At 51.8% G+C, this 57,671-nt stretch carries 56 protein-coding genes and 1 pseudogene (2 of these 57 only partly in view); 12 read left to right on the top strand and 45 right to left on the bottom strand.

The genetic code is table 11. The features are described from left to right. The 17 genes from KP014_RS17110 to melA all read right to left on the bottom strand — a co-directional run. On the bottom strand, window positions 1–519 hold the 5' portion of the coding sequence (locus KP014_RS17110) for an ABC transporter permease (protein WP_036597199.1). The gene continues 363 nt to the left of window position 1, outside the view; only the first 519 of its 882 coding nucleotides appear in the window; it begins with the start codon at window positions 517–519; its stop codon lies off the left edge, out of view. Then, the gene (locus KP014_RS17105; RefSeq protein ID WP_036597197.1) at window positions 516–1,526 is read right to left on the bottom strand and encodes an ABC transporter ATP-binding protein; all 1,011 of its coding nucleotides are present in this window, start codon (window positions 1,524–1,526) and stop codon (window positions 516–518) included. Before KP014_RS17105 ends, KP014_RS17110 begins: the two co-directional genes overlap by 4 nt. Further along, a complete protein-coding gene (locus KP014_RS17100; protein WP_036597195.1) occupies window positions 1,523–2,650 on the bottom strand; it encodes a hypothetical protein in 1,128 nt (375 codons plus the stop codon). The genes KP014_RS17105 and KP014_RS17100 overlap by 4 nt, the downstream gene beginning before the upstream one ends. A 29-nt stretch (window positions 2,651–2,679) precedes the next feature. Next, window positions 2,680–3,198, bottom strand: coding sequence for a sigma-70 family RNA polymerase sigma factor (locus KP014_RS17095; protein ID WP_036597194.1), 519 nt, complete (start codon window positions 3,196–3,198; stop codon window positions 2,680–2,682). A gap of 278 nt (window positions 3,199–3,476) precedes the next feature. Continuing rightward, window positions 3,477–4,193, bottom strand: a complete 717-nt coding sequence (locus KP014_RS17090; protein WP_036597191.1) for an SDR family oxidoreductase — start codon at window positions 4,191–4,193, stop codon at window positions 3,477–3,479. A gap of 16 nt (window positions 4,194–4,209) precedes the next feature. Further along, window positions 4,210–5,406, bottom strand: a complete 1,197-nt coding sequence (locus KP014_RS17085; RefSeq protein WP_036597189.1) for an MFS transporter — start codon at window positions 5,404–5,406, stop codon at window positions 4,210–4,212. 90 nt (window positions 5,407–5,496) lie between these two features. Beyond that, window positions 5,497–5,883 (bottom strand): MerR family transcriptional regulator, encoded by a 387-nt coding sequence (locus tag KP014_RS17080; protein WP_036597188.1) that lies wholly within the window; start codon window positions 5,881–5,883, stop codon window positions 5,497–5,499. 62 nt (window positions 5,884–5,945) lie between these two features. Continuing rightward, on the bottom strand, window positions 5,946–6,587 hold the full coding sequence (locus KP014_RS17075; RefSeq protein WP_036597187.1) for a GntR family transcriptional regulator: 642 nt from the start codon (window positions 6,585–6,587) through the stop codon (window positions 5,946–5,948). Between the two features lie 111 nt (window positions 6,588–6,698). Next, window positions 6,699–7,496 carry a GNAT family N-acetyltransferase gene (locus KP014_RS17070; protein WP_036597186.1) on the bottom strand — a complete coding sequence of 266 codons (798 nt, stop codon included), beginning with the start codon at window positions 7,494–7,496 and terminating at the stop codon, window positions 6,699–6,701. Window positions 7,497–7,665: 169 nt separating this feature from the next. After that, window positions 7,666–8,880 carry an MFS transporter gene (locus tag KP014_RS17065; protein WP_036597184.1) on the bottom strand — a complete coding sequence of 405 codons (1,215 nt, stop codon included), beginning with the start codon at window positions 8,878–8,880 and terminating at the stop codon, window positions 7,666–7,668. Further along, window positions 8,867–10,054 carry an MGDG synthase family glycosyltransferase gene (locus KP014_RS17060; protein WP_036597182.1) on the bottom strand — a complete coding sequence of 396 codons (1,188 nt, stop codon included), beginning with the start codon at window positions 10,052–10,054 and terminating at the stop codon, window positions 8,867–8,869. The genes KP014_RS17065 and KP014_RS17060 overlap by 14 nt, the downstream gene beginning before the upstream one ends. Window positions 10,055–10,234: 180 nt before the next feature. Beyond that, entirely contained in the window at window positions 10,235–10,534 is a 300-nt protein-coding gene (locus tag KP014_RS17055; RefSeq protein WP_036597180.1) for a metal-sensing transcriptional repressor, read from the bottom strand. Window positions 10,535–10,736: 202 nt separating this feature from the next. After that, complete coding sequence (locus KP014_RS17050) at window positions 10,737–12,647, bottom strand: heavy metal translocating P-type ATPase (protein WP_090833966.1); 1,911 nt, start codon at window positions 12,645–12,647, stop codon at window positions 10,737–10,739. Between the two features lie 205 nt (window positions 12,648–12,852). After that, window positions 12,853–13,671, bottom strand: a complete 819-nt coding sequence (locus KP014_RS17045; protein ID WP_036605135.1) for an endonuclease/exonuclease/phosphatase family protein — start codon at window positions 13,669–13,671, stop codon at window positions 12,853–12,855. Between the two features lie 41 nt (window positions 13,672–13,712). Then, window positions 13,713–14,597 (bottom strand): cation diffusion facilitator family transporter, encoded by an 885-nt coding sequence (locus KP014_RS17040; RefSeq protein ID WP_090833965.1) that lies wholly within the window; start codon window positions 14,595–14,597, stop codon window positions 13,713–13,715. Window positions 14,598–14,829: 232 nt separating this feature from the next. After that, the gene (locus KP014_RS17035) at window positions 14,830–15,645 is read right to left on the bottom strand and encodes a DUF2935 domain-containing protein (RefSeq protein WP_036599212.1); all 816 of its coding nucleotides are present in this window, start codon (window positions 15,643–15,645) and stop codon (window positions 14,830–14,832) included. An 81-nt stretch (window positions 15,646–15,726) separates the two neighbouring features. Continuing rightward, the gene (gene melA / locus KP014_RS17030) at window positions 15,727–17,025 is read right to left on the bottom strand and encodes an alpha-glucosidase/alpha-galactosidase (RefSeq protein ID WP_036599210.1); all 1,299 of its coding nucleotides are present in this window, start codon (window positions 17,023–17,025) and stop codon (window positions 15,727–15,729) included. Between the two features lie 245 nt (window positions 17,026–17,270). Between melA and KP014_RS17025 the strand changes: the two genes are divergently transcribed. After that, window positions 17,271–18,128 (top strand): AraC family transcriptional regulator, encoded by an 858-nt coding sequence (locus KP014_RS17025; RefSeq protein WP_036599208.1) that lies wholly within the window; start codon window positions 17,271–17,273, stop codon window positions 18,126–18,128. Here KP014_RS17025 and mnmH read toward each other — a convergent pair. Together mnmH and selD are read right to left on the bottom strand one after the other, a co-directional pair. Then, entirely contained in the window at window positions 18,118–19,212 is a 1,095-nt protein-coding gene (gene mnmH, locus KP014_RS17020; protein WP_051500361.1) for a tRNA 2-selenouridine(34) synthase MnmH, read from the bottom strand. The genes KP014_RS17025 and mnmH overlap by 11 nt on opposite strands. A 101-nt stretch (window positions 19,213–19,313) precedes the next feature. After that, the gene (gene selD, locus KP014_RS17015) at window positions 19,314–20,363 is read right to left on the bottom strand and encodes a selenide, water dikinase SelD (RefSeq protein WP_036599206.1); all 1,050 of its coding nucleotides are present in this window, start codon (window positions 20,361–20,363) and stop codon (window positions 19,314–19,316) included. Between the two features lie 164 nt (window positions 20,364–20,527). Between selD and KP014_RS17010 the strand changes: the two genes are divergently transcribed. Next, entirely contained in the window at window positions 20,528–21,604 is a 1,077-nt protein-coding gene (locus tag KP014_RS17010) for a permease (RefSeq protein ID WP_090833964.1), read from the top strand. 93 nt (window positions 21,605–21,697) lie between these two features. On the opposite strand, the gene KP014_RS17005 is transcribed toward KP014_RS17010, so the two are convergent. The 3 genes from KP014_RS17005 to KP014_RS16995 are packed head-to-tail and all read right to left on the bottom strand — an operon-like array spanning window position 21,698 to window position 27,098. Then, window positions 21,698–23,893, bottom strand: coding sequence for a DEAD/DEAH box helicase (locus KP014_RS17005; protein ID WP_090833963.1), 2,196 nt, complete (start codon window positions 23,891–23,893; stop codon window positions 21,698–21,700). Next, entirely contained in the window at window positions 23,890–25,209 is a 1,320-nt protein-coding gene (locus tag KP014_RS17000) for an ATP-binding protein (RefSeq protein ID WP_036588780.1), read from the bottom strand. The genes KP014_RS17005 and KP014_RS17000 overlap by 4 nt, the downstream gene beginning before the upstream one ends. Before the next feature lie 8 nt (window positions 25,210–25,217). After that, a complete protein-coding gene (locus tag KP014_RS16995) occupies window positions 25,218–27,098 on the bottom strand; it encodes a TerB N-terminal domain-containing protein (protein ID WP_090833962.1) in 1,881 nt (626 codons plus the stop codon). A gap of 100 nt (window positions 27,099–27,198) precedes the next feature. Between KP014_RS16995 and KP014_RS16990 the strand changes: the two genes are divergently transcribed. Further along, entirely contained in the window at window positions 27,199–28,032 is an 834-nt protein-coding gene (locus KP014_RS16990) for an alpha/beta fold hydrolase (RefSeq protein ID WP_036603751.1), read from the top strand. A gap of 23 nt (window positions 28,033–28,055) precedes the next feature. Here the strand turns inward: KP014_RS16990 and KP014_RS16985 are convergent, their stop codons facing one another. Together KP014_RS16985 and KP014_RS16980 are read right to left on the bottom strand one after the other, a co-directional pair. Continuing rightward, on the bottom strand, window positions 28,056–29,267 hold the full coding sequence (locus tag KP014_RS16985) for an MFS transporter (protein ID WP_090833961.1): 1,212 nt from the start codon (window positions 29,265–29,267) through the stop codon (window positions 28,056–28,058). Window positions 29,268–29,349: 82 nt separating this feature from the next. Continuing rightward, window positions 29,350–30,084: a DUF1836 domain-containing protein gene (locus KP014_RS16980; protein WP_036603747.1), complete on the bottom strand. Its 735-nt coding sequence runs from the start codon at window positions 30,082–30,084 to the stop codon at window positions 29,350–29,352. Between the two features lie 145 nt (window positions 30,085–30,229). Here KP014_RS16980 and KP014_RS16975 point away from each other — a divergent pair, with 145 nt between their 5' ends. Next, window positions 30,230–31,552, top strand: a complete 1,323-nt coding sequence (locus KP014_RS16975) for a hemolysin family protein (protein WP_036603744.1) — start codon at window positions 30,230–30,232, stop codon at window positions 31,550–31,552. Window positions 31,553–31,644: 92 nt separating this feature from the next. On the opposite strand, the gene KP014_RS16970 is transcribed toward KP014_RS16975, so the two are convergent. The 3 genes from KP014_RS16970 to KP014_RS16960 are packed head-to-tail and all read right to left on the bottom strand — an operon-like array spanning window position 31,645 to window position 33,018. Beyond that, the gene (locus tag KP014_RS16970) at window positions 31,645–32,172 is read right to left on the bottom strand and encodes a GNAT family N-acetyltransferase (RefSeq protein WP_090833960.1); all 528 of its coding nucleotides are present in this window, start codon (window positions 32,170–32,172) and stop codon (window positions 31,645–31,647) included. A 35-nt stretch (window positions 32,173–32,207) separates the two neighbouring features. Further along, a complete protein-coding gene (locus tag KP014_RS16965; RefSeq protein WP_246590522.1) occupies window positions 32,208–32,654 on the bottom strand; it encodes a GNAT family N-acetyltransferase in 447 nt (148 codons plus the stop codon). Window positions 32,655–32,664: 10 nt separating this feature from the next. Then, window positions 32,665–33,018: a VOC family protein gene (locus tag KP014_RS16960; RefSeq protein WP_025694385.1), complete on the bottom strand. Its 354-nt coding sequence runs from the start codon at window positions 33,016–33,018 to the stop codon at window positions 32,665–32,667. A gap of 158 nt (window positions 33,019–33,176) precedes the next feature. Here KP014_RS16960 and KP014_RS16955 point away from each other — a divergent pair, with 158 nt between their 5' ends. Next, entirely contained in the window at window positions 33,177–34,523 is a 1,347-nt protein-coding gene (locus KP014_RS16955) for a TrkH family potassium uptake protein (protein ID WP_090833959.1), read from the top strand. A gap of 48 nt (window positions 34,524–34,571) precedes the next feature. Here the strand turns inward: KP014_RS16955 and KP014_RS16950 are convergent, their stop codons facing one another. After that, a complete protein-coding gene (locus tag KP014_RS16950) occupies window positions 34,572–34,847 on the bottom strand; it encodes a hypothetical protein (RefSeq protein ID WP_036598371.1) in 276 nt (91 codons plus the stop codon). 194 nt (window positions 34,848–35,041) lie between these two features. Here KP014_RS16950 and KP014_RS16945 point away from each other — a divergent pair, with 194 nt between their 5' ends. From KP014_RS16945 to KP014_RS16935, 3 genes are all read left to right on the top strand, one after another. Beyond that, window positions 35,042–36,274, top strand: coding sequence for an aminopeptidase (locus KP014_RS16945; protein WP_036598370.1), 1,233 nt, complete (start codon window positions 35,042–35,044; stop codon window positions 36,272–36,274). 17 nt (window positions 36,275–36,291) lie between these two features. Beyond that, window positions 36,292–37,518 carry an aminopeptidase gene (locus tag KP014_RS16940; protein ID WP_036598369.1) on the top strand — a complete coding sequence of 409 codons (1,227 nt, stop codon included), beginning with the start codon at window positions 36,292–36,294 and terminating at the stop codon, window positions 37,516–37,518. A 258-nt stretch (window positions 37,519–37,776) separates the two neighbouring features. Next, the gene (locus tag KP014_RS16935) at window positions 37,777–37,956 is read left to right on the top strand and encodes a hypothetical protein (RefSeq protein WP_036598366.1); all 180 of its coding nucleotides are present in this window, start codon (window positions 37,777–37,779) and stop codon (window positions 37,954–37,956) included. Window positions 37,957–38,053: 97 nt separating this feature from the next. Here KP014_RS16935 and KP014_RS16930 read toward each other — a convergent pair whose 3' ends face one another. The 7 genes from KP014_RS16930 to KP014_RS16900 form a co-directional block, all read right to left on the bottom strand. Then, window positions 38,054–38,752 (bottom strand): AlkZ-related protein, encoded by a 699-nt coding sequence (locus tag KP014_RS16930; RefSeq protein ID WP_246590521.1) that lies wholly within the window; start codon window positions 38,750–38,752, stop codon window positions 38,054–38,056. A gap of 26 nt (window positions 38,753–38,778) precedes the next feature. Then, a complete protein-coding gene (locus tag KP014_RS16925; RefSeq protein ID WP_036598363.1) occupies window positions 38,779–39,348 on the bottom strand; it encodes a TetR/AcrR family transcriptional regulator in 570 nt (189 codons plus the stop codon). Then, complete coding sequence (locus KP014_RS16920; RefSeq protein ID WP_036598362.1) at window positions 39,317–40,075, bottom strand: MBL fold metallo-hydrolase; 759 nt, start codon at window positions 40,073–40,075, stop codon at window positions 39,317–39,319. Before KP014_RS16920 ends, KP014_RS16925 begins: the two co-directional genes overlap by 32 nt. Window positions 40,076–40,470: 395 nt before the next feature. Next, the gene (pstB, locus tag KP014_RS16915) at window positions 40,471–41,271 is read right to left on the bottom strand and encodes a phosphate ABC transporter ATP-binding protein PstB (protein WP_090833958.1); all 801 of its coding nucleotides are present in this window, start codon (window positions 41,269–41,271) and stop codon (window positions 40,471–40,473) included. A gap of 18 nt (window positions 41,272–41,289) precedes the next feature. After that, entirely contained in the window at window positions 41,290–42,186 is an 897-nt protein-coding gene (gene pstA / locus KP014_RS16910) for a phosphate ABC transporter permease PstA (RefSeq protein WP_036605418.1), read from the bottom strand. Then, window positions 42,186–43,088: a phosphate ABC transporter permease subunit PstC gene (gene pstC, locus KP014_RS16905; protein WP_036605417.1), complete on the bottom strand. Its 903-nt coding sequence runs from the start codon at window positions 43,086–43,088 to the stop codon at window positions 42,186–42,188. Before pstC ends, pstA begins: the two co-directional genes overlap by 1 nt. A gap of 108 nt (window positions 43,089–43,196) precedes the next feature. Continuing rightward, on the bottom strand, window positions 43,197–44,147 hold the full coding sequence (locus KP014_RS16900; protein WP_036605416.1) for a phosphate ABC transporter substrate-binding protein: 951 nt from the start codon (window positions 44,145–44,147) through the stop codon (window positions 43,197–43,199). A gap of 204 nt (window positions 44,148–44,351) precedes the next feature. On the opposite strand from KP014_RS16900, the gene KP014_RS16895 reads away from it, so the two are divergent. Both KP014_RS16895 and KP014_RS16890 read left to right on the top strand, forming a co-directional pair. Continuing rightward, window positions 44,352–45,257, top strand: coding sequence for a LysR family transcriptional regulator (locus tag KP014_RS16895; RefSeq protein WP_036605415.1), 906 nt, complete (start codon window positions 44,352–44,354; stop codon window positions 45,255–45,257). After that, window positions 45,244–45,624 (top strand): cupin domain-containing protein, encoded by a 381-nt coding sequence (locus tag KP014_RS16890; RefSeq protein WP_036605413.1) that lies wholly within the window; start codon window positions 45,244–45,246, stop codon window positions 45,622–45,624. The genes KP014_RS16895 and KP014_RS16890 overlap by 14 nt, the downstream gene beginning before the upstream one ends. Window positions 45,625–45,684: 60 nt before the next feature. Here KP014_RS16890 and KP014_RS16885 read toward each other — a convergent pair whose 3' ends face one another. From KP014_RS16885 to KP014_RS16870, 4 genes and pseudogenes are all read right to left on the bottom strand, one after another. Beyond that, window positions 45,685–46,521: a class I SAM-dependent methyltransferase gene (locus KP014_RS16885; RefSeq protein WP_051500727.1), complete on the bottom strand. Its 837-nt coding sequence runs from the start codon at window positions 46,519–46,521 to the stop codon at window positions 45,685–45,687. A gap of 61 nt (window positions 46,522–46,582) precedes the next feature. Beyond that, window positions 46,583–47,530 carry a DMT family transporter gene (locus KP014_RS16880; protein ID WP_051500726.1) on the bottom strand — a complete coding sequence of 316 codons (948 nt, stop codon included), beginning with the start codon at window positions 47,528–47,530 and terminating at the stop codon, window positions 46,583–46,585. 129 nt (window positions 47,531–47,659) lie between these two features. Further along, window positions 47,660–48,341, bottom strand: a pseudogene (locus tag KP014_RS16875) (VanW family protein). 1 nt (window position 48,342) lies between these two features. Further along, a complete protein-coding gene (locus tag KP014_RS16870; RefSeq protein WP_036605411.1) occupies window positions 48,343–48,870 on the bottom strand; it encodes a cysteine hydrolase family protein in 528 nt (175 codons plus the stop codon). Window positions 48,871–48,986: 116 nt separating this feature from the next. On the opposite strand from KP014_RS16870, the gene KP014_RS16865 reads away from it, so the two are divergent. Beyond that, window positions 48,987–49,877 carry an NAD-dependent epimerase/dehydratase family protein gene (locus tag KP014_RS16865; RefSeq protein ID WP_036605404.1) on the top strand — a complete coding sequence of 297 codons (891 nt, stop codon included), beginning with the start codon at window positions 48,987–48,989 and terminating at the stop codon, window positions 49,875–49,877. On the opposite strand, the gene KP014_RS29125 is transcribed toward KP014_RS16865, so the two are convergent. Then, a complete protein-coding gene (locus KP014_RS29125) occupies window positions 49,874–50,002 on the bottom strand; it encodes a hypothetical protein (RefSeq protein WP_281426411.1) in 129 nt (42 codons plus the stop codon). The two genes, KP014_RS16865 and KP014_RS29125, sit on opposite strands and share 4 nt — an antisense overlap. Before the next feature lie 107 nt (window positions 50,003–50,109). Between KP014_RS29125 and KP014_RS16860 the strand changes: the two genes are divergently transcribed. Then, window positions 50,110–50,628 carry a hypothetical protein gene (locus KP014_RS16860; protein ID WP_051500723.1) on the top strand — a complete coding sequence of 173 codons (519 nt, stop codon included), beginning with the start codon at window positions 50,110–50,112 and terminating at the stop codon, window positions 50,626–50,628. Between the two features lie 33 nt (window positions 50,629–50,661). Here the strand turns inward: KP014_RS16860 and KP014_RS16855 are convergent, their stop codons facing one another. From KP014_RS16855 to hrpB, 5 genes are all read right to left on the bottom strand, one after another. After that, complete coding sequence (locus KP014_RS16855) at window positions 50,662–53,346, bottom strand: CHASE3 domain-containing protein (RefSeq protein WP_246590771.1); 2,685 nt, start codon at window positions 53,344–53,346, stop codon at window positions 50,662–50,664. 65 nt (window positions 53,347–53,411) lie between these two features. Continuing rightward, window positions 53,412–53,786, bottom strand: coding sequence for a DivIVA domain-containing protein (locus KP014_RS16850; RefSeq protein WP_036605396.1), 375 nt, complete (start codon window positions 53,784–53,786; stop codon window positions 53,412–53,414). 103 nt (window positions 53,787–53,889) lie between these two features. Continuing rightward, window positions 53,890–54,249, bottom strand: coding sequence for a replication termination protein (locus KP014_RS16845; RefSeq protein ID WP_036605391.1), 360 nt, complete (start codon window positions 54,247–54,249; stop codon window positions 53,890–53,892). Window positions 54,250–54,635: 386 nt separating this feature from the next. After that, a complete protein-coding gene (locus KP014_RS16840; RefSeq protein ID WP_090833956.1) occupies window positions 54,636–55,136 on the bottom strand; it encodes a general stress protein in 501 nt (166 codons plus the stop codon). 142 nt (window positions 55,137–55,278) lie between these two features. Next, window positions 55,279–57,671, bottom strand: the 3' portion of a protein-coding gene (hrpB, locus tag KP014_RS16835; protein ID WP_090833955.1) for an ATP-dependent helicase HrpB. It continues 127 nt past the right edge of the window; only the last 2,393 of its 2,520 coding nucleotides appear in the window; its start codon lies beyond the right edge, outside the window — the gene reads right to left on this strand; its stop codon occupies window positions 55,279–55,281.

Raw genomic sequence — 57,671 nt, 5'->3', positions numbered from 1 at the left:
GGAGCCGAGCATGGACACGGTCACGAGCAGAGGGACGGCTAAGGAGAACAGCAGAAATGATTTGATCCAGGCTGCTGGATCTAATGGAATCGCCGCATGCGCCCGGGTAATGAGCAGAATGAAAATAAACAGCAGCAGCGCGTATGCGATTCCCACGGTTACATACCCTAGCCAACGCCCGGCATACCACTTCCACCTCGGAAGCGGGCGGGACAGAAGCGCCTGAAGCACACCCTGCTCCGCTTCCCCCGCGATGGCCGAGAAAGAAGTGAATATCGCCAGAAACGCGAGCACAAACGACCCGAATAAAAAACCAAGTGTCACTATAATCGCACCATTTGCAAATCGGTTAATCAATGCTTCTCCGCTGTCGCCGAGCCCTTGGGGCGTGCCTTGATCCCCGATTGCGCTTGCCACAAACCAGAACCCTAAAAGAAATACTGCAGTCATGAGCAGTGTGAGCAGCAGCACTTTCTTTCGCAGCATTTCTTTCCAGGTTATGCTCCAAATGATCCTCATTCCCGTTCACCTCTGTGGTCAAGTCCGGATACGGTATTCACGAACCACTCTTCCAGACGTTCTTGTTCACGCGTGACTTCATAAAGCGTCATTCCTTGCTCCACGATGAGCGCATTGAGCCAGCCCGCTTGCTCCTCGCTGTCTAGTTCCGCTTCCAGCCATACAACACTTTCATCCTGCGACTGTCCATAGTGAAGCTGGTCTACGCTATTACGCTCCCCATGGATAGACTGCTCCTGGCGGGAAGACAGCCTGATGTGCAGACCCGTCTGTTCATTCAGCCAGGAACGCAAAAAAGGCGTGAATCCGCCCACTTTAAAAAGCCACTTCGTTTGTTTGCGAAGCACCTCGGACACACTGCCGTGCCGCAGGATAACACCGTTATTCAACAGCGCCATCCGGTCGCACAGCAGCTCAACCTCCTCCAGCAGATGGGAGTTGAGAAAGATCGTCTTGCCCCGCTCCTTCAGCTTCTCCAGAATATTGCGGACTTCCCTGCGTCCAATCGGGTCCAGCGCCGATGACGGCTCATCCAGAAAAATGATCTCGGGATCATTGACCAGCGCGCAGGCTAGTCCCAGACGCTGCTGCATCCCCTTGGAGTAATGCTTGACTCTGTCCCTTCCCCGCTGTCCAAGTCCTACTTCCTCAAGAAGCGCCGGAACCCGCTTGGCAGCCACCGAACGCTCCATACGGCATAGCCGCGCATGAAGCTCCACCACTTCTTCTCCGGTCATCCACTCCTGGTAGCGGTATAATTCAGGTAAATAACCGATTAGCGACTTCGCCGCAAGAGAGCCGATCTTGTAGCCCAGCAGAGCGGCGCTGCCGCTTGAGGGTGTAATCAGCCCGACCAGCATTTTGACAAAGGTGCTTTTGCCTGCGCCGTTAGGGCCGAGGAAGCCGAAGGCTTCCCCTTTCCCTACGGTAATGCTTACATCCCGGCAGCCGCGTCCGTTATTATATTCTTTAGTAAGGGCCCGTGTTTCTATCGCCGGTACACTCATGATTGAATCAACTCCTGAACCTTAGCGGTTATCTTCTCTTTGGTGGTATACACATTTCCGCCGGATAACTGAAACAATTGTCCGTTCTTTACCCAAACGGCATCATAGATCGTGGATTGATCGTATTCGTGGCGATTTACAAGAATATTCGTACCCTCTACCGTTATTTGCTCGGCATTGTCTTGCGAAACGACCGGTATCGGAACTTCACCCGCCAGAATACTGCTCTGCTTGAGGCTTGATTTCAAAGAATCCGGCAGCAGGGGGAAATTGATAACGGCTTCCACCGCTTCTTCTACCTTGATCGAAGGGTCTACGGTTATTACGGGAGTATTCATTTGGGTCAGGTTAGCCCAATGGTCGCTATCAGGGGACAGATCATAGTTCACGGCTTCCGGAACGTGCAGCGTAATGGGTTTTCCGTCAATGGATTCCGGCAGCAGCTGCTCGGCGCCCAAACGTTTCATCGCTTTATTAACTTCATCTACATTAAGATTAAGTGTAATTTTCTCGGAAGGATATACGGTTAACTCCGCTCCTTCATTAGACAAAGCCGCGCTTAACGGCGCATACCCTAACTTGTCCTTAACCTGCTCCGGCTTGATCATTCCGCTGATTGTGCCTGAACTGCTTGAAAAGGAACCAAACTTGTTAAAAGTCTCTTTCAGGTCGCCGTTCTCGCTAACCGAATTGAACATGTTCCGCAGATCGTCCTCATTGACAACCGTTACCGACTGCATACGGAACTGATTGAGGATGGCGGCCATCGCCGTGTTGCCTACAGGGGTAGCGAGGATGGCAGCAACAATGGTCATACCAGCGGCAGCCATCGCCCATTTCCGGCGGCGGTTCATCCTCGGACGGCGTGTATGGCTTCTATCTCCGGTACTGCCGGTAACGGGGTCTTGCCGCTCTGCATAACCCAGCTCCTCAGCCGTACGGGAATCTGTACCGGAAAGATATCCAGCTTGTTCCAGCGCTTCAAGCTTTGCCGCTTCCGCTTTCCGGTCCCATTCCGCCCATTTGTGATTGAGTGGCTCGCCCGCAAGCGTCTCCTGCAGTCTTGCCCATGCCTCATCCGTTCTTTGCTTCTCTTTATCGTCATTTGCAGAATAGTTATTCATTAATCAACATCCTCCTTAAAATTAAACTGTCAGTCCATTTGCGGCAGCGATTTGGATGCAGTGGCTTTCAGCCTTTCCGTAGCCCGGTTCAGCAGCGTCCCTACAACCGGAGGCCTGACACCAAGTTCGCCGGCGATCTCCGCATAACTGTAACCTGAATATCGGAGGAGAAGCGCCTGTCTGTCACGCTCGGGCAGCTCATCCAGCCATTCCCGCACATCCTCCTGATCCAGCTTGCGCATAATCAATTCTTCACCCGATGGCGGCGATGCCTCCGCGTCATACATCAGCTCCTGCTTGCTCTGCAGCCGCCTTTCCCTTGCTTGCTTCTCCAGAAAATCATATCCGATTCGGGTAAGCACACGGTGGAGCCAAGCGCCCAGCGCCGCCGGGTCGTCCGGGGGATTGCGGTATAATCGCAAGAACACGTCCTGAGCCAGATCATCGGCTGACGCCTCATCGCGCACGAGAGCGACCAATTTGCGCCGGACAGCAGGGTAGTGCTCATAAAATATCGATCGAAAACGTTCGGATTCCGGAATTTCCATTTTGTAATGCCTCCTTAATTAGCTGCAGCTATATATAAGACGGCCGCCAGTTGCTTTTTGTATCAGGATATCGGATCAAGAGTAACACAAATCCCCAAAACTTCTCCAATCGCTGAATGACCGTCTCCGCTCCTGAAGCGAATGGCCTTAAATAGTGGTAATACCGCTCAGAGATGTTCATAAAAAAAGCCTGCAGACTTCGTTCGCATTTAAGCGGACTTAGTCTACAGGCTATTTCTACTCACTAGAAATTGACTTGCCGGCATGAACTTAGGCTCTCAGACGAGTCTGGCTCCTCCGTCCACGGTCAGCGTGATCCCTGTCGTATTCGTATTTTCCAACAAAAATAGGATCGCGCCCGCAATATCGTCTGCTGAAGCAATACGACGTACCGGTAAGGTGGCTGCCGTTTGTTCAAACCAGGCTTTCTTTTGCTCTGGCGGCATTCCGTCGTGCATCGGCGTATCAACATATCCAGGGGACACGACGTTAACCCGCACCGGAGCAAGCTCAGCGGCCAATACCCGGCCTAAGTTTTCCAGGGCGCCATGCACTGCGGATGGTACCGCCGCTCCCGGAACCGCTTTATCGCCAAACACTCCGCTTGTCAGTGTAATCGAGCCTCTTTCCCGAATAGCCGGCGCTCCGTAACGAATGGCCAGATAAGGTCCCCAAAAGCGGCTCTCAAATTGTTCTCTGGCGCTTGCTGCGTCCAGGTCCAGAACCATGCCCAATCCGTGCTTCATTTCCCCTGCCGTAATCACTAAATGATCGAAATTCCCGATTTCTGCAAAAAATGTACGAAGGTCGTCCTCGCTCCGCATATCAAGAGCCCTTGTCCGAATCTCCCCATCCAAGCTTGCAGCCGCGTGTTCAAGCCGTTCTTTGGAGCGCCCGGCAATGATAACCTCCGCTCCAAGTTCCGATGCCCTTTTCGCTGCCGCCAGACCTATTCCGGAGCTGCCGCCGATTACAATGATGCGTTTCCCCTGCATTTCAATTCATCTCCTCTCAAGAATTTACTGCATCCAAACGTTGATCATCCGTGGATTGTTTGGCACTCCACGCCATAACGGCCGCCGCCGCAAGCATAATAACGGACAGAGTCCCGCATAAAGCCGCGAATCCGAATGGCATTAACGCAGCGGCCAAGATTGGGCCCAGACTCGCTCCGACGAAAACGAAAAATCCGTAAAGCGCCAGAGCCATGCCGCGTCCGGCCGAGCCCAACATTCCGATCCGGGAAATGATCGACGGAACGGCTGCGGCGATTCCCGCTACAAAAATAACCGTCGCGGCGCTGAACATCGCCATATGAACGTTCAACAGTGCCGCTTCCCCCGCTAATCCGGCCGCAGCGGTGAGAAATCCTCCTACGAGGACTCGAACCGGCCCGAAGCGGCGGATCCAAGAACCGCTAAACAACGCGCACATCATTCCGAGCATGCTGATAAGTCTGAGCCAAAGAATGCGATCGGGAGTTAGATGCAGATGCTGCACCGCGAACTCGTTCAAACCCACGAACATGGCGACAAAGCTCATTAAAATCGTTATCGCTGCCCCATAAGTGACAAGCAGTGCCGGAATCCTTACCAAAGTACGGAATACTTCGAAAACGCCGGCGCCGCTTACGGGCCGTTCAGCATTCGGCCGGTCTTTCGGCAACCAGAATGAGAGCACGATCAAAATAACGTATAAGAAACTTAATAATGCGAATACAGCTTTCATCCCCCAGTTCGCCGCCACTTCCGCAGAGAATATTTGTCCGATCACTCCAGCAAGCAAAAATCCGCAGCTCAGGTAAGAAATGACGTTCGGACGCTGCGCCGGGGGAATCACATCGCTGACATAAGCAAGAGCGACCGGAGGAAACGAGGCGGCAAGAAATCCTTGTAAGGCTCGAAGTAAGAGGAACGGGGTAAAGGAAGCAGCCATTTCTACGGATAAGGTACATCCCGCAAGAAGAATGAGTCCAGCGAGAATTAATCGCTTCTTCGGTACTCTGTCGGACAAGGTGCCGAAAAATAAATTCCCCAGGGCGAAAGCCATGCTGAAAATACTGCTCGCCCAGACGGCCTGAATCGGGGTTACGGAAAATTCCGAGATTACATAAGGCGTTAGCGGAATCATCACGTAAAGCAGTGAAACGACAGTAATCCCTGTTACGGTCAACAATGTCGCCGTATAAGCGAGGTGAGATTTATTCATTTCAATAACTATCCTCCTTTTTTCATCAATTACAATGACATTTACGTAAACGTAATGGTTTGGGGGTAAAAAGCATGGATCGGATATCTCTTAGTCTGACATTTCGTCAATCATAAGTTGAATCCGAGCCATGTTATTCAGGATCTCTTGTCTGAATTGATTTAGAGCCTCCATTTTTCTATCGGTTTCTTCCAGATGCTTCGACAAAATCCCGAGAACCTTTTGCTTTCCTTTAATCATAGACGTTTCTTCAAAGTACAGATCGATGACGGATTGAATTTCTTCCAGGCTTAGACCTAACTTTTTCAAAACGTTGATTTTGTACAGACGCTGCAGCGATTCATCCGAGTAATAATGATATCCGTTACTTTCCTGCTCAACGTTCCCGAGCAATCCGAGCTCTTGATAGTGGCGAACGGTCCGGGGCGTCACCCCGGCTCTGCGAGCCAGTTCTCCGATCAACATTTTGGACTCCATTTATTATCCTCCAACCATTACGTTAACGTCATAGTAAGTATAATTAAACAGTTCGCCAGTTGTCAATCCTGTTTGTCTTCCGTAACCCGGTTAATGAACTGCTCGGTTCGCTTGTACATGTACTCGTCTCCGACCGCAATAATAATATCATGAGCTCCTAATATGACAAGCGGTCCGGGAGAAATGGTCACCTCGGTGCCTCTGCGAAGCGCGATGATCGTCGCGCCGGTATTTTGCCAAAACTGCAAATTGCCGATCGTTTTCCCAACCACATGGGAGTTCTCGTTTATTTTAATTTCTACCGGATGATAAGGCTTCAGGTTCTGGAGCCTGTCCGAAGCTTCAATGATCTGGGTTAGCAGCACCTCGAACTTTTGGTCCATCTGATGCTTTTCCTCCAGCAGTTTGGTTAGGTCCTCTTTTAGTGAATAAGCGGATTTCAAGTAGTTGTTTCGGGTTGTATATTCCAATGCCTTTTGGTCGGAGGTAATTACAATTTCCTTGCCCTGTGACACAGATACAATATTCTCGTCCTTCAGCAGACCGATGGCTTTACGGATCGTCTCCGGAGATACATGGTAAATGCCCGCTAAAAGTGAACGCCCTGAGATTTTGCTGTTGACGGGGAATTCCCCGCTTACGATTCGTCCCGCGATGTCAAGGGCTATGGATTTGTAGCCCGTTTTCTCTTGTTTTTCCTGCAAGCGTGTCGCGCTCCTTCAAGTAAATTATCGGCAATGAAGTCTTCAATAATCCAGTATAACGCAGCCGAAAAAGATTACAAAATCCTCTCTAAGTTCAGCTTTCCCGGCTGTCTATCTATACAGCATCGACCAGTCGCCGATGTCCCGGAAACCGATTCTTTTGTATATGGAGGCCGCGTCCGGATTATCGTAAAACAGGCACAGCGACTTCCCTTCGCTCACCAGATCGGAGCACAGCTTCGTTACTACCAGGCTTGCCAGACCCTGCCCCCGGTAATCCGGATGCGTGGCTACGCTCACTACCATCGCAGACATCGAATTCTCAGCTGTAGTTGATGCCGCGGCAGCTGTACGCCCGTCCCGTTCCACAAAATAAGTGCGCCCCGTTCCGGTCTCCAAGGTCCGCCGCATGCTTGAACGCGAGCTTTCCGGGCTCACTTCGAACTCCTCAATCCCATCCATAAGCGAACAAATGGATTCCACATTTTGGAGAGTCGCCCGCTGAGCGGATATCTCCGCAGAGGCCGGTAAGCTTTTCTCACCTTCCAGCTCTTTCAGCTCAGCAAAATGCAGGCTCTTCTCTTTACGGATGCTTATGTATTGGCTAAACAGCCCGGCAATGGAGGTTGACCCGGACAGCATTTCCATTCTTTCGTCCTGCTTCATGATATCGGCAAACCCCTGCACATTAAATGGCCCAGCCGCGTAGGGCAGGTAATTATGCTCGTAGCGCAGCAGAACCGCCTTTAATAGCCCATTCTCCGGTTCAAATTCGCCCCATACCTCCTGGAAATCCTGATCAAAACCAAAGTTCTCCACATCCGCAATCAAAAATAAATTCAGCGCCGGATCTTTTCCCAAAAAAGCTAGCAATTCCGCCCGGTCTTGTTCATTGAGTTTACGAATCATATGATCCCCCCGCCAATCGTCTAAATATCAATAGAAATAACATAACATGGAAATGACAAAGCGTAAACAAATTGCCGCACCGGGTAACGCCCATCGGAAAAATCGGTAAAAAAGCCGGAAGAATCTCGGCGGAGGCCAAGTTCTCCCGGCTTATCGTTCAGCCAGTATGCTAAATGGTTTCCTGCTGCTGAAGTTTGGCCCGGCGCTCTGGACGAGCGAACATTGCGGCAGGTGAGAGCAGATAAATGAGACTGATTACTCCGAATATACAAGCGCTAACCTTGAACGGGATGATTTCATTGCCGCCGCTTGCGAGCCAGCCGCCAACGAAGGGACCGATCACGGCGCCCAGGCCTTCAACCGAGAACAGCAGGCCCCAGCTCATCCCTACCGAGCTCTCAGGTATATATCGCGCCATCAGTGCGTTCCAGGAAGGCAGCAGTGTAGCATAGGCACAGCCCATCATGAGCGCCAGCACGACGACACTAACAAAAGAAGCTGCGGAGGTCAGCAGAAACAACGATGCTGAAAATACGGCGAAGCCCAGCACCAGGAACCATTTGCCGCCGATCATATCGAATAATCTGCCCATGGGCACCATGAGCAGTACGGCAGCTCCCCCGCCGATCAGAAGCGTTAGCGAAAGTCCGGAGTGGGACAGACCGAGCTGGTTCACGGCAAAGGTTGTTAATAAAGGCGCGATCATTCCCCCGGCTGCGGTTTGCAGCAGCATCCCCGGCACCAGAAAGCCGCCCCTTTTCACTTTGTGCCATAGTGCGGTAAACTGCTCTCCTACTGTCATTTCAACCCGGAGCGCCGGCGCCTCCGATAACCGGGTCAGACCTGCGGCGATCCAGCCCGCGGTAAAGAAGAGTCCGATCACAAGGAGAGATACGTTTAGCCCCCAGTCCATGATCACATTGATCATTACCGTTCCCAGGCCCAGACCCGCCATCCAATACACGTATAAGCTCCCCATCTGCCGGGCGCGGTTCTCCTCCCTGACCTGGCTCATGCAAATGATCCAGATCGGTGAAAAGCCTGCTCCAAGCAAGGCCGAAGCTGCAATCAGAATACCGGCATAGTGTGTGGTTACCATCAGGAACAATCCGGCCAAGGCAATGCCAAATCCGCTATGAAGCACAGCTTGATGAGGCAGTCGGTCGAGCAGGTACCCGATGAACCCTTTGATCAGGCTGTCGGTCAAATAATGAATCGATACGGCAATCCCGACCGCAGCTGCAGACAGCCCAAGATGATCCAGCGCATATATAGGCAAAAAGGCGACCAGAAACGCCCCCCTCACCCATTCTATGAAAAAGAGGGCCAGGCCCAAGCGGGGGATGGCTGTACCTAGCGCCACTGTCTTATTAGCGATATCCATGAGCAGTCTTCGCCTTCCCTTCCACTTGCAGTGAATGTACCGGCTGCCCCAGATATGAAGGACGGTGTTCCAGAGTCTCCAGCACTTCGCTTACAATCCGATCGGCTGCATTCTTCTGGGATATGGCGTTCATCTGACGTGTAATTTCCTCGCGGTAAGGCTTCATTTCCAGCAGCCGGAGACGGCCGATCAATTCTTTTTCCGTGCTCGCGGTATATAGCACTTTTTGACGGGACAGCGCTTTTGCGTTTCCTGCTTCCTGGCCGGGAAGAGGACAATACACGATAACGGGCAGCGATAGCGCAAAAGCTTCGGTAAGGGTCACTCCGCCTGCTTTGGTCAGCAGACAGGAGGAGACGGACATCAGCTCATGGATTTCATCGGTATATCCGAGAATATGAACACGTTCATTATTCCGGTAGTCAGCCTCTATCGACAAGCGGAGCTTTTGATTATTTCCACAGAGTACAATGGAGTCGAAATCGGTATGCTCCAGCACGCTTTTTAATATCTTGCGAACCTTAGTGGAAACGCCGTATGCCCCCGCAGATAACAGAATATAGCGCCGGTCTTCCCGCAGCCCATGCTTCTGTATCAGCTCAACCCGATCGGCGGACTCAGCAAATGCCGCACGGACCGGAATTCCGCTGACCGAGATCCTATCTTCGGCTACGCCAACCTTCATCAGTTCCTGCTTGATACTTTCGCTGGGGATAAAATACTTCATGGTGCGGGGATGAAGCCATCTTCCATGCAGACAATAGTCGGTCAGAACCGTAAAAATCGGAACATTGCCTGGCGACTCAATCCCAAGCTGTGAAGCGGCTAAATACGGATAAGTGTGAATGATTAGATCCGGCCGCAGGTCATTCAGAAATTTCCTTACTTTATGCTTGCCCATGGAATGCAAAAATTGTCCTAAAGGGTAATCCGGCTTCATTTTGCTTGTCATATTGTACATGATTCCGTAGAGATTCGGAGCATATGCGGTGCTTTTTAAATAAAATGTCCGCGTAATTCCGTTCAGCAAAGGATGCACTTCACCGAAAAGGTCCACAATATGCACCTGGTTTATCCCTCTGGATCGGAAGGACTGTTCAATGGCCTGAGCCACCTTGGCGTGACCGTCTCCGAACGCAGACGATACAATAAGCACCACAGGATCGGGTTTCATCGGAAGTCTCCTTTGTTCGAGTTTATTATATTACTGTAATCCTTAAACATAAGAGGACGATTAAACCATACGCTATATATTATTAAATACCCGTTAGCGATCTATCCCTGATTATAAATATAATGTGCCAGAACTATAAAAATGAAAATCCCCGTCCTCTAATTAGCGACAGGGCTTGACTTAACGGATATAGTTGTCCAGCGCTTTGTTTAAGTCTTCAAGAACTTTGCTTTCGTTGCCGTGGTGGACGGCTTTGACCACGCAGTTCTCCAAATGGTCCTTTAACAGAAGCTTGGCCGCCTTGTCCAAAGCCTTTTGCACGGCAGCGATCTGCAGCAGCACTTCGGAGCAGTCCCGGTCCTCTGCGGTCATCTCCTTGACGGCGCGAATGTGGCCTTCAATCCGGGCCAATCGGTTGACGATCTGCTTGCGGTACTTATGCTCGTGATTGTCTTCTTGATTTCTGGCTTCCTGTGCCATATTGCACCTCTTTTGATCCTTCTCTTATTCATGAGTCAAGTATGACTGCTATACCGCTATTATACCAAGAGATGATGGACAGGGACAATTTTGCCGATAAAGGAACGGCTGCCAGTATGCCAGTATTACCGGACTCCGGAAGGTGCTGCTTGTAGGAACGTTATTCCCGCTCTGAACAGGTGCAGATTAAGAGTGCGGCAGATCAGCGGAGCAGTCTGAGACCGCTTAAGATAACGGCCAGTGTACTTCCTTCATGGCTGACTACACCGGACGGCAAATTGATTTCGCCCCAGAAGTTGGATATGACCAGGATGAGTATAACGGCCAGGGCAAAGGAAATGTTCTGCCGGATGACTCTGCGTGTCCGCCGCCCAAGCGAGATTGCGAACGGAATTTTGGAAATATCGTCGTTCATCAGCACGACGTTCGCCGTTTCCAGCGCTACGTCCGTCCCAGCAGCGCCCATGGCGACTCCGACGGCGGAAGCCGCCAGTGCGGGCGCATCGTTGACGCCGTCGCCGACCATGGCGACCTTGCCGAACTGCTCGGTCAACTGCCGGATCAGCGCAAGCTTCTGATCGGGCATCAGCTCGGCATAGACTTCGTCGACGCCGGCCGCGCGGCCGATAGCCTCGGCAGTGAGCTTGGCGTCGCCGGTAAGCATGACAACCTTTTTATTCATGCTCTTAAGCTTCAGTACGGCTTCCCGCACGCCAGAGCGCATCACATCCTGAACCGCCAGCATGCCAATCAGAGCGCCTTCCGATTCGACGAAGATCACCGTTTTCCCTTCCGCCTCAAGCTTGTCCGCTGCCTGCAGCTTAACGTCTTCCATGTCCAGGCCCGCAAGGAGTTCCTTTTTGCCGATACGGCATTTCCTGCCGCTTACGGTTCCGCTGACGCCCATCCCAGGCACGGCCTGCATATCCGCCGCTTGCTCCATTTGAATCCCGGCGGATTTAGCGAAATTAACAATGGCTTTGGCGATCGGATGCTCCGACAAATATTCCAGCGAAGCGGCGAGCGTGAGCAGTTCCTGTTCACTGCTGGCACCCGACGGCAGAACGTCGGTCAGCTTCGGCTTGCCTTCGGTTAATGTGCCCGTCTTGTCGAAGGCGACGACGCTAACTTCACCCATCTGCTCCAGATGGATTCCACCTTTGAACAGCACGCCTTTTCTGGCGGCGTTTGAAATGCCGGACAGAATCGCGGGCATGATTGAGGAAACGAGCGCGCACGGCGAGGCGACAACAAGAAAGATCATCGCCCGGTAGACGGTCGTTTCCCAGGACCAGCCGAAGAGAAACGGCGGGGCAACCATGAGCAGCAGGGCAACTGTGACAACAGCTTTGGCATAGATACCTTCGAAGCGCTCCACGAACAGCTGGCTTGGCGGCAGCTCGTCCTTGGCTTCCTGCACCAGATGGATAATCCGGGCCAGCAGCGTGTCTTCCGCCCCCTTATCCGTATAGATCCGCAGCGCCCCTTGACCGTTAATCGTTCCAGCGAAGACCTTGTCGCCGGCGGCGAGATCGACGGGAATGGATTCGCCCGTGATGGAGGACTGATCTACTGCCGAATGCCCTTCGAGGATATGGCCGTCGCAGGGGATGCGTTCGCCCGGTCTGACAAGCACGATGTCGCTTTTTTGCAGCTGTGCCGCTCTGACTTTAACTTCGCCGCCATCCTTAAGGAGAACCGCGTCTTCCGGACGGTACTTCAGAATGGAGGCGATATCCTGATTCGTCTTCTCCATCGTGTAGTCCTCCAGGGCACCGCTGAGACAAAAGATAAAGATCAGCACGGCGCCGTCCAGCCAGTAACCAATAGCCGCTGCGCCAGCCGCCGCAACAACCATCAACAGGTCGACATCGAGATCTTTTTCTTTAAACAGGGTTTCCAGACCTTCCCATGCCTTACGGTAGCCCCCGACAAGATAGGCAAGAATGAAAAACGTGATTTCTAATATACCCTGATCATTCCTGCCCATAACCCAGGCGAGCCCGATGAACAGCAGACAGGCCGCCGCGATAATCAGGCCTCCATGCTGTTCCCACAGCGCACTTAAAGGCTTGTTGTCTTCTTTTTCTTCAGCCACCATAACTTGTCCCATAACCAGCATTTCCTCCTCCAAATGAATCCAATATTGAGAACTGTTCTCACCATATTATCCCCCCCTGGGGGTTATTGTAAAGACGTGATGTCATATAAGTTGTGACAAAAGTCGAAATTTGCGTTTGGAAGTCCGGTGATAACACAAAAATTGCCCGGTGAATGTTCACCGGACAAGAAGAATGAGCAGTATGTATAATCCTGCCTTACAACTCCACAGCTACCCCGAAATGATCCGAGACGACTGCCCCCCGAATACCGTTCATAACGACATGGCAGGACTTGGCCTGAAGCTGCCGGTTGGAGAAAATATAATCAATGCGCAGCTTGCTTTTATTATCGTCCCAGCCCTTGATAGCCTTGGTTACTGTGGCTCCGTCATCTTTCACGTAAGCGGAAGCATACAAATCGTGCCAGCCTTTTTCAACAACGTAATCATAGCCTTCGTCCCGAATCTCCGCCACATTGTTGAAGTCGCCCATGATAAATACCGGATATTCCTTCAGTGAATCCAGTTTCGTCTGCGCGGCGTCCCATTGTCCGCGAAAAGGCTCCACGTCATCATTCCACCAGCCGAAATGACCGCTTACAAACCAGGATTCCTCTCCGCGGGCCTCTGCTTTAACACCGACAATCTTCCGTGTACGGTAGTTCTCATAGTCTCTTACAACCGACACGTACTCGCTGAAAGCGGAGGTGATAGGCGTGCGCGATAATATCGCCAGCCCCTCGTCGTACTTAACAAATCCCGTATGTACCGGTATCCATGTCCAATAATAAGGGATACCGAGCTTTTGCAGCAGAACGTAAGCGTAATTATCCCGTCTAATCACCGTTTCCGGTTCGGCCTGTACAAAACAGTCCAAAGCCGCGGCGGATAACGCTTCCTCTCCCTTCGACTGATTGACCTCCTGCAGAGCGATAGCATCAAACTGCTGCTCCCTGATATAATCGGCCAAGTCTTCTATTTTCCGAAGCTGGTCGGTTTCCATCCATGCGTGGACGTTCAGCGTCATTATTTTCAAGACGATCCCCTGGCTTTCTCTTTTTTTATGTAGAATTCTTTTTATGCCTTAGCTATTTTTGCCGGCTCATAATGAACATGGACTTCATAAACATCAGAGTTACGTTTTAATTCATCTTCAACCCGTGTTGCGATTTCATGAGCTGCTTGAAACTCTAGTTTCGCTCCAACGAGCAATACAACGTCTACGACCGCATTGCTTCCGTAATTTCTGGCTCTTATTTCTTTAACTCCCTCAACTCCGTTTACTTTCAATACGGTTTCTTTGAATGATTGAATCGTATTCTCATCAAAACCATCCGTTAGATAATGGGATGCTTCACAGAAAATTTCCCAAGCCGTTCTACAAATGATGAATCCAACCGCAACAGCCGTAAGCGGATCAAGCCAAGGCAATTTAAATTGGGAACCGATGATCCCGACCACCGCTCCAATACTCACAAATGCATCAGAAATATTGTCTTTAGCAGCCGCCATAACGGCTTGACTGTTTATTTTCAGTGCCAATTTTTTGTTGTATCGATATACACAGTACATTACAATTGCGCAAAATATCCCTGTCCATGCGGAAATGAGATCAGGAGACTGCTGCTTTCCATGAAACATAGAAACAACAGCTTCATAAAGCACCTGCAAGCCAACAGCCATCATGATAAAAGAAGCCATTAACGAAGCTACGGTTTCCGATTTCCAATGTCCGTACGGATGATCTTCGTCTGCCGGTTTCCGTGCTAATCGTAAACCAATTAAGACGGCAATGGATGCAACAATATCCGTCGCATTATTCAGACCATCTGCCTTCAATGCTTCAGAGTTAGCTGCATAACCAATAATTAATTTTGAAGCAGATAAGCAGATGTAAGCTATAATACTAACTATTGCTCCACGCTCACCTAATTTCAAGTTATCGTACCTTTGCTGATCCATTCTAAGATAAAGCCCCTTCCAATTCGCTTTGATACCTGCTTATAGTATCAGTCTGGGTATAAGTGGGTCTAGAGAAACGTTTTTTCATCAAGGTTAATAAATAAAGCCAGACTAAAAAAGTTGCCTAAGCGAAAAACATTTGCGCTATCCAAATCCGACGATTTCCCGCCCGCACAAAAAAAGACGAGCCGATTACAGCGCGCCTTTTTCTCCTATAGTATGAACCAAAGAATTAATGCAGAATTTCCCTTTTGTTTACCTTAGCACCCGATAAGGCTTGATCGAACATATCGAGAATGAAGAGGAACCGTTCGGCTTCGCGAAATACATGATCCGCTAATAAAGGATGAATAATACTTTTTATCCGGCATTCATCGATTAAATCACGTGCTGTTTTCTTGAAATCACGCAATGATTTTACAGAAACAAGGTTTTCGTCAACAAATTGACTTAGCAGTGGAACGGTTTGAGATTGTGGACGCATAGAACTTAAATCAATCGCCTGGAACACCAGTTTATCAAAATCATTGCTAAATTCCCGCGCCTGATCGACCAATTTCCGTTCAGATGGGTCAAGCAAATGACTAATAAATTTGGCATGATCGGCCATAATCTTTAAGAAAAAGACATTTTCATCGATAATCGCATCGGGTAATGGTTCGAGTCTCCCTGTATTAAGCTCATCTAAGCGGTTTCTGAAATAATTGGCTTCCCGGCTAATATGATCCACCAGCAAGGGGAAGTTTGTCTGTCCGGGAAGTTTACATTGCAGTATCAGGCCCAGCACCATTCTTTTAAACGCCCAAATCTTAGTTGCCGCAATAGACACTTCTGTATTGAAATTTTTGATTGTGTGAGGATCTGTGCCGATCTGAAATTCGTGGGATCTTCTCTCAATATCCTCAAAAATCGCGTAAAACTGGTTTGCTTCGTTTTTAAGCCCAGTATCCTCGGCTCTAAATCCTAACCCAAGAAACAATGAATGCTCCTTCATGATCCTGGACCAAAATCGTATTTCATCTAATGACCGGGCGACGAATTCATCCAAGCATATCCCTCCTTTGCAGAAAAAATCACCTGCTTAAGGGATATGGGATTGCATTGTCCATTATGACATTTCTCGAAAATATCAATTATAGTCGGGGAGCCAATCTCCATGAGCAGCAATTAAATCATCACACATACTGACAATGTCATCCATGGACAGTTCTGCTGCTGTATGAGGGTCGAGCATCGCCGCATGATAGATATGCTCTTTCTTGCGCGTTATCGCCGCTTCAATGGTCAAGAGTTGGGTATTGATGTTTGTGCGGTTCAGCGCTGCAAGCTGAGGCGGTAAATTCCCAATATAGGTCGGCTGGATTCCGCTGCGGTCCACCAGACATGGCACTTCCACGCAAGCCTCCCTTGGCAGGTTGGTGATGAGGCCGGTGTTCATGACGTTGCCGCCGATTTTGTACGGAATGTTCGTCTCGATGGCTTCCATGATATATGACGCGTACTCATGGGAGCGCTCATGCTCCAGATTGCGGTTGTTCACCAGCTCCTCGCGCATATGCTCCCAGCGTCCGATCTGCTCCACACAGCGGCGTGGATATTCGTCCAGCGGAATCTGAAAGCGGTCGATCAGCTCGGGATAGTTCCGCTTGATAAAGTACGGGTGATACTCCGCCGTATGCTCCGACGATTCCGTGTTGTAATAGCCGAACTTCTGCATAATCTCATAGCGGACCATGTCGTTATGCGGTTCCTTTTGTTTCTCGGCGGCGCGTCTTTTAATTTCCGGATACAGGTCCTTGCCGTCCTTAGTAACCTCCAGAAGCCATGCCATGTGGTTAATCCCGGCGATTTTCGCCTGCACACCTTCCTGCTCGATGCCCAGATGCTCGAACAGATGCGGAACGCATACCTGCACGCTGTGGCACAGGCCGACCGTCCGGACACCGCCGTACGTATTCATCACATTCGTGAGCACGGCCATCGGGTTCGTATAGTTTAAAAAGAGCGCGTCCGGACACACTTCACGGATATCCGCGGCAAAATCGAGCATAACGGGAATGGTGCGCAGGTTGCGGAAAATCCCCCCGATACCGACGGTGTCGGCAATCGTCTGCCGCAGGCCGTATTTTTTTGGGATTTCAAAGTCAGTGATAGTGCAGGGGTCGTATCCGCCCACCTGAATCGCGTTGATGACGTATTTGGCTCCGCGCAGCGCCTCTTTGCGGTCGGTGTAGGCTTTGATTTCACAGGTGCTGCCGCCGCTTTGCTTCAAGTTGAGCAGCATATTCTCGGAATCCGACAGACGGCGGGTATCAATATCGTACAGCGCAAGCTCAAACCCTTGTAGCGCTGGTGTAGCCATGGAGTCTCCTAATACATTTTTGGCAAAAACCGTGCTTCCTGCTCCGATAAATGTAATTTTAGACATCGATTCTATTCCTCCTTGTGTTGAGGCGATTGCAGCCGCGCAGCGCATATTTTTTATGGCGATTTTTGAAAAAACCGAAGAATAATGCAGCTTTGTGCGCGACTTCGTTTCCTCTTTTCACTATTTACTATAGAGCAGAGCAGATGGAATTTATATGGAGGAATAAAAGGAACATATGGAGGTTTGTCGTATCTTTATGATAAAGTTGTTGTTATGATCACATATCTCTCAAGCTGGAGGAACCAATGAATCCCGATCATTATCAATTTGAAGTCGGCATTAACCTGCATCCCGGCGAGGGAGAGCTGACCGTTCTTTTTAGCGGCGAAGGCAGTCCCAAACCAGGCCACAAAGTCGGCCCATCCGTCCATGACTATTATTTAATTCATACCGTGCTTTCCGGTGAGGGTGTGTTTGTAAACGAAGGGCATAAATATTTATGTCAGGCAGGGGATACGTTTCTTATTATGCCGGGCAGCTTGTTCAGCTATGAATCGGACCGGCAGACGCCTTGGCAGTATGTGTGGGCGGCGGTCCAGGGAGATGGTGCTTCACGGCTTCTTAAGGAAGCGGGATTTTCACAGGAAAAGCCTGTGTTAAAAGGGGCTGACCCCTCGGCTCTCCATTCTTTCTACCGGCGGATTAAGCATTCTTTCAAGCAATCACCCTTTCCCGAGTTGGAAAGCCTGGAAGCATCGGGCTGGCTGAGGCTGTTAATCCATAGACTAGGACTTGCGAGCAGAGACTTGCGGGACACGGCCGCTCAGCATTCGGAAATGATTGACCGCCAGGTGGAACAGGCCAAACGATGGATTTCGCTTCAGTATCATCAGCAGCTTGGCATCAGCCAGATGGCTTCCTCTCTCGGGTATCACCGGGCCCATTTCTCCAAAGCTTTCAAGGAACGGACCGGGCTATCCCCGAAGCAGTATCTGATGAAGATCAGGATGGACAAAGCAAAAGAACTGCTGGAAAGCAGAGTCTTGACGATTGATGAAGTGTCATCGTCCGTCGGCTTTAACGACGCGCTCTACTTTTCCAAGCAGTTCCGTAACTGGTGCGGCCAGTCTCCAAGCGAATACCGCAGCGGGTTTATGCGTTAGATGCTGTCCAATTGGTAAGGCAGCTTCCATTGCCCCGATTTAAAGACTCAGGGTGGCGCTCCCGCAGCCAAGCGGTCACCGCCGCTTCCGCCTCATCCAAATGGTTTACTTTGAATGTTACCTTCTCAGGCTGGCCGTACAATAGGGAGGTATAATCGTATTTGGGATCATAATAATGCTCCAGCAGCAGCAGGACCGCGTTCTCGAAGTTTCCTGATACCAGACTCCGGTCAATCTCCGCCGCGATGGGCACGTGAATGCGGGACTTAATTCTGCGGAATGCTGTCAGGATTTCCTCCTGATGCTCTTCTGGGCGATAGTCCTCCATGATCTGCGCTACCCGGGATTCAAGCGGCATTTCAATCCACAGCTGAGTGCCCGTCTCTTTCTGCAGGCCCATGAACGGCGGCATTACTACCTTGCCAATCCGCATGCTCTCCGCCTCGAACAGCACATATGGCGAATGTTCAAGCGTGATCAGCTTCTCCAGCAGCAGACTGTCAAAGGTCTTTTGATTATTCGCCTGGAGTCCGACCTGTCCGAAAATCGACCCGCGGTGTCCCGCGATGCCCTCCAAATCAAGCACAGGATAACTGTTATGTTGAAGACGGTGCAGCAGCGCCGTTTTTCCGGTCCCGGTGTTGCCGTGAATAATATAGGAATGCGGCTTGAAAGCATAAGACTCCAGCGACTCTACTACCCATTTCCGGTAGGCTTTGTACCCGCCGGTTAGGCGGTTGACGTGAATATCCATCAGGGAAAGCAGGGTCGCCGTCGTCCGGCTCCGCATGCCGCCTCTCCAGCAAAATACTGTCTTGTCCCCGGGGATTTCCGCGAATTTCCGTATGAAACCCGGGAGCTTGGCTGAGACAAGCTCCAGCCCGCGGTCCTTGGCCGCGTGAACGCTCGTCTGCTTGTACAGCGTACCGACCTCTGCCCTTTCCTTATCGTCGAACAGCGGAATGTTCAGGCTGCCCGGAATCGTAGAATCTCTGTACTCAGAGGGGGAACGGACGTCAATGATCGTCATCTGCTTACGATCCTGCAGCGCCCGAAGCTGTTCGAGTGTAATATCCTGAAACAATAGTCTCTCTCCTTCTTGTGTCCTACTGTGAATGCGACCCCAAAGCCGTCAGGTGCATCCGGTGACCGTATACCCTCGTCTTATACAGCTGAACCGGACCTTTATAAGACAGTAATCTGCCCCGGGTGCTCGGCGGTAACTTCTCCAATTATTGCGGCTTCGACTCCTGCGGCTGCCAGATCGCTCAGCAGCGCTTCGCTGTCATGCCCGGCAACGGAGATCAGCAACCCTCCCGAGGTGACGGCATCGCATAAAATATAGCGGTCGATCTGATCCAGCGATTCCGGATAAATAATCGAGCCTTCCAGATGGGCGTAATTGTTGCGGGTTCCGCCTGGAACGAAGCCCTGCTGCGCCAGCTCGCGGACTCTCGGCAGCACCGGAACGGCTTCCCTGCGGATTACGAGTCCGTTGCCGCTTCCCTTGGCCATTTCCGAGGCATGTCCGAGCAGGCCGAAGCCTGTTACGTCCGTGCAGGCGTGGACTTCGTACGAGCTCATGACTTCTGCCGCCGTCTTGTTAAGTGTGGACATGACCGCTGTCAGACGTACTGTTTCTTCGGGTGACAGCTGGCTTTTCTTAATCGAGGTTGTCAGAATGCCAACCCCGATCGGCTTGGTGAGGATTAGTTTGTCCCCTGGACGCGCGGCGGAATTGGTCCGCACTTTGTCTGGATGGACGAGTCCGGTGACGGCAAGGCCGAATTTCGGCTCCTTGTCATCGATGGAATGGCCGCCTACCAGCGTAGCGCCCGCTTCGCTTACCTTATCCGCGGCGCCGCGAAGAATATCGGCCAGAATGCTCTTATCCAGTGTGGAAATGGGAAATGCGACGATATTAAGCACGGTCAGCGGCTTGCCTCCCATGGCGTAGATATCGCTCAATGCATTGGCAGCGGCGATTTGGCCGAATGAGTATGGATCGTCAACAATCGGCGTAAAGAAATCGACCGTCTGCACCAGCGCCAGCTCATCGCTTAGACGGTACACTCCCGCATCATCGCTTGTTTCGAGTCCGACCAGTAGATCGGGATTCGGCACCGATTTCGGCAAATTTCGGAGAACCTGCATCAGATCGGCGGGACCGATTTTGCAGCCGCAGCCTCCCTTGGAGGATAACGAGGTTAGTTTAATAGGTTCGGCAAGAGACATTGAAGACCCAACTCCTTCATTTCGAGTATTCGTGAAATGGAAAACAATAGTACCTTCTATATTACACGATCCTAACAACGTTGCGCAAAATAGTGCTTCCCTTAATACCTGATTATGCTATAATTATGAAATTTGAAATAAAAAGATGGGGGTAATTCGTCGCTATGTCACCTGTAACAAACGGTTCAACGTATTCCAATAAACCAAAGGACTATAAAGCCATTACGCTTGCGGTCATTTTTCTGGTCATTGCCGTGGCCGGACTCTCCTATGTCAAATGGTGGCCCTATTATCACAAGGCATTTAAGGCTGCTGCCGAGCATTCTATTGGTTCTTCCATTATGACCGGCAAGGAAGCCACGGCTCCCGCACCTTCGCTGCAAGCTGCTTTGGATTATGCAGCCGCGTATTTCAAATCCGTATGGAAAGCCGCTGTGCTCGGTATTCTGCTCGGTTCGCTTGTGCAGGTCCTTATCCCGTCCAAGTGGCTGCTGCGGGTTCTGGGAAAGGCTAACTTCAAGAGTACAGCGATCGCTGGACTTGCTTCTCTACCCGGCATGATGTGCTCATGCTGTGCCGCACCGATAGCCGTCGGCCTGCGCAAGAAAAACGTATCGGTAGGCGCCGCGCTTGCGTTCTGGATTGGCAATCCCGTCTTGAACCCGGCAACGCTCATTTTCATGACCTTTGTATTATCTTGGAAGTTCACACTGATGCGAATCGTATTTGGACTGATTCTCACGTTTGGTGTCAGCTATCTGGCCAATAAATTCGCCGGGAACACGCAGGTTCCCGATACGCTGGCCAAGCCAGTCGTGGAAGCTTCCGCGCCGCAAGGCCCGTTGCTGGTCCGCTGGGCCGCCGCCGCCGTTAGAATGCTGCTGGCCGTTGTTCCGGCCTATATCATTACGGTTCTGCTGCTGGGAGCTGCACGGGCATGGATGTTCCCTTCCCTGGGAACCGGAATTGCCAGTGGTATTCTCGCCGTTCTGGTCTTCGCCATCGCCGGCACCCTGTTTGTCATTCCGACGGCTGCGGAAATTCCGATTATCGGAACCTTTCTTTCCTTCGGATTCGGCGCGGGCGTTGCCGGAGCGCTGCTCGTGACTCTGCCGGCCATCAGCCTGCCTTCGCTGCTTATGGTTTACCGCTCCTTTCCGCGCCGGGTTGTATGGTTTGTCTTCATCTCCGTCGTAGCAGCCGGTATTCTCGGAGGCGCTGTAGGCGCGGCAGTGCTGTAACAGATTCGGATTTATAGATAAATAATCCTTAAGCAAAAACTCCCATCTGCTGATGCCAGCGGACCGGGAGTTTTTTAGTAATATTAGATGAGATCAGTCCTTCCGCCATCGCTGCACCATCTCATGGAAGCCAGGCACATCCAGTCCATCTACGGAAAAAGCTTTGCGCAGAAGATCTTGGGGAATCCATTCGTCGTATTTCCCGAGGTATGGGGCTTCGCCCGGCGCCAGCAGAGCAAGCGGGTCGAGCCCGCCGGAGCTTGCTTCCATGATGGAAGCCTCCAGCCAGTCGGCGTCCGCCTTTCCAGCGACGACCATGTAATACGGCTCCATCGGCACTACCGAGCGCAGGCCTAGCGGACGCGTCAGCTGATGCTTCAGCAGCCGCTCCAGCGTGCGGAATGTCCGGCTGCCCGCCCAGGGCAAAATGAACAGCGAGTCCCCTCCTGCCGGAAGCACGGAGCGCTGAAGCAGCCCGCTCTCCCGCGCCAGCCGCCGTGCCCGTTCGAGCCGGGCCGCCGCTCTCGGCGCGAGATACGGGTACAGGGCCGAATCGCCAAGAATTTCCCGGATTTTGGTCATAATCCGGGTATGCACGTCGCCGCCCGCGCCAAGCCACAACGTATCGACTTTGCCGCGTGATGACTTCACATACACCGCCTTGTGGCGGTTGTCGACCTCTTCCACCTTCCACAGCTTGCCAGCCAGCGTGAAGCAGTAACCCGGCGGTGGCACGGTCGTAATTGAGCCGATTTCTTCCGTGCCGTTATATACGACATGCTCCTCATCGTCCTTGAAGACAGCCAGAAAGCGGAAATTGTTTACGATTTTCTCTCCTCCAAGTCCGATCAATAGACTGCCTTCGTCCATTTGCTTAATCTGACCCAGTCCAAGCTGGTAAGCCATAAAGGCATCATAATCATCTTCGCTGAACCCTTTAAAAGAAGGGAGGGAGAGAACGGCATCGCGGAGATCCTCCGGCTCAGCCTCGCCCATGCTCTTGAGGATGCTCATCGTCTGATGGTACAGCAGCCCGACCGGCATTTGCCGGACCGATAGAGGCTCGACCCATCTCTCCCGCACATACAGCTCAATAACGGCGATTGCCCGGAGCAGGGTCCAGGGCATGCGCGCCGGCAGCTGCGCTTCTTCGTCTTCTTCCTCCGGCGTGACGAACATCATCTCCGCGGCGGCGTCGCCCCGCCGGCCCGAACGGCCCAGCCGCTGCACAAAGCTGGAGCAGCTGTAAGGCGCCCCGAGCTGCATGACCCGCTCCAGCTCGCCAAGATCGATGCCCAGCTCCAGCGTGAGCGTCGCTGCGGCGACCGCCGCACCGGGGCCCTCGCGGAGCGCGGCCTCCGCCTCCTCCCGCAGCATCGCGGAAATACTGCCGTGGTGGACGTGGAACACGTCCGGTTCCTGGCGCTTCGCCGCGATGCGCCTCATTTCAAGGATCGCCGTTTCCGCATCGGTACGGCTGTTGGTGAAGATAAGCGCTTTTTTGAGCCTGGTATGGTCGTAAATATAGTCATAATACGCCTTGCGGGCAAGCTCCAGCTGCTCGGACTGCTTCTCGTCCCTGGCATCGGGAAAAGAAAAATGCTCGATGCTTAAGCGCAGCTTCCTTCCGCCCTGCGGCGCGGATACCTGCACCTGCTCCCGCGTCCCTGCGGCAAGCCAGCGCGTGGCGGTGTCATAATCGCTGAGCGTGGCCGAAAGCCCGATTCGGCGCGGCGAACAGCCCGCCATGCGGGAGATTCTTGTCAGGAGGCTGAGCACCTGGATTCCCCGGTCGGCGCCCATAAAGGCATGCACTTCGTCGATAATGATAAAGCGCAGATCACCGAACAGCGCCGGAATGGCATTCGGACGGTTCATCAGCAGGCCTTCCAGCGACTCGGGGGTAATCTGAAGCACACCGGAGGGATTCTTCATCAGCTTCGTCTTCTCGGCCTGCGGCACATCGCCATGCCAATGCCATACAGGAATGCCGCCTTCCAGCAGCAGGTCGTTCAACCGGGCAAATTGGTCGTTGATCAGCGCCTTGAGCGGGGCGATATATAGTATCCCTACCGAAGAAGAGGGTTTCTCGTAAAGTTCCGTCAGCGCAGGGAAAAAAGCCGCCTCCGTCTTACCGGATGCGGTTCCCGATGCAATCAGCAGATGATCCGGCGATTCCAGCAGCACCCGGCAGGCGTCCACCTGCGCTTCGCGCAGCGTCTCCCAGCGGTTTTTGTAAATAAACTCTTTGATAAACGGCGCCAACCGATAGAACGGATTGTCGCTCATAGCTCAAACTCCGCCAGCAGATCGTCCATCGATGGGTCCTTGCCTTTATCGGACTTTCCGGTCCGTTCTCCAACGAGGCTCGCAAAGGAGGCTTCCGGATTGCCGTGCAGCGTATGCAGCAAATCCATGAAATCGCGCACGAGCTCACGGGGCGTCAACAGTTCTTCCGCTCCGAGTCTCGACGAGGCTTCCTCCATAAAATGCACAAGCTGTTCATCGGTCAACGCGGACGGATAGCCGTAATGCAGCGCATGGATATCCCTCAGCCTTTGCAGCAGAACGAGAATTTCTTCGGAAGACAGCATCTCGAGCGGAATGATCGGCCCTGAAAAATTGCCCGGAGCAGCGAATCCGTACCGGCCAGCCACAAGTCTGGACCGCAGCGCCTCGTAGCTAAACAGTCCGCGCCGGTGATCCTCGACAAACTGCGGCGTTCCGCCGAGAAATATCCCGAGATGCTCCGCCTTACCCTGCATCGTGTCATTGAACATGGTCAGCAGCTTCTCATAGTTGCTCTGCCTTGACACGCTGTTCGTAATTTTATACAGATTGACGCCTTCATCGATGAACAGCAGCAGCCCCTTGTAGCCAATGGCTGCGGAAAATTCCGCCCACAGCTTCATATAGTCGTACCAGTTGTCGTCATCGATAATGACGCCGACGCCCAGCGCCTTGCGGGATTCCGTGCGTGTGGCGAATTCGCCGCGAAGCCAGCGCAGCGCGTCCTGCTTAAGGTCTTCGTCTCCAAGCTTGTGGCCGTTCCAGTAAGCCGCCAGCACCTTGGCGAAGTCGAAGCCGTGTACAAGACTGCGCATATCCGATGCGACGGCATAAATTTCCTTCTCGACTTCGGCGGCAAAAGCCGTATTCCCGGGGTCTATCCCCTGTTCCTGCATAATCTTCTGCTGAAGAGAAGAAATCCATTTTTGCAGAATAGCTTCCAGCGCTCCGCCGTCCGGGCGGGTTCGGGTGGACAAGTGGCTCAACAGCTCCTTATAAGTAGCCAGTCCCTGTCCTTTGGTGCCGACCAGTCTCCGCTCGGGAGACAGATCCGCGTCGGCAACTGCGAAGCCGCGGTCCATCGCGTAATTGCGGATCATCTGCAGCAGAAAGCTTTTGCCGCTGCCGTATTTGCCCGTAATGAGTTTGAAGGCTGCGCCTCCTTCGGCAATGTTGTCAAGATCGCACAGAATCGATTCGATCTCCGCGCGGCGGCCGACGGCGACATGCTCCAGCCCGATGCGGGGAACAACGCCTGCCGTAAGGGAATTGACCAGTGCCGTTGTCATTCTTCTAGGTATTTTAAGTTCGTTCATTTCAGGTCTCACCTCTTAAAAAAGTGCAGCATGGATGCATATTCGGGCGAGAGCTCTTCGCCGTCGATTAGCAGGTCGCCAAGCAGATCCATAGCGATTTCGTTAATTTCGTCAATCAGCAGGTCGGGCAGCGCCGCGTGAGCAGCGGCCAGTCTGTGCAGCGCATCCGGGCCTTCCGGTCCGGACAGAGCCAGCACAGCTTCAAGCTGCAAAGGACTAAGCGCCTCGGCCAATGCTTCCCATTCGTTTCTAGCCCCGCTCTCTGATGCCTGAAGCTCCTCCGCCGGCTCCTGCTTTTTCGGAATCCACGCCTCCACAGTTGACAGGTCTGTCACAGACCAATCAACGGAGGGCTTCTCCTCTGCCGGTTCTTCCACCGTCAGCAGTTGACGGACGACATTCGAGTCGCTTTGCAGCTGTTCCAGCCTGTCCCTGTCAATAACAATATCCGGCCCTTTCTCTTCCCGTTCCGCCTTGCGGAATTCCCGTTCTAGGAATTTGCTGACAAGCTCCTCGATGTCTTTGTCTATGGTTATCCCCTTTAGGCGGCCCCGAAAGTCCATCAGCGCGCGGAGCTTATTCTCCGTAAGCCGAAACAGACGGGTAACCAGGCTCCGCAGCGGCGGGGATTTGCTGATGCGGATGACAGGAACGAGGATGGAATAACCGTACAGGGAAATATCGTAGACGGCACTGCGGAATAAGTAGCGCTCCCTTGTCACCGGAGGGTCCGGGGGGAACATTTCAAGCAGCGAAGTACCGTGCTTGCGCTTTACATAAGCATCGACTAGGGCCACTACCTTCGGAACAAAGCGTTCCAATGTTTCATTCCCCGGACCCGCGTAGAACTTCGATTTGGTTATATCATAGTCCGACATCAGCGACAGTGCGGGCAAAGTCAGCTGCTCCGGCGTAGACGTAAGGCAGCGCGCCAGCTCCAGTTCCGCCAAGTCTCCGCCCAGACCTTTGGCCCGGACGACAATTTCCCGCAGCGGAATATTCAATTCGTGGATAAAGGAGAAATCCGCAATCCAGCCCCCTAGATAGTGATCCAGACGTTTGAAGGTGCCGCGGTACGCTTCCCATAATCCGGATAGCTGTTCATAGCCGTTCAGCGGCGTATCCCAGCCGACACCATTGATCAGCTCATATACATGCAGAAAAATATAAGACAGATCGGTTTCGGGATAACGGCCGTGACGTACTTCATTCCGCCAATAAAAGTACCATTTAGTCTGCGGACCGGTCATGTGCCCATAGGTTGGCCAGTAGCTCTTGAACTTGACGAAATCAGCCGACGCCTCGGTATAATTGGCCAGCTCTCTAGCACGCTCTACGAACTGGCTTTCCGTCGTAGCCGGCCGGGAGACGGAAGCCGGTTCGTCATCCCTGGCGGGATCGGTAGACGGATACGTCGGAAGTTCCGTTACAGACCGATTCATCCGAGATGAAGTCTCCCGGCCGGCCATGGGCTGCTCCTTCCGGGATTCCATCGCCGATGCAATATGATTCCGATCCTCATATGACTGTATCTCTTTACGGGGGGCGCCCCCTTTTGAATGTACAGTCTCGACTCTTCGGGGCACAGCCGCGCCTATGCGACCGTCATGCTTCCCTTCCCTGCGACCTGGAAGCTCCAAATCCCACAGCTTCAGCTGCTCAGGCCTCTCGGTCAGATTCCGGCTTTTTTCCGCCAAGCTCCGATTCTTGTCCCTTTCAGCCGCTCGTTTCGCTTCCTCCGCCCGAACGTCTTCGCGCGAAGGCACCGCCATATTTTTTTCATCGCCTTCCCAGGTTAGCTCCGAGAAATGCGGCTTGTTGTCATAGCTCATCGATCCATCCCGCTCCATTGCCGGCAGTACAAGAACCGCCCATTTAGTTCCTCCCATTATATCATGAATTATATGATATGATTCCTACTATGGGAACATTTATTCGGATTATAATTAGTAGCAGAAATAAATTAAGACAAATATGGGAGTGAATAATATGGAAAAAACCAAAATCCACAGAAACATTGCGAAGTTGAAGAGCATCGATCTGTTTTATTTGGATACCAAAACCGATGGGCCAACGATTCTTTGTCTTCATGGAAGATGGGGAAGAGCTGAAACCTGGGTTGATTTTATGGAGCATTATGGGCAGCAATACAGAATCATCGCACCGGATCAAAGAGGACACGGATTGAGCAGTAAACCTATTTCGAAATATACGGCTGAAGAAATGGCTGAGGACATAACTGAACTATTAGTTTTTTTAAAGATAGATTCGGTCATTTTAGTAGGCCATTCGATGGGTGGACGAGTAGCTGGATATTTAACGGCGTTATATCCTAAGTTCGTAAAAGCATTAGCAATACTTGACAGATCCGCATCCGGACCAGCCAAATCAAACCTACCGCCGTTAGATCAAATCCCAACCATAGACCCTTTGACGAAGGATTGGCCATTACCATTTTCCAGCTTAACTGAAGCCCAAGATTTTATTCGGCAAGCCATGGATTCGAATTTGAGCTATCAATATTTCATGAATAGTTTGGTCGAAACGGTAGACGGATATCAGATGATGTTTAGTTCTCAGGCTATGGCTGCCGGTATTGCGTATGATGTAAATTGGTTCCATCTATTACCGAGCATAAAGTGTCCGGTGTTATTAATCAGAGCAAAGGACAATGATGCAGTATCTGACGAAGATTTTGTTAAAATGCAATCTCTAATCCCCAATTGCCTTGCCCATGAAGTGTCGCATCCCGACCACAATGTTCATTTAGCAAACAAAGAAGAATTTTATGGATACTTCGATGAATTATTGAAAAAAACATGAGTTTTACTGCCCTGCTATAAAAATTACATCAGTTCGGTACCTTTCGTTTCCCTGCCAAGAAACAGTACGGCTGCGGCGCCTACGATAATCGTAGCGAAGAACAGCAGGAAAATGGACGAAATGCCGACGGAATGTCCAACAAGCACACCGACAAGCAATGGAGCGATAATGCCGCCGATCCGGCCAAAAGACGCGGCCATTCCGACACCCGTCGAGCGGACAGCCGTCGGATACAGCTCCGGAGTATAGGCGTACATTCCGCCCCATGCGCCCAGATTGAAGAACGACAGGCAGATTCCTGCGGCGATCAGCATCCCCTCGGATGAGGCGAAGCCGAACCAGGCCGCGCTGACGGCGGTACAGAACAGGTACACGACGAGCACGAATTTCCGCCCGAACTTCTCAATGAAATAGGCGGCGGTAAAATAACCGGGAAGCTGTGCCAGCGTTATGATCAGCGTGTATTCAAAGCTCCTTACAAGGCTGAAGCCTTTCAGCACCATCACCGGCGGCAGCCATAAGAACATTCCGTAGTAGGAGAAGACAACCGTAAACCACAGTATCCAGAGCATAACGGTTGACTTGCGGTGATCCGCCGACCATACCGAAGCGAACCGCTCCTTGAACGGAACGGGCGCCCTGCGGATTCCTGCAAACCGGGGAGAATCGTCGATGGCCCGCCGCAGATAAAGGGCATAAAGCACAGGAACCGCCCCGATAACGAGAGCAAGCCGCCAGCCGTACGATGGAATAACGAAATAAGCGATCAGCGCGGAAGCAATCCAGCCCAGCGCCCAGAAGCTTTCGAGCAGAACGACCGCGCGCCCTCTCTCGGCGGGCTCTACGCTCTCGGATACGAGCGTAGACGCGACAGGCAGTTCCCCGCCAAGCCCGAAACCTGCGATGAAACGCAGCACGCATAGTATGGCAAACCCTGCGGCCAGTGCCGACAACCCGGTGGCTGCTGAGAAGATGACCAGCGTCCAGAGCAAAATATTTTTCCGTCCGTATCTGTCGGCCAGTATGCCCGCAGCCGCCGCTCCCGCTGCCATTCCAAGCGAGTTGATGCTGGTCAGCAGGCCAATTTGTTCCGATTTAAGACTCCACTCCTTGGCAAGCGCCGCGACGACAAAAGAAATCATGCCTACGTCCATGGCGTCGAACATCCAGCTCAGGCCCGCGCTGAAGAGCAGCTTGCGCTGCTTCGGTTTTTTTAGCAATGTATTTGCTCCCATGCTAACATCCCCCTCTGTTCCCTCTTCGTAATTGTATATAATCTTCCCTATTTGGATTGAAACCCGTCATTTAATAGCAGCACTAGAAATCCAAAAACAGGGAGGCATTGAAATACTGCTTGGCCAACGTCTGAAAATAACAGGCTTGAACCGAGACCGCAGCGACTAGAAGCGAGTTTCGCACGGTTTCCCTTTGAGGACGGTTCAGGTGGGACAGCCGGTTTACAGCCGTCTCGGCGGCCTGGGCCAATCTTTCTCTCCCCCAGGGCTTGTCCTGTTGAAGTTCGGCGCTGTCCCTGTTCTCTTCAAACAATAAGGCATAAGCGCCGTACAATTGAACAGGCACAAGCAGATCGTCATCGTCCCGTTCCGGCTTCAGGAACAGCATGCGGAAGAGCCGGTTAATACTCCGGAAGTCGAGCGATGATTTCAGATCCTCGATCATAAACAGCATAGCCGCCTGGTTGATCGAATACTTTTTCCCCTCAAGCGGCGCGCCCAGATATTCTTTGAAATCTCGTTTCACCCAGTTCTGCATAGCGGTAATGGAAATTGTGGAATACTCTATTAGCGCTCCGAGCGCGGCAATTTCCTGGAGGGACAGACCTTTTGCCTTCCCGCCTTTAATTATTTTTTGCAAAATCACAGGAATATTTGTGGACAAGAACGCGTTAAGTGAAGACCCCTCTCTCATCTCCCGTTGATGAAGCTTTGTCCACGCTTCCTGCAAAATATGCAGCGGAGTGTGACCGGACGTTCCGGTAAGCGAAAGCAGAAGCGAGGACATCTCCACGCGGGTCAATGTAAAAGATTCCATAGCAGTCAGCCCTCCTTTAATCATGGACTTCATAGTTTAATGCAGGAGATTTGAAATATAACCGAAAAGTTCGTAAAATAAGTTCATATGAACTCATAATTTGAGTATAACCTATTTTACGAAGGAAAGGGATGGTACCGATTATATGGGTATAGGACTTAGTTTGACGTTGGTGGCAGTTTTGATTGTTTTTACCGCTTTTTTTGTAGCTACGGAATTTGCAATTGTGCGACTACGGGGAAGCCGGATCAGCCAAATGGTGCTTGAAGGACGTAAAAATGCGGTTGCCGTTCAAAAGGTTTCCGCTAATCTGGACGGATATCTGTCCGCCTGCCAGCTCGGCATCACCATTACTGCCCTGGGCATCGGTGCTCTTGCGGAGCCCGCTTTTGACCAACTGCTCTATCCGTTCTTCCACTGGGCCGGCATCGGCAGCGAATTAAGCCATGTCCTGTCATTCGTGCTTGCTTTCTTTATTGCGACATTTCTGCATGTCGTTATCGGCGAACTCGCACCGAAGACCGCAGCCATCAACAAAGCCGAAGAAATCAGTCTGCTGACCGCCAAACCGATTATTTTGTTCTATCGTATCCTGTTTCCTTTAATCTGGCTGCTTAACGGCTCTGCCAATCTTCTGGTTCGCCTGTTCGGGATGAAGCCGGCCAGCGAGCATGAAGAGGCGCACTCTGAGGAAGAAATCCGACTGATTTTGTCCGAGAGCTATGAGAGCGGCAAGATTAACAAAGCTGAATACGGGTATGTAAACCGCATTTTTGCTTTTGATGAAATGCTGGCCCGTGAAATCATGGTTCCGCGTACCGATATGGTTTGCCTTTATACCAATAATTCGCTGCAAGAGAACCTGGATATTATCCGTAAAGAGCAGTATACCCGCTTTCCGGTAGCGGATGGCAATAAGGACAATATCGTCGGGATGATCAATACAAAGCAATGGTATCTCAAATATGACAATAATCCCGCTTTCAATTTCAAAGACCTTATTCATCCTGTCATGACCGTTTCCGAGGTTACACCTGTTAAGACGCTTCTGACGCGCATGCAGAGGGAACAAGTTCATATCGCTCTCCTGCTTGATGAATACGGCGGAACCTCCGGACTGATTACGATTGAGGACATTCTGGAAGAGATCGTGGGCGAGATTCGGGATGAATTTGACGCAGATGAACGCAAAAATGTGGAAAAGCTCGGTGAATCCCATTACTTGGTGGACGGCAAAGTGTCACTTCCCGAGGTTCGCAAACTAACCGGCCTGGATCTTGACGATGACGAAGTGACCACGATCGGCGGATGGCTGTACAGCCATCTCGAAGAGCCTGCTGTCGGCAAAGAAATCGCTCAGGGGCATAGCAAGCTTATCGTTCGTGAAATGAACCGTCACCGCATCCGCAAGGTGGAAATCGCGATCCGGTCAAATCACGAGCAGACGATGGAGGAATCCCTCACATAAAAAGTCGGATCTGAGTTCTAATCATACAATGACAAATGCGGCCCGTTCTCATGTGTAGAGCGGGCCGCTTCGTATTATCGGGTAATCGGGTCCTATGTATTCTCCTGTGCGGCGCCGCCGATAATTTTGCTCATATAGAGTTCATCCACCCAAGCGCCGTTTACCTTAAGCGACTTCACTTTGGTCCCCTCGGCGGTAAAGCCGCATTTGGTGTACAAAGCAATGGCCCGGTTGTTATGCTTCATAACAGTAAGCTCCAGCCGAACGAGACCGCGCTCTTCAGCCCAGGCTATAAGCCCCCGCAGCAGTCCGCTGCCCACACCCATTCCCTGATACCGCTTCAGCAGCCCCATTACGAGATAAGCGCTATGACGGTTGCGGTTTACAGTGCCTCCTCTAGCTAAGACAAAGCCAGCCAGCTGTCCGTCCACCTCAGCTCCAATCAGATTGGATGTCTTGGACTGGGCAAATCCATCGATCATTTCCTGAACCTGCCGCAAGTCGGTTTGCCGCTCCCCAGGTTCCAATAGCATAAAGTCTGTTTCTTTATCCAGGCTATGCTGCAGACGAAGAAGCTCCTCGGCATCGCCGGGAACCAGCTCTCTGAAAGTTACTTCCACCAGTGTACACTTCCCATCGTTTGATCATCTATTATTTAGAGATATTTCTTAAAAAGCTTGCTTCCTTCCCCATCATAGCCAAGCGCGGCGTAAAAGAGATGCGCTTCCTCTCTTCGGGAGGCGCTGGACAGCATGATTTTGAGTGCGCCGCGTTCGGTGGCTGTCTGCTCTGCATATCTCATTAAAGCCGCGCCACAGCCTTTTCCCTGCATGTCAGGAGACACGATCACCCTTTCCACAACAGCGAAAGGGCGGCAGCCGCTGAGCGCATCCATACAGATATGCAGATGCACCGTACCAATGATCCGATTATCTTCTTCGCATACGAACAAGAAGCTGTCCGGATTCACCGCTATCTGGTTTATCCGATCGGGCAATACTTCAATACCCGGATGATCCGGAAGCAGGAGACGGTACAACGTCTCGACCCCGCAGGCGTCCTCCGGTACGGCTTCCCTGATGATGAAGCTTTTTTTTATCAAAATAGACCTCCTAGCTGCGACAGATCATCAGCACATTACCGTCCGGGTCTCTAAAATTGAACCAATGATCATGCTCAATATCGGTCAGTATCTCGGCTCCGCTCTGCTTCACAAAATCGTAAGCGGCGTCAATATCGTTGGTATTCAGGTGAAATAATGGTGTGTTCAGCACGCTTTCCATCGTGAAAATTTTGCTGTCAAGCACAATGGCAGGACCATCCATCGGGATCACGAACAAATGTCCGAACAATATTTCATCGTCAAGCGGTAAACCTAGAAGACGGCAATACCATTCTTTTGACCTCTCAATATCGCTGACCGGAACAAAAACAGCACCGATTTTGTTCAGGATGGGACTGTTCACCGTCATTACCCCCTTTGAAAGATGGGAATTGGAGATTCCTAAAGTTACTTTCGATATAATAATGTCATTTCCTGCCGATTGCTTAGGGGAACCGCATAATATTATGATATAATTTGTCACAATGCATGGACCAAACATTGATACCGGGAGAATGACTTATGGCCAATTTATCCTACGGCGGGCTGCGTCTGACTCCGCCCAAAATTCTTGCACTCGGCTTTATTCTGCTAATCGGCACAGGTACCGTGCTGCTGTCTCTTCCCATTTCATCGGCGAACGGCCGTATTTCGTGGATCGACGCGCTGTTTATGGCGACCTCCGCTACATGCGTGACCGGGCTGGCCGTTATCGATACCGGCACGGGACTTACGACCTTCGGCCAGATTGTGCTTCTCGTGCTATTCCAGTTCGGGGGTCTTGGCTTCGTAACGATGGCGACGCTGGTTACGCTTGTGCTCAATAGGCGGATATCACTTAAAGAGCGGCTTTTGCTGCAGGAGTCGATGAACCAGAACTCCATGCAGGGGATCGTCCTCCTCATTCGCCGGGTTCTGATTTATTCGCTTGTAATTCAGCTTGCCGGAGCGTCCGTACTGGCGCTGAGATTTCTTAAGGACATGTCGGCAGGCAAAGCAATATACTACGGGATATTCCATAGCATTTCCATTTTTAATAATGCCGGCTTCGACCTCTTTGGCGATGTACACGGACCGTTCAGCGGTTTGACGCGGTATGCGGAAGATCCGGTGGTAAATATCACGGCTATATTGCTCATTTTTCTGGGCGGCATTGGCTTTATCGTATTGTCCGATGTGATCGATTTCCGCAAACGGAGAAGGCTTACCCTGCACTCCAAAGTGGTTCTGTCGACCTCGCTTATTCTGATCGCTGCCGGCGCGGGATTATTTTTCTGGCTGGAGATCTATCATACGCTGAAGCCGCTGCATCCCGGCGGAAAGGTTATGGCTTCTATTTTACAAGCTATTACTCCCCGTTCCGGCGGGGTCACGACTATTGATATATATAAGCTTAGAGAATCCACTCAATTCCTGATTATTCTGCTGATGTTCATCGGCGCGGCCCCGGGCTCGACCGGCGGGGGGATCAAGCTGACGACATTCGCCCTGCTCATCGCCGCCGTATACTCGCGTATTCGCGGCAAAGAGGATGTTGTTCTGTTCCGGCATCGTCTGTCCAAGGAGAACGTCTACCGTGCCATAACCATGACGCTGCTCTCTCTGCTCCTTGTGGTTACCGCAACGATGCTCCTGTCCATTACCGAGAAAGCCGATTTCCTTGCGGTCATGTTCGAGGCGGTATCCGCGTTTGGAACCTCCGGGCTTACAATGGGGCTGACAACGGAACTTACGACCATCGGGAAAATTCTCATCATTATTCTGATGTTCATGGGACGGACCGGACCGCTGACGCTGGCATATGCCCTTAGGCCGACCAAAGGCAAGGAACTGTACCGCCATCCCGAAGGGCATCTTATGATCGGATAGTAAATACGGACGGCGGGCGAACCGCCGTTCTTTCTTTTGCGTGCCCGCTTAATTCAACCCTGAATCCTCCGCGTCCAAAGCCGCATCCAGCAATTGATCGAACAGCTCGTCATCTTCCTCCAGCTTAGCATCCAGCTCCAGGAACTGTTCCTCGCTGCCGGGCTCACCTGCAAAGCTCAGGCTGTAATCCCATTCTTTGCCCCTTTTGCTGTAGAATGTAATTTCATAGGGGGCAGAGTGGCCCTCCAGGGTGAATACGGTCCTCCCCACATAGTTTCCTTCCTCATCGCGGCGCATGGCCGCTTCCGTAACGACTACGCTCATGCAGCTTCCTTCCTTTCATTAGTTCAGGGAATCCCCAGCCATCTTTGGCGAGAGCTTCGAAATTCTCTTTCAGTATATCATTGTTGCCCGCCCAAAGCCCGCATTACAGCCCTGATTGACTTTTTTCATCCGGCGGTTAATAATTTATTACAATACTCGATAAGCTTAATTTGGAAATAGATGGAGGATACGTTATGACTGATTTTGAAGCAAAACTCTCCAAATACGCTGACCTGGCCGTGAAAATAGGCGTAAATGTGCAGCCGGGGCAGGCGTTGGTCGTAAATTCGCCCATAACCGCTGCGGAGTTCGTTCGTTTGATTGCGGCCAAGGCGTATGAGGCCGGCGCCAGCCAGGTCAAAGTGAACTGGAGCGACGAACGCATTACCCGTCTGCAATTCGAGCATGCCGCGCCGGAGGTATTCTCCAAAGCGCCGACCTGGTATGCCGGTGAGATTACCGAATTTGCCGAGAACGGTGCGGCTGTATTGTCGGTCATCGCTGAAGATCCGGATGCGCTGAAAGGGATTGACCCGCTGCGGATTGCCGAATATCAGAAGACCCGTGGAGCCGCCTTGTCCAAATACCGTGATTTTATCATGTCGGACAAAATCAGCTGGAGCATCGTCGCCATTCCTTCGCAGGCCTGGGCCGACAAGGTGTTTCCGGACGTTCCTGCTGAAGAACGGGTGAACAAGCTGTGGGAGGCGATATTCCATACCGTGCGTCTGGACCGTGAAGACCCCGTAGCGTCCTGGCAGGAGCATCTGAACACGCTGGAAGAGAAGGCGGCCGTACTGAATGCCAAGAAATACAAAAAGCTTCATTATGTCGCTCCGGGCACGGACCTGACCATCGAGCTGCCGGAAGGCCATTTATGGGCGCAAGGGGACAGCATTAACGCGAATGGCCACACCTTCGTCGCCAATATGCCTACAGAAGAAGTGTTCACAGCACCGCTGAAGACCGGCGTCAACGGGACTGTCCGCAGCACGAAACCGCTGAGCCATGCTGGGAATATTATCGACGGCTTCTCGCTCACCTTCGAGAACGGAAGGATTGTCGGATTATCGGCCGAGAAGGGACAGGAAACGCTGGAGCATTTGATCAACTTGGACGAAGGCGCCAAATATTTGGGCGAAGTGGCTCTGGTCCCCCATCACTCCCCTATTTCAGAATCTAATATTTTATATTACAACACTTTATTTGACGAAAATGCTTCGAACCATCTCGCGATCGGTACCGCGTACGCGTTCTGTCTGGAAGGCGGCAAGAGCATGACGAAAGAACAGCTTGAAGAGCGCGGCCTCAACACAAGTGTTACGCATGTCGATTTCATGATCGGCTCTGCAGAGATGAATATATTCGGCATCACAAATGACGGCACGGAAGAACCGGTATTTCTGAACGGGAATTGGGCGTTTTAATTGAGGAGGGTCGGGATTTGGATTTTAAGCAAAAGCTGGAGAATTACGCGCTGCTTGCCGTAAAGGTCGGCGTCAACATACAACCCGGACAGACCCTTGTCGTCAATGCGGACATTGCATCGGCCGAACTGGTCCGCCTGGTCGTCCGCAAAGCTTACGAAGCGGGCGCCAAGCTGGTCAAGGTCAATTATTCGGATGAAGTCGTGACGCGGACACGCTACGACCTGGCACCGGAGGTATCCTTCTCGGAGCCTCCGAAGTGGTTCGCGGATGAGATGGAGGATCTTGCGCAGAACAACGCTTGCTTCCTAACCATTATTTCGACTGATCCGGATCTGCTGAATGGCGTTGATCCGGGTCGGATCAGGGCATACCAGCTGGTGTCGGCGGAAGTGATGGCAAGCTATCGTCAGCTGCTGATGAGCAATCATGCAAGCTGGAGCGGAGTCGCCTATCCTTCGGCCTCCTGGGCCGCCAAAGTATTTCCGGATGCGCCGGAGGAAGAGCGGATTCATCTATTGTGGGACGCGATTTTCCGCGCGGTCCGCGCGGATGTGGAGAACCCGCTTGAAGCATGGCAGCTGCACCTAGACGGGCTGAAGCGCCGCTGCGACAAGCTGAATGAGCGTAAGTACCGCAAGCTGCATTACACCGCACCGGGCACCGACTTGACCGTCGAGCTGCCTGAGGGGCATATTTGGTGCCAGGCCGGCGCGGTGAACGCAAAGGGTGTTCCTTTTCTGGCCAATATACCGACGGAGGAAGTATTCTCGGTTCCGCATCGGGATGGGACGAACGGTACAGTCAGCAGCACCAAGCCTCTCAGCTATGCTGGAAACATTATCGACCGCTTTACCCTGACCTTTAAGGATGGCAGGGTAACGGACTACACTGCGGAAGTCGGGCAGGATAAGCTGGATGCGCTCCTATCTATGGATGAAGGAGCGGTTTCACTTGGCGAAGTGGCGCTGGTGCCCCACCGGTCTCCGATTTCGGCAAGCGGCATTCTCTATTACACCACCTTGTTTGACGAGAATGCCTCCTGCCATCTTGCGCTCGGAGGCTCGTACGCCTTCACTTTGGAGGGCGGCACGGCGCTTACGAAGGAGCAGCTCGCCGAGCGCGGAATGAATCAGAGTCTCATTCACGTCGATTTCATGATGGGTTCACCTGAGATGAACATTGACGGCATTACGGAGGACGGCACTGTCGAGCCAATCTTCCGGAATGGCGGATGGGCGTAAAATAGCTCTGTAATGTGTGCTTTAGCCTCTATGATTTGACGCTTTCGTATAAAACGGGCACAGCCCGGTTCTTCCTCCAAAGAGAGCAGGAACCGGGCTATTTGCGCGCCTGCATGATCAGAAAATGAGGATTCTTCATCAGGCGCTCATTCAATCGGTCAAAATTTGTTCAATTTATAGACACAAATTTGTTGATTTTAGTTCACAAAGATGTCACAATAGTGATGAGGAAATTACAATTACAAGGAGGTGATTCCAATGATGAAAGATCCGCATTCGAGTGAAGTCGAACGGGTTGAAGTCGATGAACAAGATGTCGATCCAATCTACGAAAATCGCGTTAAAGCCGCCAATGCGGTCAAATATACCGCTTATATCATGCTGTTCCTGGGTTTCCTGTACTTTTTGGTTGCTTTTATTCTCCCGATGTTTGAATGACTTCCCTTCAACCCCACCAGCCATTTCGAAAACGCTTACGGCTAATCCCGGATCTCCTTTACGGAGCGGAGAAACAGCCGTTTTATTTTGTCTAGTTTTATTTTGTTTTGGCCCATAATTTTTGAATCCATGCCGTCGCTTCCGGCGACCAGACCGGCTCGATCCGGGCATTCAGCCAGGCAATGGCTTCTTCCTTGTCCCCTGCGAACGGTTCCATTCCGCTCTCCCGCATCCAGTGCGCGGCTGTTTCGAACGATGTGCTGTTCCAGCCGTTTTTGTCGCCATCGGCATTAAGCCGAGCGCGGACGCCGGAAATGACGATATCCACAGAGCCTTGCAGCTCGTTTAAGGCATTGTCAAAGGCGGTCTTCTTCTCCTTGGCTTTCATTTCTGCTTCTGATCGAAGCTGACGCGTCTCAATGCCCTCTTTTCCCTCAATGATCTCCAGCACCGTCAGCGCTTCTCTGCCGGACAAGCCGCGGTCATATCGTTCTTTCAGCGTAAGGGAACTTCCCAATGCGGCAGGAAAATAGGGGAACCATTCCCTTGCGACCAGCACCGCCTTTTTCTTCAGAAATTTTCCGTATGCCGCTTTGCCTTCTCCCGGAAACCGGACCCGCCACTGCCACGGATCAAGCTCCGTGTCCGTATGCCAATCCTCTTCTCTCGTCAGTCCCTTAAGCGAAGGATGCTCCGGAATAAGCGGGGCAAGCGGCAGTATTCCGATATTTGTAACAAGTTCAGCGGCATCATCAAAAGTAAAAGGCGCTCCCGCTTTTGCTTCATGTAACATCATTGCCATCTCCTTAGGTTCGTCTTTGTTTACTCTCTGAAGCGGTCAATGCCCGCCAGAAAAGCATGAATGGTAGCGGACAGGCTGACGCTTACGTCAAGCGGAATGCCGAAGCCCCCCTTTTGCTCCAGAGAGGCGAAGCCATGTAAAATACTGCGAAGTCCTCTTACGGCATGCAGTTCACCTTGCTCACTCAGCTTGTAGGGCGCAAGTACACTGATAATCAGCTTCAGCACACGTCCCCCTTCTTCGTTAAGTTCGGCGTTATCCGCATCCGGAGCTTCAAGAGTCATCTCATACAGCCCAGGATGCTGTTTGGCAAATTCGGCATAGCTCTTCCCCATCGCGAGCACGGCTTCGCTGCCGCTTAATCCCTGCGATGCTGATGACATCGCCTCATAGAGCTGCTTCAGACCGTATACCGCGAGCAGCGCACGCAGCCCCGCTTGTCCGTCAATGTGATTATACAACGAAGGGGGGCGTACTCCCAGCCTGGCGGCAAGTGCGGCCAGCGTTACCCCCTCCATTCCATGCTCGTCGGCAATTTGCGCAGCCTCTATTACAATTTTATTGCGGTCCAGGCCCGCTCTTGGCGACATGATTCATTCCCCGTTTCTCTTGTGAAATGTGTAGTTCAGCTTTGGCAATAGCGGCGCGCAGCCGTTCACCGGGCTGTTTAAGCAAATTACCATGTCCCACCGCCAGGAGCGAGGGATTCAGCTTCTCAATTTTTACAGCGCTCTCCAGTGCGGCTTCTTTATTCCACGTTGCCATCGCCGGAAAAGGGAATAGCGGCACGACCACACCGGTAACAGCAACGCTGCGGAAAGTCTGCATCGCATCACCTGCGATAACGGCCCCGTTCCGGCGGTCAAAGAAGGACATCGAGCCTGGAGTATGCCCCGGTGTGGAAATAGCCGTCAACGAACCGATCTCGTCGCCATCACTAATCAAATGATCGGGAATGCTGGTTACGTTCTTGGGAACTCCGCCGCGGATCGGAGTTTCCGGCTCGCCTTCCCGCAATGTACGGTCACCGCGCAGCAGCGCCGCATCCCTCTCGGATATATATAGGCTCACCTGAGGCAGACGCTTCTTCAAAGCATCTACAGCCCCGACATGATCGTCATGCGCATGGGTGAGCACGATTCGAGCGAGCGGCTTGCGAAGCGATTCGGCGGTGCGAAGAATGCCTTTCAGACTGAAGGGCATACCTGCATCAATCAAAGTCAGGTCATTTTCTTCCTCTACAATATAGCAGTTTACCGGAAACAGACGCGGCATCCAAGTTAGTTGAAGCATTTGACCGTTACGCGTAACTCTCATATGATCGCCCCCAAAACTAATGGTATTAGTTACAGTTTAAACTAATGCTATTAGTAAAGCAACTGTTTTTCGCCTTCTGCTCCGTAATTTTCTTTAAAAGCAAAAACACCGGAATCAACCACCTCTTTGAAGGGCTAATTCTGGTGTCCGGATTAACAATGCATGTTTACTCTACGTTACCGTTCTCTGGATAATAATCGGCCATCTGAAGCAGGCTGGCGGCATCCGTACGAGGACGGCTGTCCGGGACAATTTCCAAGATAACCGGCATGCAGCATCACGACGATTTTCTCACCTGGCTTCACGCCGACTTTACTGCGGAAATCTAGAGCATGAATAGGGGTTCACTTCTAGAAAATGAAAAAACACCGCCCTCCCGGACAGTGTTCTTCGCATCAGCCGAAACGGCCCATAATATATTCCTGAGTCATCGTATTTTCCGGATTTGTAAATACTTTTTCCGTCATTCCGTATTCAATCAGCTGGCCGAGGTAAAAATAAGCTGTAAAATCGGAAATCCGCGCCGCCTGCTGCATATTATGGGTAACAATAACGATACGCAGCTGCTCTTTCAATTCTTTAATGAGTTCTTCGACCTTTCCGGTGGAAACCGGGTCAAGCGCCGATGCAGGCTCGTCGAGCAGCAAAATTTGTGGATTAACCGACAGCGCCCGCGCAATACATAGCCGCTGCTGCTGCCCGCCGGAGAGCGCCAGGGCGGAATCCTTCAGGCGGTCCTTTACCTCGTCCCACAATGCAGCGCGGCGCAGACTGCTTTCCACAATTTCATCCAGCGCTTTTTTTCCTTTGACGCCATGGTATTTCGGACCAAAGGCGATATTTTCGTAGATCGATTTATAAAAAGGGTTCGGTTTCTGCCAGACCATACCGATCTTTTGCCGAAGCTTAATTACATCCGTGCCCGGAGAGTTGATATCCACTCCGTCGATCCAGATGCTTCCTTTGCTGGTCGATCCGGAAATCTCGTCATTCATCCGGTTCAGCGACCGCAAAAAGGTTGATTTGCCGCAGCCGGAAGGTCCGATCAATGCCGTAACCGACTTCTCGGGAAACGGCAGGCTGATGCCTTTTACAGCTTCATATGTGCCGTAGTATATACTTAAATTCTCAGTCCGGAAATCCCTTTCTGTCTTCGCTGCCTGCAAAATATGAGGTGCAGTAAGTGTCGCTTCCATATTTTTTTCTCCTCCTGATTAATTCATTCTTCGCGATGCTGTCAATTTCCGGTAGATCAATCGGCCAAAATAGCGGGCGACCAGATTAAAGATCAGAACCGTGATAACCAAAACAGCCGACGCTCCGGCGGCAATCTCCGCCGCATCGGGCGCGAGCCCTTCGCTGTTAATCTTCCAGATATGCACAGCCAGCGTCTCGGCCGGGCGGAACGGATTCAGCGGTGAAGACGGACTCAGCGGATTCCAGTTGCCGAAGTCCAGACGAGGGCTGCTCATCCCCGCCGTGAACATCAGGGCGGCGGCTTCACCAAATACCCGGCCAGCGGATAGGATGGTTCCCGTGATAATTGGGGGAAGCGCTACAGGGAACAGAACCGTTGTGACTATTTTCCATTTAGACAGCCCGAGCGCGAACCCGGCTTCCTTCTGCTGAGCGGGTACGCTGCGGAACGCCTGCTCAGTAATCCGCACCATCAGCGGCAGGTTGAATACGGTCAGGGCCAGCGCCCCCGAAACCAGTGAGAAGCCGAGTCCGAAAATGTTAACGATCAGCAGCAGACCGAACAAACCGACGACGATCGACGGGAAGGAAGACAGAACCTCAACAATCAGGCGGATAAAGCTGGTGATTTTTCCCGGACGCGCATACTCCGCCATATAGATGCCTGCACCTAGTCCAAGCGGCACAGTGATCAGCAGCGTCAGGACAAGCAGGAACAACGAGTTAAACAGCTGCGGGCCTACACCGCCGCCCGCGCGTATTTTTTGCGGAGCCGATGTTAGAAAATCCCAGCTGATATGGCTTATTCCCCGAAATAAAATGTATCCAAGCAGACCGGCCAGAACGGCGACGATCAACAGAGCCAAAGTTACAATAACAAAGGTGGCGATCTTGTCGGCTGTTTTTGCTTTCATTAGATCGACCTCCTTTTCTCCAGCATACGGACAATGAACACGAATAGGAACGTCATCAGCATGAGAACAAGCGCCATACTCCATAGTGCATTATTTTGCGGAGAACCCATTGTAGTGTTACCCATACCCAGCGTAATGACGCTAGTCAGCGTAGACGCTGATTCAAACAATGATGTGGGAATAAATGGAGCATTCCCGATAACCATCTGGACCGCAAGCGCTTCGCCGAAGGCGCGGGCCATGCCCAGCACAACGCCGGTCATAATGGCGGGAAGCGTGGTCGGGATTATAACGCGGGCGATTGTCTGCCAGCGGGTTGCTCCAAGCGCAAACGATGATTCCTTCAGATTCTGCGGGAGCGCAGACAGCGCGTCCGCTGCCACGCTGGTAATCGTTGGCAAGATCATAACAGACAGGACGAGCGCGCCGGCGGCAACGCCAATGCCTTGCCCAGGGAATACATTCCGCAGGAATGGCACGATAACGCTGAGTCCCACAAAGCCGTAAACAACGGAAGGAATACCCGACAGCAATTCGATAACCGGCTGCAGCAGCTTTTTGCCCCATCCCGGTACGATTTCGGTCATGAACAGTGCGGCGCAAATACTTAATGGACTAGCGATCAGTGCAGCCAAGAGGGTCGTGATAAAAGATCCCGCGATAAACGGCAGCGCCCCAAAAGATGGATGATCCCCTTCGGGAGACCAAGTAGTGCCGAAAAAGAAATCCGAAAGGCTTACCTTGTCGATTGCAAATGTTGAAATCCCTTTAGACGTCACAAAATACACCATGGATACTATGGAGACAATCAACAGAAGCACACAAAAGGACATGTAGGAGCGTCCGATAAGGTCTTCAATATGATGTTTTTCGATACGCGATTTGCTGCTCTGCACTCGCATAGTTTCGTTGTTCTGCACTCGAATTTATGTCCCTTCTCTTTAAAGTGAAAAGAGAGGCAGAAGAATTCCGCCTCCGATTCTATGAAACTTGTTGCTTTAATTATCTAATTACTTGTTCGTTACAGTGCCTTCGACATCGCGGGAAACTTGCATCTTCGAGGCTGGGATGTAGCCAAGCTCGGTTACATCGCCGTTTTGGACTTCATCGGTCAGGAAGTAGTCCAGGAATGCTTTAACCGTTTCATTCGGTTCACCGTTCGTGTACATATGCTCATATGCCCAGATCGGATATTTTCCACTGATTACGTTATCCACGGAAGGCTCAACGCTGTCGTAATTCAAGGTTTTAACCGTATCGTCAAGGTAGGACAGAGCCAGATACCCGATCGCTCCCGGCGTTTCGCCGATCATTTTCTTAACTGTACCCGAGGAATCCTCTTGGATGGAGCCCTGCAGGTCTTCCGTCTTCGTGCCGAGCGCAAATTTCTCGAATGTAGCGCGTGTTCCGGAGCTTGCCGGACGGTTAATAATCTGAATCTTCTGATCCGCTCCGCCTACGTCTTTCCAGTTCGTGATTTTGCCGGTAAAAATATCAATCAGCTGCTGTTTAGTCAGATTGTCAACTCCAGCATCCGGATGGGCAACGGCCGCAATCGCGACAACCGCCACTTGATGATCGACGAGTGCTTTTGCTTTTTCCGCGTCCGCATCTTTCAGCTTCTCTTCCGCGAACACGTCGGAGTTGCCGATATCAACTTGTTTCTCAGCTACCTGTGTAAGACCCGTACCACTGCCGCCGCCTTGTACTTGAATATCTACGCCGGCATTCGTTTCCATGAATTTCTCCGCTACCTGTTCCACCAGCGGCTGAAGAGCCGTAGAGCCGGAAGCAAGAATCGAACCGCTGAGTTCTGCGCCGCTTGTCTCTGTAGGCGCGTTGCTGGCTCCCGTATTTCCCTCGTTAGCCGCCGTGTTATTTCCCCCGTTATTTCCGCAAGCCGAAAGTGCAAGGACACTCGTTAAAGCAAGTGCCATGATCCAGGATTTTTTAGAGCGCATTATTGTTTGTCTCCTCCTACAGTTAGTGTTAATAATTAGGCTCGTTCGCCCTGACATATTAATTGTAAAATCCCTTCGTTAGTTAAACCGCCTACTTATGTAAAATGAACGATAAAAAAGAAAATAGAATGTGTATAGTGATATAGAATTAATCTATAATATAAAGAGAAAGTTAGTGGATATTGTCAAATCGGAGGAGCTTCCATGAACATATTAAAGCTGCAAATCGTAGTTCTTATTGAAAAATATAAAAAAGTGACGGATGTTGCCGCAGAGCTTGGCCTTAAGCAGCCTACCGTTTCTTTTCATATGAAATCGCTGGAGAATGAACTGGGCACCCCGCTGTTCCATAGCCGAAGCGGACGCGTGCTGCTGACCGAAGCCGGTCATGCGCTTCACCAGTATGCGGTTCGTATTGTTGCGCTGGCGTCCGAAGCCGAAAGAACGGTAAAGCAGGCCGACTCCCGCTCCAGGTTAAAGCTGACTATCGGAGCATCAGCGATTTCGGCGGCGTACCTGCTCCCGGCAGCTTTGTCCGGCTTAGCGGCCCAGCATCCCGAGACGGAAATAACGGTGTCCGAGGCGCATAATAACGTCTTACGCGAGCAGCTTAGGAGCCGCAAGCTTGGGCTTGCCGTTCTGCATGGCTATGAGCAGGCGGACGAAACTTTATATATGAACAAGATTGCCGATGACGAGACGGTGCTTATCTTTGCTCATGGGCACCCCTTTGCTAGTAAGGATAACCTCGAACCGGATGAAATTTCCCGGGAGCCGTGGATTCAGCATGCGCCGGGAACGGGCCTGCGCGAATTCGCCGACCGCTGGGCCGGATTGAACGGTGTGCGTTTGTGGAACAGGTTGGAAACGGATAGCGCGCAGGCGGTTAAGCAATTGGTCATGCAAGGAAATGCGGTCGCCGTTTTTTCCAAAATCGGCATTGCGGCGGAGATCGAGTCGGGGAGCTTGCGTTATCGTCCACTTTCAGGTATTTTGCCGGAGCGAGGCGGTTTTTATCTGGCGTGGCGGAAGGATTATTCGCTTACCGAGATTCAGCAAAATTTTGCGGACAGCTTGGTCCATAAGGAGGTGCATCATGGAGTTTTATGAATTCAGTAAAGATTGCGGCAAAAAGATATCAAAGTTCAATTCAGATTTTATCATGTCCCGGATTATTCAAACGGATAAATCGGCTCATATAGGGTGTATGTATTTAGATAAAAATGGAATTGTCGGTTATCATCAGGCTGTAGCGCCTCAACTTCTAATAATCGTACATGGTGAGGGATATGTAAAAGGCGAAAAAGACGAGTACTGCAAGGTACAAACAGGAGACGCTGTTTACTGGGAGAAAGATGAATGGCATGAAACGAAGACAAATACCGGGTTGACGGCAATCGTCATCGAAAGCGAAGAATTAACCTCGTCATTATTTATGCCTCTAAAGAAACAGATGATTAAAGACAACTTGTCATAAAAAGAAAAATGCCAGGCTGATTGCAGCCCGGCATCTTCCTTGAGATACTGATTATTCGGCTTAAAGCTCCGGCTTCTCCGCCGTCAGCACAAACGTCTTCGGAATGCCCTTGTCGAACACGTCCGAGGACAGATTCGGTTCTTCAATCAGCTTACGGATGTGCAGACCGCTTTCCGCAGCCGAGGTTACAATCTCGCCGAGCGTCCATTTGCGCCAGTATACGACGCCCGTACCGTCCCTGCTTTCTCCGCCTTCCGGCGAATACTTGGAATAGGACACCCGTTTCTCCTCAAGCGACGTATCGAAGTAATCCCCCGTTACTTTATGCTTGCGGATTTTGGCCGTGGAGCCCTTAGAGGAGATCAGCTTGGTCGACACGGGATGAAAATCCCGCAATATGAACCGCCCTCCCGGAGCAAGCAGCGAATACGCAGTATCCATAAACGGCTTCAGGTCGGTAAAATAGTGAACGATACCCTGTTCCGCAAAGACGATATCATAAGCTCCCCGCAGAACAGCCTCCGGAAGATTCAATACGTCGGAGACGGCATAATCCAGGCGAACTCCCGCAGCTTCCGCCAGTTCAGAAGCATAACGAGCGTTGCCTTCCGAGAAGTCGGCTACAGACACCTCCGCGCCAAGCAGTCCAAGCGCCACCGCCTTTACCCCGTTCGAGCCCATCAGGTTCATGATTTTCTTGCCGTCTACTTCCCCGAAATAGGCAAGAAGAGGCTGAAGCTTGGCGGCGGGATTATTTCGCAGCTTGGCCGCGGCTTCTTCAGGCGTTCCAAACCGGCTTATCCAAGCGCTGTATGTATCCTCGTTCCACAGCTCTTCGCTGACGGAGGAAGTTACCGCCGATTCGGATTTATTCTCATCCTTGTGACCGTCGTACATAAAGTAAAAGCTCCTTTGCTTCGAATCTCATTATGTCCAATTCCGTTGAAAACTCACCGATTCAAGAAGCACTTTCCGGCAATGTCTCAGGTTCCTGCTCACGTCTGTGCCGCCGCTCTGCTTCCCGGGCCACTTTCCGGCTGCCCATATATAAATAACTAGCGAGACCGCCGAGCACGAGTAAGCCGCCGGACCACTGAAGGCCGGATAATCGCTCTCCAAGCAGCAAATAGGCCAGAATACAGGCTCCTACCGGTTCTCCGAGAATATTCATGGACACGGTAGTGGCGGACGTATACTGCAGCAGCCAGTTGAACAGGATATGCCCAAATACAGTCGGTACGATTGAGAGAAGCGCGAAAATGCCCCATTCTCTTGGCGGATAGTCAAAGAAAGCGATGCCCGCAGCCCAATTGTACAGAGCGAACACCACTCCGGCGATGATGAACACAATTAGGCTGTATAGGTAGGACGGCATCCGGGCTACCAACTTTTTGCCAATGAGCAGATGGGCGGCTACCGCCACCGTTCCGAATATAGACAGCAGGTCACCTTTTAGGTTGTCCGAGGACAAGCCAATGTCGCCCCAGCCGATAAAGACGACGCCGATAATCGCCACGCCAAGACCGGATATTGCGGAAACCGCGCTGCGTTCCTTGTACAGAATATAGGACCCTATCATAATGAAAACAGGCTCAAGCGCCATAATCATCGTGGAGCTGGCAACTGAAGTAAATTCCAGCGAGCCCATCCACAGCAAAAAATGCAAAGCCAGCATGATGCCGGAAGTGGTCAGCAGCAGCCGGTCCTTTAGGTGCAGGGCAGATGCCGCTCCACTGTACGGGCGGACGAACGGAAACATTAAAAGCGAAGTGAACAGCAAGCGGTACATTCCCTGAATGGAAGCTGGAGCTGAAGACCATTTGATAAAAATGGCGGAAAATGAGATGGCTACAATCCCGATCAGCATGAGCAGCGAAACGGGGATTGGCGGTTTTTTAGTATCCATGATGAGGTTTTCCTTTCCGACGCGTCAGTTGATGTAGAGCACTTCTGTTAATTTAACGTATGCAGCGGAAAAAATCAGCCTTTTATTTGAAAAAATGATTATAATATTGCAGGATCATAAGAAATCGGTTTAAGCCTGCGGCTCACCCTTCAACAAAGGGGCATACATCATTAATGCGGTGTTGTCGGTAATGTGCTCGTCAAAGGCCGTGCTGCCGTCCCGGGCAATCAGCCTCCGGCGGATGCTGTTGCGTCGAAGGTAACCACCCCATGGTTCCAGAGAAATAGCATGATCGCTTTCATAAACCTCGTATGTATAAAGCGGTGGTTCTGCCGCTCGCCACTCTCCATGCAGATGCGTATCGGTAAGCCACACCTTAAGCTGATATTCAGTATCCGTATCATTTCTAAACTGGAGATCCAGGTAGTTATAAGAGCAGGTAGCCCCGCTGCCGAACGGCTGCGTTCGCTGTTCATCCGGAAAGACGCCGGGTCGGCTTGCCGATCCTCCGCCAATAAGAGAAAGTCTCGCCCGGTCTTATTATTAAACCGTCGAGTTTTTGGACCGCCATCCTGAGATTTGTAATTTTGTTGTATTGGAGCTGCATATCCACTTTTCGAAGCTCGCGAAGCAGCGGGGTCGCGTGCTCGAACACCTTGCATGGCAGAACATCCCGGCTGAAAGTATCCGCCGCTTTTTCCTTCCCTGTAATCCATTTGATGTATCTTTTCCAGACAAAATAGTGTTTACCCGCAAAAAGACGCAAACGGGAACGTTTCTTAGGCTGCAAGGCCGAATGTGTCTTCCCCATTTCAGAAGGTTACCTCGCTCGCAGGTTTTAAGGTTACGAATCGTCCTCCGAGCACTCCGTTATGGTGGCGTACGATTTCTTCGCCAGAGAGCCGTCCATTATCAAACGTACTGTGGGCGTCTTCCACCAGAACAGTGGAATATCCAAGGCTGAATGCCCGGCGGCAAGTTGAATCGAGACAAAATTCACTTTGCATGCCAGCGATAATTAGATTGGTAATCCCCTGTCGCTGCAATTCTTCCTGAAGTCCGGTGAGGTGAAAAGCGTCCCAGGTCGGCTTCTCGATGACCTTTTCCCCAGGCATCGGAGCAACTTTGGAACTGATCTGCCATGTAGGCGTTCCCTTGGTGTATTCTTCATCCTCGGTATGCTGAATATAAATCACCGTCGTACCGCTCCGGCGCGCCCTGTCCAGCAGTGATACGATCCGCTCCATTACACCTTCTTCGTCATACAGCTTCTGTCCCGGATATGAAAACATCGCCTCCTGTACATCAATCAAAATGAACGCAGTATGCGGATCAGCCATTTCAAATTCCTCCCCAGTATTGTCATTAACCTAAATTATAGCAGAAAAACAGTCGCTCAGTCTTTCCAGGATAACTATGGTAAACTGAAATCATAGTGTGGAGAGGAGTTGAAATAATGAGGAACATTTTGGTGCTCGGCGGAACGCGATTTTTTGGCAAAAGGCTGGTTGAACGACTGCTGGAGGATCCGGGCAACGACGTTACGATTCTGACGCGGGGCAATGCGCCCGATGCGTTTGGAGATCGGCTTCACCGTATCCACGCGGACCGTACAAATCCGGAAATGCTTGCCTCAGCGGTTCTGGATCAAGTGTGGGATATCGTCTATGACAATATCTGTTATTCACCGGATGAAGCGGCGGCGGCCTGCCGCATATTTAAAGACACAGCGAAGCGGTACATTCTGACTTCCAGCCTATCCGTATATGACCCAAGACCGGAAATATTGACCGAAGAGGTGTTTGATCCTAAAGCTTACCCGCTCCGAGGAGGAGGAAAAGACGATCTTTCGTATCAGGAAGCTAAACGGCTGGCCGAAGCGGTGTTCATTCAGCAGGCAGCGTTCCCTGTGGCCGCCGTCCGGTTTCCGATCGTGCTGGGCGAGGATGATTACACGAAAAGATTGCATTTTCATATCGAACATGTCCGCCGGGAAGAGCCATTAGGTATTCCGAATCCGGAAGCGCGCATTTCCTTCATCCGCTCGGATGAGGCTGCGGACTTTCTGCTGTGGCTTGGTCGTTCGGAATTAACGGGACCGGTAAATGCATGCTCCGATGGCTCTCTTACCATTAATGAAATGATTTCCATAATTGAAGGAGCAGCGGGGAAACAGGCCGTGATCCGTGAACAGACGGTGGATGAGCATATGTCTCCGTTTGGCATCCCGCAGTCGTGGCATATGAATACGACGAAAGCGCAGACAGCGGGCTTCTCTTTTCTAACGCTCGCCGATTGGTTCCCGGAATTAGTAAGCGACCTGAACCGCTCGTATGATCATAATTAGTATCCAATTCTTTCAATGAATTTTAAGAGAAGTCCCGCCAATTTAAGAATATAATAAGCGCCCTCGTAATCGAAATCTTCATCGTACAGCCGCTGCAGTCCGAGACCATCAATACGGACAATCAATATGGGGCGAGCGAACGCGAATGCTCTTCCGGAAGCCCGCTACTGCCGTATCGAATTCTTATACTCTATTAGAGTACATAGTATGTAAAAATGGGAGAGTTTAAGTTATGAAGGAAAAAACGGCTTTTTTTGCGATTTTATCTCTAGCTTTGGCAACAACGGCTGTAACTGCTTGTGCTTCACCAAGTATAGCTCAAAAGAATACGTCTACTCCTGAATATAGTGTAGCAGCTAGCCAGTCCGTAGATACGACTATTATTATTGATAAGACCTGGAGTGATAAGGCAAATAATAGAAGTGCAAATGTAACTAATACATTTAGGATAAATTCGGGATTTGGTCATCTTAAGCTGTTAATGGTGAACTATAGCAGCCATCCAGTCAAAGTTAGTTTAACGCACTTAGATACTAGTAAAGTGTATTTTGCTAGAACGATTGCTGCTGGTGAATCTCTGGATTGGAGAAATTTTAATGAAGGTTTCGCACAAGGCATGCGTACTGGAAACTATCTGCTTCAGTGGATAGGTAGTAATTATAACGTTAATGGGGAAGTACGGGGATCAGCTGCTACCGAACCTGAGGGATTACTTGACGTGTTAGAAAAAAAGGGCGCCCGCCACCGTTAGGTTTCGGGTCGCCCGTACATATTCATCCGGAAATTATGCGGCTTTGCTGCTCAAATAATAGGACATAATCGTAAGAAGATCCTTAATAATCACGGGTTTCTTAATAAAATCGGTCGCTCCCGCAGCCAGGCATTTCTCCCGCTCTTCATTCTTTGTCTTGGCGGACACCGCAATAATGGGAAGGTCGTGCTTTAACAGTTCTTCGCGAAGGATGGATAACGTATCGTAGCCATCCAATACCGGCATCATAATGTCCAGAAGCATAATGTCGATTCCGGGATTCTCTCTGACCCGCTGAAGGCATTCGAATCCGTTCTGGGCCGTGAGCACATGCATGCTGTACTTCTCAAGCGTCTGTGTCAGCGCATATATATTTCGCGGGTCATCATCAACTAGAAGAACCGTTTTGCCCACCAGCCGAAGATATTTCCCGTCCACTCGCGCCTCCTCAGCATCGCCGCTGTCGTCAGCTCCGCGTTCAAGCGCTGCCGCCGCCTCGGAATCGAGACTGTAATCTTTCGGATCACTTTCTTCTTCCAAATAAGGAAGATACAGCGTGAAGATACTGCCCTCTTTCGGTTTGCTCTCCACCGTAAGATGCCCGCCAAGCAGCTTCGAAAGCTGCTGGGAAATGGACAGCCCAAGTCCCGTTCCGCCGAATTTGCGCGCAGTTGAGCCATCCGCCTGCTGGAACGCCTCAAATATCAGATCGCGTTTATCCGGAGGTATTCCTATGCCGCTGTCGATTACGGCAAAAGCCAGCACCGGTCCCGCTGGGGTATACCCTTTTGAAGAAAAGGTGTTAAGCTTGGAGATTGACAGTTTCACTCCGCCCTCTTCCGTAAATTTAAAGGCGTTGGATAGCAGATTTCGGAGGATTTGATGCAGACGCAGTTCATCTGTATAGAAGATATCGGGTGTTCCAGCTTCCAAAACGACACTGAACTCGAGATTTTTGGACTCCGCTGTCTTGCCGAAATACCCCTCAAATAAGTTCGGGAATTCGGTAAGATTGACGGCACTCGTTTCAATTAGCATTTTTCCGGCCTCAACCTTGGATAAATCCAAAATATCGTTAATGATCGCCAGCAGATCACTGCCCGAGGAATGAATGACTGATGCATAGCTAAGCTGCTCCTCTGTCAAGTTGCCGGTGTGGTTCTCGGATAAAATCTGCGACAGCAGCAGCATGCTGTTAAGCGGGGTCCGCAGCTCATGCGACATATTGGCCAGAAACTCTGATTTGTAACGGGAGCTTCTCTCTAGCTCCTCGTTCATTTTCTCCAGTTCCGAAGCCGAATTCTCCGCAACCTGCTTTTGCGATTCCAGTTTGCTGTTCACGTTAATCAGTTCGTGAGTCTGGGATTGCAGCTCTTCAGACTGGTTCTGCAGCTCCTCATTCATTGTCTGGGCTTCAGCATAGAGATGCTGGATTTGCATCCGGGTCATAACCGAATTAACCGAAACGGCAAACAATCCCAGCATCTGTTCCAGCAGCTTGAAATGATCGGGCACCCATTTCATGAGTGAGGCAATCTCAACCACCGCAACTGTTCTGTTCTCAAAAACAACAGGGGCAATCACCGCCTGTCTTGGCGGGGTTCTTCCGAGACCTGAGCTGATATGAATATACCCGTCCGGCAGCTCTTCAAGCTTCAGAATATTCTGATCAAGCGCGCATTGACCTACCAAGCCCTCACCCAGCAATATTTTTTCTTTGCCTGGGCTCAAACCCTCATTGCCGCCCGCATAGGAACTAATCCTCAGCAGAGAATCGCCATAGTAGTCTTGAGCAATGTACACCGCGCCGTACTGTATCTCAAGGATTGTCGCCAGCTTGCTCAGGAAGGTATCGCATAAAGCAGCGGGGGCCGTTTTTTCCTGAAGTTTTACCGACATATTGGTGAGCTGATCGCTGAACCGCTGCTCTCTTTCCGCGTTCTCCAATAGACGGTTTGTCGCTGTAGCGAGATCGGAGATCTCGTCCTGGGTCTTTACCTCAATTCGTCTTGCTTTGCTGTTTCCGTCGGCGATATGGTTGATGGCGTCAATCACGTTCTTCAACGTCTTGACGATATTGTCGGTAATCAGGACGGAAGCGGCAATGGAGACTATCGCCACCAGGCTCCACAAGATATACATGGTAACAAGCAGCTGGTGGTTGCGGGACTTGAGATCGCTGATCCGCTTTGCTGTGGCGGCTTGTTCAACATCACGGAAATGCTGCGACTCGCTGCGAATTTGTTCAACAATCGCTTTGCCGGTATCGGCATGAAAAAATGCGGTCACCTCATCATCCCGGCCCGCTTGTTTGAGTTCGACCACATATTGGCCCGCTTTGACGATCCAGGCTTCGATATTCTTCCTGATACTCTCCAGATTTTCAACCTGGGAGGTACTTCCCTTAATCAGTTCCTTCAAATCAGAGTAATTTACCTGCCATTTCTCCAGCCCGTCATAGTAGGGAGCAAGATAAGAGTCGTTGCCTGTAAGCGCATAGCCCCGCTGGCCGGTCTCCATATCCAGTATATTTCTCTCCATTTGAAAAGTAAGCTCATGCACCTGCATATCATGCCCGCTCAGCATTACGGTTTCCTTCTCAAGCTCTGCAATCCGTCCCTGCACAATAATTAGAAAAAGCCCGAGCAGCACTAAAATCATTATGTAACCGAGAGCGATTTTTCCGCGGATTTTCAAATTCATCACATTTTTATTCACCAAAAAAGTACAACCTCCGTCCTGATGACCAGCGTGAGCCATTATTTTCTGTACAAGTCCGGAGGCTAAATGATCTCACTGCGCTGAACGCGTTCCTTAAGCTGGCGGACGCCGGCCTCAAGCCTGAGAATGGTCTCTTCGATCTCTTTCGGATCGATTCCCCGGATAACGGGCGGCGGTGTCTGCTTATTTTCAGCTTTCATTTCGCGCAGAGTGATCTGCTGCTCCTGCCATTTGTCCATTAAATCAGCGATGGTTGCATAGAACCGCTCATAGTCCTTAATGACACTGTCCAAAAAAGTATCTACTTCCTCCGGATCGTATCCGCGTAATTTCATACTGAACTCTTTCTCATGAATGGTTAACGCATCAAGCGCAATCCCAAGCTGACTGAACAGCTTTCTCTGCTTGTCCAGTCTTCGCTTCATATGTTCATCCATCTAAACTACCTCCATCGTTGACTGGTTCTCATTCAGCTTTACTTATTATATCAGGGCGGGGACTGGCTGGAAATATCACCGTCCCGTGCCGGGCTGAGTGCTTTTAATAATTGTCTGCTACCGCTTTGTTTAGTATGCCCAGGCACCGGTCAAGATCGGTCTTTACCTGCTTCTTGTACAGCTTCGCTTTCTCGGCTCCGTCCGGCGTGAAATGATAAAGAACAATTTCCTGGAAATCAACTTTGGGATCATTTCCCTTGAGCTGTTTGGTCCGGTATAGAATGCCCTGCTGCACCAACTCGTGGAGGGCACGGTAGATCTCGCTCTGCGGTGGGTTGTAGCCATGACTTTTAAAATCTCTCCGCATATCCTCGAGCATTTGATAGCCGTAGCCGTGATGCTGTTCGACCATGGTAATAAGATACAGCTTGATAAACGCCCTTTGGGCAATCATAAAAGCCATGAAAGACCTCCTCCGTTTATTCTCAATATCTCTATATAATCACTGTTTATCAAATTTCACAATATGACTTTTGGATGATTTGCCCGGGGACTTTTTCAAGAGTGAGTTTGCTGCTGGATAGAATTATTGATGAATAAGGTAGTATGGTCTGGGGAGCGTTTATTATTTTTTCTATTATGAATTTTTCATATGATGAAAGGTTGTCTATAGAACGATACATGTTTGGGGATGATCCGTTAACTTAATTTTCACGCGCAAAAAAAGAGGTTGTGTATCCCATATTTTCATTAATTGGGAAATACAACCTCTTTTTATTCAAAATGATTGGGAAATACGCTAATTTTATAGCTTGTTCCGTTTAATGAATTTCGGGTCGTTATCCGAAATCATCGATCGATACGGGTAGCCTTCAGTGTGGGGTTATTACGGAATATATCGGATATTTGGGCATCGAGGCCGTCGTCGTCTACAAGAACCAGAATCTTGCCTTGTTCAACATAGCCCTCATATTCTCTGGCTTCCTCTTCGGGTATGCCCAAGCCGACAAGTCCGCCCACCAGGCCGCCTGCGCCCGCTCCTACCGCTGCGCCGGTCAATGCGCCTGCAATCGGGCCTGCTGCGATAATCGGGCCAATGCCCGGAATGGCTAACGCGCCAATCCCGGCCAGCAGGCCGGCAATCCCTCCGACTACTCCGCCAGTTGCTGCTCCTGTGGCGACTCCTTCCGGAGCCATTGTATCCGTCTCCTCCGTAATCATCCTCAGATCTTCGCGATCCCGTGTGACCACTGATATATCTTCACTGCGGATGCCTTTGGCCTGCAATTGCTGTATCGCTTTGGTTGCCTCGAGTCCCGTATCGAATACGCCAACAATCTTCTTTGTCACTTGAAGTCCTCCTTATTCTTAGGTGTACGTTAGTTATATTACCCTTCGTCCGCATTTCCAAACATGGCGAAAGAGAGAAGGACAAGCTTCAAAGTGACATAAATGAAGGTAGAATACAGGCAAGCGACTGCTTTCCTGTAATTTATTTGACCGGCCGTGTGCGGTGGGTCGGTATGGCCTGAAGCGGATCTTCCGGCCAATAATGTTTGGGATATCGTCCCTTTAAATCTTTCTTGACTTCAAAATATGTGTTATTCCAGAAGCTGGCGAGATCGGCAGTCACCTGAACCGGGCGCCGTGCCGGAGACAGCAGATGAAGCAGTACGGGCACTCTTCCCGCTCCAATTCGCGGGGTTTCCCGCTGCCCGAACATCTCTTGCAGCTTCACGGCCAGCACCGGCGCGGCCGGGTCGCTGTAGTCAACGGCAATCCGTGATCCGCTGGGAACCGCGATATGCGTTGGAGCCTCCTGATCCAGCCGCCGTTTCCGTTCCCAGTCCAGCATACTGTCAAGCGCCTCGCGCAGCGGCAGACGCTGGACATCGCGAAGACTGCGGCAGCCGTGCAGATAGGGAAGCAGCCACTCTTCCATGCTCCCTGAAAGTCCATCATCGGACACATCCGGCCAGGCAGGGTCAAGCCGGTGCATAAACGCCAAGCGTTCTCTTAGCTGCAGAGTTCCCTTGTCCCAAGGAAGCAGTCTTAGACCTTCCCCGAAAATCACCTGCATCAGAACCCTCGCAGCTTCTTCCGGTGAAGGACGTTCATGACCGGACTCCTTAAGGGTGAGTTCGCCGAGCATGGTGCGGTGGCGGGATTTGACGCTCTTGCTTTCATCATCCCAGTATACTTCAGCGAGCTCCGACACTATATCCGCGTGATGCTCCAGCAGATCCCTCTCATCAACGGCAGCAGCGAGCATGATCCGGCTCTGCGTTCCCTTGTCATCAACGGAGACGGCAACGATATAAGGCTCGCGAGCAAGGTGCTGGCTCTCCCCCATTGCCGCGCCGCGTCCGCCGGAGAGCAGAAAAGCTCCCCCACCCCTGCGCTGCCCGATCCGGTCGGGATAGGCGAACGACAGCAGCAGGCCGCTGAGGGAAGCATCCGCCGGTTCTTCGGCGGCGGAAAGACCGCGCTCTGGCGCAGCAGCCCGCAGCTGCGCCTCCAATGCGCGGCTCGCCCGCGCAGCGGCGCGCAGAGCCGCAGGATCGCCTCCGCCTGCGTCACGCCCGGCGGAGGCTTCATACCGCAGCAGCGCCTCCACGCGCAGCGTGAGGTCGCAGCTGCCCGAGACGGGACCGCGCAGCGGGTCCCGCTCCTGCAGCAGCGCCGCCAGCCGGCAGGCGAGCGGCGCTGCGCCAAGCCCGGCCGCGCGCAGCAGCATGTGCGCGGCGCGGGGGTGCGTGCCCAGCGCGGCCAGCCGCCGGCCGTGCGGGGTAATGGCGCCGGCGGCGTCCAGGGCGCCGAGCTGGCGCAGCAGCGCGGTCGCCTGCGCGTACGGCGCGGGCGGCGGCGCGTCAAGCCAGGCCAGCTGGGCGGGGTCGCGCACGCCCCACAGCGCCAGCTCCAGAGCGAGGCCGGCCAGATCGGCCTCCAGAATCTCCGGCGCGTCCGATTCCGGCAGGCGGTCGTGCTCTTCCCGGCTCCAGAGCCGGTAGCAGACGCCTGGGGCGGTCCGGCCCGCCCGGCCGCGCCGCTGATCCGCCGATGCCTTGGAAATCGGAAGCGTCTCCAAGCGCGGCATGCCCGTTCTCGGTGAGAACCGCTGCGTGCGCCGCAGCCCGGAATCGATCACGGTCCGGACTCCCTCGATCGTTAGGCTTGTCTCGGCGATGGAGGTCGCCAGCACGACCTTCCGCTGGCCCTGCGCAGCCGGCGCAACGGCGCTGTCCTGCTCGGCCTGCGGCAGCTGGCCGTAGAGCGGACGAAGCGCCACGTTACCGGGCAGAGCGCCGGATCGCAGCTCCGACTCCGTCCTGCGGATTTCTCTCTCGCCCGGGAGAAACAGCAGGATGTCGCCGGGCTCCTCGGCCAGCGCGCGTCTAACCGCATTCCCCGCGGCTTTTTCAAGAGGGGTTGCTGCTGCCGGGGGCGCGTAAACGGTTTCTACGGGAAATACTCTGCCGGGACACCGGACTACCGGAGCGCCGCCAAGCAGCGCAGAGACCTTCTCTCCGTCCAGCGTTGCCGACATTACGAGGATCTTGAGATCCTCACGGAGCACAGCCTGCGTCTCCAGCGAGAGCGCAAGACCCAGATCCGCATTCAGGCTGCGCTCGTGGAACTCATCAAAGATTACAAGGCCGGTATCGCCAAGCGAAGGGTCATCCTGAAGCATCCGGGTCAGGACACCTTCGGTTACGACGATAATGCGCGTGTTAGGACCCGTCCTGCTGTCCATGCGCATCCGGTAGCCCACGGTTTGACCTGCTTGTTCGCCGAGACAGGACGCCATATAGGCTGCCGCCGCTCTGGCTGCAAGCCGTCTGGGTTCCAGCATGAGCATCGTTTTGCCCTTCATCCACGGCTCGT

The sequence above is a fragment of the Paenibacillus sophorae genome, from assembly GCF_018966525.1.
Classification (GTDB): Bacteria; Bacillota; Bacilli; order Paenibacillales; family Paenibacillaceae; genus Paenibacillus_AQ; species Paenibacillus_AQ sophorae.
This window is presented reverse-complemented; position numbering and strand designations above follow the sequence as displayed.

Coding starts and splice junctions, on each gene's coding strand:
- KP014_RS17105 (WP_036597197.1), bottom strand. CDS start 1,526: ATGAGTGTACCGGCGATAGAAACACGGGCCCTTACTAAAGAATATAAT.
- KP014_RS17100 (WP_036597195.1), bottom strand. CDS start 2,650: ATGAATAACTATTCTGCAAATGACGATAAAGAGAAGCAAAGAACGGAT.
- KP014_RS17095 (WP_036597194.1), bottom strand. CDS start 3,198: ATGGAAATTCCGGAATCCGAACGTTTTCGATCGATATTTTATGAGCAC.
- KP014_RS17090 (WP_036597191.1), bottom strand. CDS start 4,193: ATGCAGGGGAAACGCATCATTGTAATCGGCGGCAGCTCCGGAATAGGT.
- KP014_RS17085 (WP_036597189.1), bottom strand. CDS start 5,406: ATGAATAAATCTCACCTCGCTTATACGGCGACATTGTTGACCGTAACA.
- KP014_RS17080 (WP_036597188.1), bottom strand. CDS start 5,883: ATGGAGTCCAAAATGTTGATCGGAGAACTGGCTCGCAGAGCCGGGGTG.
- KP014_RS17070 (WP_036597186.1), bottom strand. CDS start 7,496: ATGATTCGTAAACTCAATGAACAAGACCGGGCGGAATTGCTAGCTTTT.
- KP014_RS17065 (WP_036597184.1), bottom strand. CDS start 8,880: ATGGATATCGCTAATAAGACAGTGGCGCTAGGTACAGCCATCCCCCGC.
- KP014_RS17060 (WP_036597182.1), bottom strand. CDS start 10,054: ATGAAACCCGATCCTGTGGTGCTTATTGTATCGTCTGCGTTCGGAGAC.
- KP014_RS17055 (WP_036597180.1), bottom strand. CDS start 10,534: ATGGCACAGGAAGCCAGAAATCAAGAAGACAATCACGAGCATAAGTAC.
- KP014_RS17050 (WP_090833966.1), bottom strand. CDS start 12,647: ATGGGACAAGTTATGGTGGCTGAAGAAAAAGAAGACAACAAGCCTTTA.
- KP014_RS17040 (WP_090833965.1), bottom strand. CDS start 14,597: ATGGATCAGCAAAGGTACGATAACTTGAAATTAGGTGAGCGTGGAGCA.
- melA (WP_036599210.1), bottom strand. CDS start 17,025: ATGTCTAAAATTACATTTATCGGAGCAGGAAGCACGGTTTTTGCCAAA.
- KP014_RS17025 (WP_036599208.1), top strand. CDS start 17,271: ATGAATCCCGATCATTATCAATTTGAAGTCGGCATTAACCTGCATCCC.
- selD (WP_036599206.1), bottom strand. CDS start 20,363: ATGTCTCTTGCCGAACCTATTAAACTAACCTCGTTATCCTCCAAGGGA.
- KP014_RS17010 (WP_090833964.1), top strand. CDS start 20,528: ATGTCACCTGTAACAAACGGTTCAACGTATTCCAATAAACCAAAGGAC.
- KP014_RS17005 (WP_090833963.1), bottom strand. CDS start 23,893: ATGAGCGACAATCCGTTCTATCGGTTGGCGCCGTTTATCAAAGAGTTT.
- KP014_RS17000 (WP_036588780.1), bottom strand. CDS start 25,209: ATGAACGAACTTAAAATACCTAGAAGAATGACAACGGCACTGGTCAAT.
- KP014_RS16995 (WP_090833962.1), bottom strand. CDS start 27,098: ATGGGAGGAACTAAATGGGCGGTTCTTGTACTGCCGGCAATGGAGCGG.
- KP014_RS16990 (WP_036603751.1), top strand. CDS start 27,199: ATGGAAAAAACCAAAATCCACAGAAACATTGCGAAGTTGAAGAGCATC.
- KP014_RS16985 (WP_090833961.1), bottom strand. CDS start 29,267: ATGGGAGCAAATACATTGCTAAAAAAACCGAAGCAGCGCAAGCTGCTC.
- KP014_RS16980 (WP_036603747.1), bottom strand. CDS start 30,084: ATGGAATCTTTTACATTGACCCGCGTGGAGATGTCCTCGCTTCTGCTT.
- KP014_RS16975 (WP_036603744.1), top strand. CDS start 30,230: ATGGGTATAGGACTTAGTTTGACGTTGGTGGCAGTTTTGATTGTTTTT.
- KP014_RS16955 (WP_090833959.1), top strand. CDS start 33,177: ATGGCCAATTTATCCTACGGCGGGCTGCGTCTGACTCCGCCCAAAATT.
- KP014_RS16950 (WP_036598371.1), bottom strand. CDS start 34,847: ATGAGCGTAGTCGTTACGGAAGCGGCCATGCGCCGCGATGAGGAAGGA.
- KP014_RS16945 (WP_036598370.1), top strand. CDS start 35,042: ATGACTGATTTTGAAGCAAAACTCTCCAAATACGCTGACCTGGCCGTG.
- KP014_RS16935 (WP_036598366.1), top strand. CDS start 37,777: ATGATGAAAGATCCGCATTCGAGTGAAGTCGAACGGGTTGAAGTCGAT.
- KP014_RS16930 (WP_246590521.1), bottom strand. CDS start 38,752: ATGATGTTACATGAAGCAAAAGCGGGAGCGCCTTTTACTTTTGATGAT.
- KP014_RS16925 (WP_036598363.1), bottom strand. CDS start 39,348: ATGTCGCCAAGAGCGGGCCTGGACCGCAATAAAATTGTAATAGAGGCT.
- KP014_RS16920 (WP_036598362.1), bottom strand. CDS start 40,075: ATGAGAGTTACGCGTAACGGTCAAATGCTTCAACTAACTTGGATGCCG.
- pstB (WP_090833958.1), bottom strand. CDS start 41,271: ATGGAAGCGACACTTACTGCACCTCATATTTTGCAGGCAGCGAAGACA.
- pstA (WP_036605418.1), bottom strand. CDS start 42,186: ATGAAAGCAAAAACAGCCGACAAGATCGCCACCTTTGTTATTGTAACT.
- pstC (WP_036605417.1), bottom strand. CDS start 43,088: ATGCGAGTGCAGAGCAGCAAATCGCGTATCGAAAAACATCATATTGAA.
- KP014_RS16900 (WP_036605416.1), bottom strand. CDS start 44,147: ATGCGCTCTAAAAAATCCTGGATCATGGCACTTGCTTTAACGAGTGTC.
- KP014_RS16895 (WP_036605415.1), top strand. CDS start 44,352: ATGAACATATTAAAGCTGCAAATCGTAGTTCTTATTGAAAAATATAAA.
- KP014_RS16890 (WP_036605413.1), top strand. CDS start 45,244: ATGGAGTTTTATGAATTCAGTAAAGATTGCGGCAAAAAGATATCAAAG.
- KP014_RS16885 (WP_051500727.1), bottom strand. CDS start 46,521: ATGTACGACGGTCACAAGGATGAGAATAAATCCGAATCGGCGGTAACT.
- KP014_RS16880 (WP_051500726.1), bottom strand. CDS start 47,530: ATGGATACTAAAAAACCGCCAATCCCCGTTTCGCTGCTCATGCTGATC.
- KP014_RS16870 (WP_036605411.1), bottom strand. CDS start 48,870: ATGGCTGATCCGCATACTGCGTTCATTTTGATTGATGTACAGGAGGCG.
- KP014_RS16865 (WP_036605404.1), top strand. CDS start 48,987: ATGAGGAACATTTTGGTGCTCGGCGGAACGCGATTTTTTGGCAAAAGG.
- KP014_RS16860 (WP_051500723.1), top strand. CDS start 50,110: ATGAAGGAAAAAACGGCTTTTTTTGCGATTTTATCTCTAGCTTTGGCA.
- KP014_RS16850 (WP_036605396.1), bottom strand. CDS start 53,786: ATGGATGAACATATGAAGCGAAGACTGGACAAGCAGAGAAAGCTGTTC.
- KP014_RS16845 (WP_036605391.1), bottom strand. CDS start 54,249: ATGGCTTTTATGATTGCCCAAAGGGCGTTTATCAAGCTGTATCTTATT.